The organism is Cohnella sp. GCM10027633 (assembly GCF_042675445.1).
Lineage (GTDB): Bacteria > Bacillota > Bacilli > Paenibacillales > Paenibacillaceae > Cohnella.
In genome coordinates this window covers 57,672-114,479 of record NZ_JBHTGV010000007.1, presented here as the reverse complement: position 1 = coordinate 114,479, position 56,808 = coordinate 57,672, and the positions used below count along the sequence as shown (strand labels likewise).

At 60.2% G+C, this 56,808-nt stretch carries 52 protein-coding genes, 1 tRNA gene and 3 riboswitches (1 of these 56 cut by a window edge); of the genes, 19 read left to right on the top strand and 34 right to left on the bottom strand.

Annotation, left to right across the window (positions count from 1 at the left end; translation table 11 throughout):
- Positions 1-92: 92 nt before the first annotated feature.
- Together ACFQZG_RS17220 and ACFQZG_RS17215 are read right to left on the bottom strand one after the other, a co-directional pair.
- Positions 93-656, bottom strand: coding sequence for a beta-class carbonic anhydrase (locus tag ACFQZG_RS17220; RefSeq protein WP_378154933.1), 564 nt, complete (start codon positions 654-656; stop codon positions 93-95).
- Positions 657-785: 129 nt separating this feature from the next.
- Positions 786-2,669, bottom strand: coding sequence for a methyl-accepting chemotaxis protein (locus tag ACFQZG_RS17215; RefSeq protein ID WP_378154681.1), 1,884 nt, complete (start codon positions 2,667-2,669; stop codon positions 786-788).
- 253 nt (positions 2,670-2,922) lie between these two features.
- On the opposite strand from ACFQZG_RS17215, the gene ACFQZG_RS17210 reads away from it, so the two are divergent.
- A complete protein-coding gene (locus ACFQZG_RS17210) occupies positions 2,923-3,387 on the top strand; it encodes a MarR family winged helix-turn-helix transcriptional regulator (protein ID WP_378154679.1) in 465 nt (154 codons plus the stop codon).
- Entirely contained in the window at positions 3,384-4,262 is an 879-nt protein-coding gene (locus ACFQZG_RS17205; RefSeq protein WP_378154677.1) for a pirin family protein, read from the top strand. The genes ACFQZG_RS17210 and ACFQZG_RS17205 overlap by 4 nt, the downstream gene beginning before the upstream one ends.
- Before the next feature lie 3 nt (positions 4,263-4,265).
- Here ACFQZG_RS17205 and gluQRS read toward each other — a convergent pair whose 3' ends face one another.
- The 4 genes from gluQRS to ACFQZG_RS17185 form a co-directional block, all read right to left on the bottom strand.
- Entirely contained in the window at positions 4,266-5,243 is a 978-nt protein-coding gene (gene gluQRS / locus ACFQZG_RS17200) for a tRNA glutamyl-Q(34) synthetase GluQRS (RefSeq protein ID WP_378154675.1), read from the bottom strand.
- 79 nt (positions 5,244-5,322) lie between these two features.
- A tRNA-Asp gene (locus ACFQZG_RS17195) sits at positions 5,323-5,399 on the bottom strand.
- A gap of 68 nt (positions 5,400-5,467) precedes the next feature.
- Complete coding sequence (locus tag ACFQZG_RS17190; RefSeq protein WP_378154673.1) at positions 5,468-8,620, bottom strand: hybrid sensor histidine kinase/response regulator; 3,153 nt, start codon at positions 8,618-8,620, stop codon at positions 5,468-5,470.
- An 83-nt stretch (positions 8,621-8,703) separates the two neighbouring features.
- Positions 8,704-8,964, bottom strand: a complete 261-nt coding sequence (locus ACFQZG_RS17185) for a metal-sensitive transcriptional regulator (protein ID WP_378154931.1) — start codon at positions 8,962-8,964, stop codon at positions 8,704-8,706.
- A 151-nt stretch (positions 8,965-9,115) separates the two neighbouring features.
- Between ACFQZG_RS17185 and ACFQZG_RS17180 the strand changes: the two genes are divergently transcribed.
- Both ACFQZG_RS17180 and ACFQZG_RS17175 read left to right on the top strand, forming a co-directional pair.
- Positions 9,116-9,469 (top strand): ArsR/SmtB family transcription factor, encoded by a 354-nt coding sequence (locus tag ACFQZG_RS17180; protein WP_378154671.1) that lies wholly within the window; start codon positions 9,116-9,118, stop codon positions 9,467-9,469.
- 91 nt (positions 9,470-9,560) lie between these two features.
- Positions 9,561-10,340, top strand: a complete 780-nt coding sequence (locus ACFQZG_RS17175; protein ID WP_378154669.1) for an SDR family NAD(P)-dependent oxidoreductase — start codon at positions 9,561-9,563, stop codon at positions 10,338-10,340.
- 100 nt (positions 10,341-10,440) lie between these two features.
- Here ACFQZG_RS17175 and ACFQZG_RS17170 read toward each other — a convergent pair whose 3' ends face one another.
- The 5 genes from ACFQZG_RS17170 to ACFQZG_RS17150 form a co-directional block, all read right to left on the bottom strand.
- Complete coding sequence (locus tag ACFQZG_RS17170; RefSeq protein WP_378154667.1) at positions 10,441-12,096, bottom strand: FAD-binding dehydrogenase; 1,656 nt, start codon at positions 12,094-12,096, stop codon at positions 10,441-10,443.
- Between the two features lie 93 nt (positions 12,097-12,189).
- Complete coding sequence (locus ACFQZG_RS17165) at positions 12,190-12,843, bottom strand: metallophosphoesterase (protein WP_378154665.1); 654 nt, start codon at positions 12,841-12,843, stop codon at positions 12,190-12,192.
- Positions 12,844-12,849: 6 nt separating this feature from the next.
- The gene (locus ACFQZG_RS17160; protein ID WP_378154663.1) at positions 12,850-13,965 is read right to left on the bottom strand and encodes an ABC transporter ATP-binding protein; all 1,116 of its coding nucleotides are present in this window, start codon (positions 13,963-13,965) and stop codon (positions 12,850-12,852) included.
- Positions 13,962-15,752, bottom strand: coding sequence for an ABC transporter permease (locus ACFQZG_RS17155; protein ID WP_378154661.1), 1,791 nt, complete (start codon positions 15,750-15,752; stop codon positions 13,962-13,964). Before ACFQZG_RS17155 ends, ACFQZG_RS17160 begins: the two co-directional genes overlap by 4 nt.
- A 3-nt stretch (positions 15,753-15,755) precedes the next feature.
- On the bottom strand, positions 15,756-16,895 hold the full coding sequence (locus ACFQZG_RS17150; RefSeq protein ID WP_378154659.1) for an ABC transporter substrate-binding protein: 1,140 nt from the start codon (positions 16,893-16,895) through the stop codon (positions 15,756-15,758).
- A gap of 173 nt (positions 16,896-17,068) precedes the next feature.
- Between ACFQZG_RS17150 and ACFQZG_RS17145 the strand changes: the two genes are divergently transcribed.
- Positions 17,069-17,974: a LysR family transcriptional regulator gene (locus ACFQZG_RS17145; protein WP_378154657.1), complete on the top strand. Its 906-nt coding sequence runs from the start codon at positions 17,069-17,071 to the stop codon at positions 17,972-17,974.
- A gap of 2 nt (positions 17,975-17,976) precedes the next feature.
- Here ACFQZG_RS17145 and ACFQZG_RS17140 read toward each other — a convergent pair whose 3' ends face one another.
- The 10 genes from ACFQZG_RS17140 to ACFQZG_RS17095 form a co-directional block, all read right to left on the bottom strand.
- Entirely contained in the window at positions 17,977-18,948 is a 972-nt protein-coding gene (locus ACFQZG_RS17140) for an aldo/keto reductase (protein ID WP_378154655.1), read from the bottom strand.
- A 17-nt stretch (positions 18,949-18,965) separates the two neighbouring features.
- On the bottom strand, positions 18,966-19,772 hold the full coding sequence (locus tag ACFQZG_RS17135) for a hypothetical protein (RefSeq protein WP_378154653.1): 807 nt from the start codon (positions 19,770-19,772) through the stop codon (positions 18,966-18,968).
- Between the two features lie 16 nt (positions 19,773-19,788).
- Positions 19,789-20,580, bottom strand: a complete 792-nt coding sequence (locus ACFQZG_RS17130; protein WP_378154651.1) for a class I SAM-dependent methyltransferase — start codon at positions 20,578-20,580, stop codon at positions 19,789-19,791.
- 407 nt (positions 20,581-20,987) lie between these two features.
- Entirely contained in the window at positions 20,988-21,449 is a 462-nt protein-coding gene (locus tag ACFQZG_RS17125; RefSeq protein ID WP_378154650.1) for a heme-degrading domain-containing protein, read from the bottom strand.
- Positions 21,450-21,499: 50 nt separating this feature from the next.
- A complete protein-coding gene (locus tag ACFQZG_RS17120; RefSeq protein WP_378154648.1) occupies positions 21,500-23,323 on the bottom strand; it encodes an APC family permease in 1,824 nt (607 codons plus the stop codon).
- A 104-nt stretch (positions 23,324-23,427) separates the two neighbouring features.
- Positions 23,428-23,606: riboswitch (cyclic di-AMP (ydaO/yuaA leader) on the bottom strand.
- 311 nt (positions 23,607-23,917) lie between these two features.
- Positions 23,918-24,313 carry an allophanate hydrolase-related protein gene (locus tag ACFQZG_RS17115; protein ID WP_378154647.1) on the bottom strand — a complete coding sequence of 132 codons (396 nt, stop codon included), beginning with the start codon at positions 24,311-24,313 and terminating at the stop codon, positions 23,918-23,920.
- Between the two features lie 13 nt (positions 24,314-24,326).
- On the bottom strand, positions 24,327-25,679 hold the full coding sequence (locus ACFQZG_RS17110) for an allophanate hydrolase (RefSeq protein WP_378154645.1): 1,353 nt from the start codon (positions 25,677-25,679) through the stop codon (positions 24,327-24,329).
- Positions 25,680-25,698: 19 nt separating this feature from the next.
- Positions 25,699-29,346, bottom strand: coding sequence for an urea carboxylase (gene uca / locus ACFQZG_RS17105; protein ID WP_378154643.1), 3,648 nt, complete (start codon positions 29,344-29,346; stop codon positions 25,699-25,701).
- A gap of 53 nt (positions 29,347-29,399) precedes the next feature.
- Positions 29,400-30,056, bottom strand: a complete 657-nt coding sequence (locus ACFQZG_RS17100) for an urea amidolyase associated protein UAAP2 (protein WP_378154641.1) — start codon at positions 30,054-30,056, stop codon at positions 29,400-29,402.
- Between the two features lie 56 nt (positions 30,057-30,112).
- Positions 30,113-30,844: an urea amidolyase associated protein UAAP1 gene (locus tag ACFQZG_RS17095; RefSeq protein ID WP_378154639.1), complete on the bottom strand. Its 732-nt coding sequence runs from the start codon at positions 30,842-30,844 to the stop codon at positions 30,113-30,115.
- Positions 30,845-30,912: 68 nt separating this feature from the next.
- A riboswitch (guanidine-I (ykkC/yxkD leader) is annotated at positions 30,913-31,030 on the bottom strand.
- Between the two features lie 126 nt (positions 31,031-31,156).
- A riboswitch (guanidine-I (ykkC/yxkD leader) is annotated at positions 31,157-31,257 on the top strand.
- A 52-nt stretch (positions 31,258-31,309) separates the two neighbouring features.
- Between ACFQZG_RS17095 and ACFQZG_RS17090 the strand changes: the two genes are divergently transcribed.
- Positions 31,310-32,650 (top strand): APC family permease, encoded by a 1,341-nt coding sequence (locus ACFQZG_RS17090; RefSeq protein ID WP_378154637.1) that lies wholly within the window; start codon positions 31,310-31,312, stop codon positions 32,648-32,650.
- Between the two features lie 53 nt (positions 32,651-32,703).
- Here ACFQZG_RS17090 and ACFQZG_RS17085 read toward each other — a convergent pair whose 3' ends face one another.
- The 4 genes from ACFQZG_RS17085 to ACFQZG_RS17070 form a co-directional block, all read right to left on the bottom strand.
- Positions 32,704-33,726, bottom strand: a complete 1,023-nt coding sequence (locus tag ACFQZG_RS17085) for an SDR family oxidoreductase (protein WP_378154636.1) — start codon at positions 33,724-33,726, stop codon at positions 32,704-32,706.
- Between the two features lie 77 nt (positions 33,727-33,803).
- Complete coding sequence (locus ACFQZG_RS17080) at positions 33,804-34,364, bottom strand: DJ-1/PfpI family protein (protein ID WP_378154634.1); 561 nt, start codon at positions 34,362-34,364, stop codon at positions 33,804-33,806.
- Between the two features lie 29 nt (positions 34,365-34,393).
- Positions 34,394-34,663, bottom strand: a complete 270-nt coding sequence (locus ACFQZG_RS17075; RefSeq protein ID WP_378154633.1) for a hypothetical protein — start codon at positions 34,661-34,663, stop codon at positions 34,394-34,396.
- A 57-nt stretch (positions 34,664-34,720) separates the two neighbouring features.
- On the bottom strand, positions 34,721-35,089 hold the full coding sequence (locus ACFQZG_RS17070) for a DUF4180 domain-containing protein (protein ID WP_378154631.1): 369 nt from the start codon (positions 35,087-35,089) through the stop codon (positions 34,721-34,723).
- Positions 35,090-35,258: 169 nt separating this feature from the next.
- On the opposite strand from ACFQZG_RS17070, the gene ACFQZG_RS17065 reads away from it, so the two are divergent.
- Positions 35,259-36,317, top strand: a complete 1,059-nt coding sequence (locus ACFQZG_RS17065; RefSeq protein ID WP_378154629.1) for an LLM class flavin-dependent oxidoreductase — start codon at positions 35,259-35,261, stop codon at positions 36,315-36,317.
- A 110-nt stretch (positions 36,318-36,427) separates the two neighbouring features.
- Here ACFQZG_RS17065 and ACFQZG_RS17060 read toward each other — a convergent pair whose 3' ends face one another.
- Positions 36,428-36,928 carry a DinB family protein gene (locus ACFQZG_RS17060; RefSeq protein WP_378154627.1) on the bottom strand — a complete coding sequence of 167 codons (501 nt, stop codon included), beginning with the start codon at positions 36,926-36,928 and terminating at the stop codon, positions 36,428-36,430.
- Positions 36,929-37,049: 121 nt separating this feature from the next.
- Positions 37,050-37,985 (bottom strand): helix-turn-helix transcriptional regulator, encoded by a 936-nt coding sequence (locus tag ACFQZG_RS17055; protein ID WP_378154625.1) that lies wholly within the window; start codon positions 37,983-37,985, stop codon positions 37,050-37,052.
- Between the two features lie 107 nt (positions 37,986-38,092).
- Between ACFQZG_RS17055 and ACFQZG_RS17050 the strand changes: the two genes are divergently transcribed.
- The gene (locus ACFQZG_RS17050; protein ID WP_378154623.1) at positions 38,093-38,539 is read left to right on the top strand and encodes an RrF2 family transcriptional regulator; all 447 of its coding nucleotides are present in this window, start codon (positions 38,093-38,095) and stop codon (positions 38,537-38,539) included.
- Positions 38,540-38,700: 161 nt separating this feature from the next.
- A complete protein-coding gene (locus ACFQZG_RS17045) occupies positions 38,701-39,075 on the top strand; it encodes a DoxX family protein (protein WP_378154621.1) in 375 nt (124 codons plus the stop codon).
- Between the two features lie 57 nt (positions 39,076-39,132).
- On the opposite strand, the gene ACFQZG_RS17040 is transcribed toward ACFQZG_RS17045, so the two are convergent.
- The 3 genes from ACFQZG_RS17040 to ACFQZG_RS17030 all read right to left on the bottom strand — a co-directional run bounded on the left by ACFQZG_RS17040 (position 39,133) and on the right by ACFQZG_RS17030 (position 42,253).
- Entirely contained in the window at positions 39,133-40,317 is a 1,185-nt protein-coding gene (locus ACFQZG_RS17040) for an amidohydrolase family protein (RefSeq protein ID WP_378154619.1), read from the bottom strand.
- Between the two features lie 44 nt (positions 40,318-40,361).
- Positions 40,362-41,021, bottom strand: coding sequence for an HD domain-containing protein (locus ACFQZG_RS17035; protein ID WP_378154617.1), 660 nt, complete (start codon positions 41,019-41,021; stop codon positions 40,362-40,364).
- A 140-nt stretch (positions 41,022-41,161) separates the two neighbouring features.
- The gene (locus tag ACFQZG_RS17030) at positions 41,162-42,253 is read right to left on the bottom strand and encodes a branched-chain amino acid aminotransferase (protein WP_378154615.1); all 1,092 of its coding nucleotides are present in this window, start codon (positions 42,251-42,253) and stop codon (positions 41,162-41,164) included.
- A 118-nt stretch (positions 42,254-42,371) separates the two neighbouring features.
- On the opposite strand from ACFQZG_RS17030, the gene ACFQZG_RS17025 reads away from it, so the two are divergent.
- The 4 genes from ACFQZG_RS17025 (at position 42,372) to ACFQZG_RS17010 (ending at position 45,732) form a co-directional block, all read left to right on the top strand.
- Positions 42,372-43,295 (top strand): LysR family transcriptional regulator, encoded by a 924-nt coding sequence (locus ACFQZG_RS17025; protein ID WP_378154613.1) that lies wholly within the window; start codon positions 42,372-42,374, stop codon positions 43,293-43,295.
- Between the two features lie 87 nt (positions 43,296-43,382).
- Complete coding sequence (locus ACFQZG_RS17020; protein ID WP_378154611.1) at positions 43,383-43,991, top strand: transglutaminase-like domain-containing protein; 609 nt, start codon at positions 43,383-43,385, stop codon at positions 43,989-43,991.
- Positions 43,992-44,068: 77 nt separating this feature from the next.
- On the top strand, positions 44,069-44,740 hold the full coding sequence (locus tag ACFQZG_RS17015; RefSeq protein WP_378154609.1) for a response regulator transcription factor: 672 nt from the start codon (positions 44,069-44,071) through the stop codon (positions 44,738-44,740).
- On the top strand, positions 44,737-45,732 hold the full coding sequence (locus ACFQZG_RS17010; RefSeq protein ID WP_378154607.1) for a sensor histidine kinase: 996 nt from the start codon (positions 44,737-44,739) through the stop codon (positions 45,730-45,732). Before ACFQZG_RS17015 ends, ACFQZG_RS17010 begins: the two co-directional genes overlap by 4 nt.
- Positions 45,733-45,766: 34 nt before the next feature.
- On the opposite strand, the gene ACFQZG_RS17005 is transcribed toward ACFQZG_RS17010, so the two are convergent.
- Together ACFQZG_RS17005 and ACFQZG_RS17000 are read right to left on the bottom strand one after the other, a co-directional pair.
- On the bottom strand, positions 45,767-47,737 hold the full coding sequence (locus tag ACFQZG_RS17005) for an FtsX-like permease family protein (protein WP_378154605.1): 1,971 nt from the start codon (positions 47,735-47,737) through the stop codon (positions 45,767-45,769).
- A complete protein-coding gene (locus ACFQZG_RS17000) occupies positions 47,734-48,480 on the bottom strand; it encodes an ABC transporter ATP-binding protein (protein WP_378154603.1) in 747 nt (248 codons plus the stop codon). Before ACFQZG_RS17000 ends, ACFQZG_RS17005 begins: the two co-directional genes overlap by 4 nt.
- A gap of 217 nt (positions 48,481-48,697) precedes the next feature.
- Here ACFQZG_RS17000 and ACFQZG_RS16995 point away from each other — a divergent pair, with 217 nt between their 5' ends.
- A complete protein-coding gene (locus ACFQZG_RS16995; RefSeq protein ID WP_378154601.1) occupies positions 48,698-49,912 on the top strand; it encodes an MFS transporter in 1,215 nt (404 codons plus the stop codon).
- Between the two features lie 68 nt (positions 49,913-49,980).
- On the opposite strand, the gene ACFQZG_RS16990 is transcribed toward ACFQZG_RS16995, so the two are convergent.
- Together ACFQZG_RS16990 and ACFQZG_RS16985 are read right to left on the bottom strand one after the other, a co-directional pair.
- On the bottom strand, positions 49,981-50,733 hold the full coding sequence (locus ACFQZG_RS16990) for a response regulator transcription factor (RefSeq protein ID WP_378154599.1): 753 nt from the start codon (positions 50,731-50,733) through the stop codon (positions 49,981-49,983).
- Entirely contained in the window at positions 50,705-52,537 is a 1,833-nt protein-coding gene (locus tag ACFQZG_RS16985; RefSeq protein WP_378154597.1) for a sensor histidine kinase, read from the bottom strand. Before ACFQZG_RS16985 ends, ACFQZG_RS16990 begins: the two co-directional genes overlap by 29 nt.
- Before the next feature lie 388 nt (positions 52,538-52,925).
- Here ACFQZG_RS16985 and ACFQZG_RS16980 point away from each other — a divergent pair, with 388 nt between their 5' ends.
- From ACFQZG_RS16980 to ACFQZG_RS16960, 5 genes are all read left to right on the top strand, one after another.
- Positions 52,926-54,245 carry an ABC transporter substrate-binding protein gene (locus tag ACFQZG_RS16980; RefSeq protein WP_378154595.1) on the top strand — a complete coding sequence of 440 codons (1,320 nt, stop codon included), beginning with the start codon at positions 52,926-52,928 and terminating at the stop codon, positions 54,243-54,245.
- Positions 54,246-54,319: 74 nt separating this feature from the next.
- The gene (locus ACFQZG_RS16975) at positions 54,320-55,177 is read left to right on the top strand and encodes a carbohydrate ABC transporter permease (RefSeq protein WP_378154593.1); all 858 of its coding nucleotides are present in this window, start codon (positions 54,320-54,322) and stop codon (positions 55,175-55,177) included.
- On the top strand, positions 55,177-56,013 hold the full coding sequence (locus ACFQZG_RS16970) for a carbohydrate ABC transporter permease (RefSeq protein ID WP_378154591.1): 837 nt from the start codon (positions 55,177-55,179) through the stop codon (positions 56,011-56,013). The genes ACFQZG_RS16975 and ACFQZG_RS16970 overlap by 1 nt, the downstream gene beginning before the upstream one ends.
- 23 nt (positions 56,014-56,036) lie before the next feature.
- Positions 56,037-56,762, top strand: a complete 726-nt coding sequence (locus ACFQZG_RS16965) for an SDR family NAD(P)-dependent oxidoreductase (protein WP_378154589.1) — start codon at positions 56,037-56,039, stop codon at positions 56,760-56,762.
- A 40-nt stretch (positions 56,763-56,802) separates the two neighbouring features.
- Positions 56,803-56,808, top strand: the 5' portion of a protein-coding gene (locus ACFQZG_RS16960) for an SDR family NAD(P)-dependent oxidoreductase (RefSeq protein ID WP_378154587.1). It continues 720 nt past the right edge of the window; the window shows 6 of its 726 coding nt (coding positions 1-6); its start codon is at positions 56,803-56,805; its stop codon lies off the right edge, out of view.

Here is a 56,808-nt window from a genome sequence, read left to right as displayed (position 1 = left end):
AACGGATATGTCAGATATAAAAATAGACAGCCCCCGAGTCATCCGCGCGGATAACTTCGGGGACTGCCTTATGGAGCCGGTCGAGAAGGCCCTTATTCTCTGTAATCCTGGACGATGACTTCGATCTCGCCCGTCTCCGGATCGATGACGAAGCCGTGCACCGGAATCTCCTCCGGGAACAGCGGATGCCGGCGTATCATGCGCACGCTGTGCATGACGCCTTCCTCCGACTTCGCGAAGCCCTTGAAAAACTTGTCCATGCGGATGCCGGCGTTCTCGAGCGTCTCGATGGCGAGCGGATCGATGCCGTTGTCGATCATCTTGTTCACGATCATCTCCGGATCGGCCCCGGTCATTCCGCAGTTGTGGTGGCCGATGACGAGCACCTCGCGGGCGCCGAGCACGTGAACCGCGACGAGGATGCTTCGCATCGCGCTTCCGAACGGCTGGGTAAGGATCGCGCCGGCGTTCTTGATGAACTTGGCGTCTCCGTTCCGGAAGCCGAGCGCCTTGGGCAACAGCTCGACGAGGCGCGTATCCATGCACGTAAGCACCGCTGCCTTCTTCGTCGGGAACTTGTCGGTCAGGTACTTCTCGTACTTCTTGTCGGCGACGAACTTCTTGTTGAATTCGAGCATGCTTGGAACGATGGACATTGAATTGGACATAGGATGGCCTCCTTGCTACGGCTTGCCGGTCTACTAAGAATAGCACCATCCCGGCCCGTATGGCAAAGCTTCCGGCGAGAATTCCGCTCGTCGCGAGAGAGGCTTAACCCCGCTTCCTTAATACTTGAACATCGATACCGAGTCGTTCAGCCTGACGGCGAGCGTAGCCAGCTCTTGCGATGCCGCCGCCGTCTCTTCGGCCGCGGCCGCCGCTTCTTCGCTGATCGAGGCCACGGATTCGATCTCGAGCATCATCTCGTTCGCCTTGCGCGTCTGGCTCTCGCTCGACAGCGTAATCTCGCCGACGACTTGATACGTGTCGTTCACCTTCCGGACGATGCCGTCGAACGACTGGCGCGTCTGGGCGAATTGCGCCACGCCGTCCCCGACCGCTTGCACGCTGCGCGCAGCGTTGTCTTGCATGCCCTTGATGATCGAGCCGATCTGCTTCGTCGCGTCGCCGCTTCGCTCGGCCAGCTTGCGCACTTCGTCGGCCACGACAGCGAAGCCTCTTCCTTGTTCGCCGGCGCGGGCCGCTTCGATCGCCGCGTTAAGCGCCAGCAGGTTCGTCTGCTCGGCGATCTCGTTAATGACTTCGATAATCTCGCCGATCTGCTTCGAATCTTTCTCGAGCAGCTCCATCTGCGCGTTCGCTTGCTCCATTTTATCGATCGACAGGTTGATGAAGCCGTTGCCTTCCTTCGCGATCTCGACCGCTTCCTGAGACGACGTTCTCGCTTGGTGGGCGCTCGAAGCGACGAGCTTGACGGAAGCGTCCAGATCCTCGAACAGCTGCGCCATCGTGCGGGCTCTATCGGCTTGGTCGACGCTTCCTTTCGCGACTTCGTCCGTGCTGGCCGTAATCTGCTGAGCCGACGACGCGACGCTCTCCGATGCCGAGCCGACTTGCTGAACCGTCAGCGACAGGGAATCCAACATCTCGTTCATATTCCCGGCGAGCACGCCCAGCTCGTCCTTGGAATTCACTTGCAGCCGCGGCCTCAGGTCGCCTTTGGCCAGCTTCGCCACGACTTCGGTTATGTATTGAATCGGTCTGGACAAGCTTCTCGCGGAGAAGTACACCAGGATGAGCGCGACGGCCATGACGATAGCCGCGGTTCCGACCGTCGTCCACATCATGCCGTAGATCGGATCGAGCAGCTCGCTCTCGGGAACCGCCATCTGTACGACGAAGCCGCTCTTCGTCAAGCTGGCGTAGCCGATCTTCTTCACGCCTTGGAACGTGAATTCGTAGCTCGTATCCGTACCGTTCTTCGCGGACTCGTACGCCGCGGTGACTTCAGGGACGTTCAGCTCGAACAGCGTCTTCTGCATCGCGATCGTCTTGTCCGGATGGGACACGACCAGCCCGTTGCGGTCGACCAATAGCGCGTAACCCGTCTCTCCGATCTTGGCTTCGGTGACGTACTTCATCGCCGTATCGATCGGATACGCCGTGGCGTAGAGGCCGAACGTCTTGCCCTCCTTCTTGAGGGGATAGGCCATCGGCACGACGAGCGTCTTGCCGTCGACCTTCGATACGCCCGGCACCGAGATGCCAGGATTGCCTTCGAACACGGTCTTGAGGTAGTCCCGGGTAGAGATGTCCACGGTCTTCCCTTCATGGCTGTAGGCGACCTTGCCCGTCGGATCCAGCGATACGGCCGCGCCGTTCAGCTCGAGATTCTGGTTGCCGAAGCTCGTAATCAGCTCGCGATGTTTCGCGATGTCGTCCCCGAACGATTGCCCGACGCTTGCGATTGCCTCTAGCTTCGTAAGCTTCGATTGAATATCGCCGTCCAATTGCTCGGCGATCATCTCGGTGCGAAGCGCCAGCTCCTTGTCGATCTGATCGCGGAACAAGGCGGAGTTCGGAATGAATAGCGCGAATGCCATCGATACGACGATGAGCAAGGAAATGACGAACGTGGACGCGATCAGCTTGGTCGAGATTTTGCGGAAGCTAAGCGCTCTGCCCAGCCAATGTTTGGTACGGTTCATGCGAGACGACTCCTTCGAAAGTGTGATTAATCTCACTATAAGAGGAGGTTGTTAGGACTATTGGACGGTAATTATTTGATTTGTGTTTGATAATAAGCGCGGCCCTGCGCGAATTGTTAGCAGAATTGAGGGGTACGGCAGAGGTACGGCGGGGTTCCGGGGAGCGGAACGAATCGGTTGACGGGCTTGTTCGTTCATGTTATCTTTAATTCAAGATAATTGATGTAAAGGTATATGGAGGAGGCGATCCGTCATGAACGAGACGAACGATACCGGCGGTGCGGGAGACGACCAATCGCTGTCGCTCAAGCTGCTCGTCGTCTTGTCGAAGGCGTATAAGAGCGTCATGGACAAGGCCGCGAAGGACGTTCGGAACTACGGTCTCTCCTTGTCCGAATTCGGCATTCTCGAGGTGCTCTACGCCAAGGGCCAAATTCCGATTCAGCAGATCGGCGGCAAAGTGCTCGTGACGAGCGGCACGATGACCTACAACATCGACAAGCTGGAACGGAAAGGACTCGTCAGGCGTCTCCCGTGCGCGGAAGACCGCCGCGTCGTCAACGCGGATCTGACCGATGCGGGACGCGGACTGCTGGACGGTATCTTCCCGCGGCATGCGAGAAGTATCGAGGGAATCATGCAAGGACTGTCGCAGGAGCAGAAGGAGCAAGCGATCGCGCTGCTCAAATTATTAGGCAAAGGAGCGAAAGAACAATGACCTACCGTACGATCGAAGGCACTTATAGAGGCGCGCCGTTCCACATGGTGGGCGACGGCTTCCGCGTATCGAATTATTTTCCGTCCGGGAACGACTTGGGAGAGCGGTTCAGTCCGTTCCTGCTGTTGGATTACAACGCGCCCTACGACTTCGGACCAAGCCACGCCGTAAGAGGCGTCGGCGCCCACCCGCACCGCGGCTTCGAGACGGTGTCGATCGCCTACGAGGGGTATGTCGAGCACCATGACAACTATGGCAATCACGGCATCGTCGGTCCGGGAGACGTCCAATGGATGACCGCTGGATCGGGTTTGCTGCATAAGGAATACCACGAGAAGGAATTCGCGAAGCGCGGCGGCACGTTCCACTTCATCCAGTTGTGGGTGAACCTGCCGCGGGCGTACAAGATGCATTCGCCGCGTTACCAGGAGCTGCCGAAGGCGAGCATGGGACGCGTCGCGCTGCCGGACGGCGGCGGCAAGGCGCGGATTATCGCGGGGGATTACGACGGTACGCGCGGACCCGCGGAGACGTTCTCTCCGATCAACCTGTTCGATCTGACGCTCAAGGCGCGCGGCGTCGCCCGCTTCTCCCTGCCCGCGTCGCATAACGCGGGACTCATCGTGCTCAGGGGCAGCGCCGAGATCAACGAATCGCGGGTTGCGGAGGAAGGCGAGTTCGTCCTGTTCGGCAACGTCGCCGGCGACATTCGCGTAGAAGGCCTCTCGGACGACGCGCTCGTGCTCGTCCTGAGCGGAGAGCCGCTGGGCGAGCCGGTGTTCCAATACGGACCGTTCGTCATGAACACGCGCGAAGAAGTCATCCAAGCGTATGCGGATTTCCAAGCGGGGAAGATGGGCAAACCGAACTTCTAAGCCCTAGTCGGAGATCAGCATCCGCCATAGCGGATCGCTTAAAGCGAAGCGGTCGGCCGCGGCTCCGTCGCCAGGCTTGACCGCTCCGAAGGCCGAGACCAGCTCGCGAGCGGATAGAGGCTCCGGGCGATCGATCCAGCCTGCCGCGCCGGCGAGTACGCCGATAAGGCGCTCGGGCGATGTTCCCGCTTCTCGAAGGCTGGCCAACGTGATCGAGCGATCGCGCTTGGACAGCCTTCGTCCGTTCGCGTCCATGAGCAGCGGCACGTGAGCGAAGCTCGGCGCGGTCAAGCCGAGCGCTTCGTAGAGCGCGAGCTGGCGCGGCGTCGAATCCAACAGGTCGGCGCCGCGCAGCACGTCGGTAATGCCCATCGCGGCATCGTCTACCGCCACGGCGAGCTGATAGCTGAACAGGCCGTCGGCGCGCTTCACGACGAAATCGCCGATCTCGTCGCCCGCGAAGGCGACTTCGCCGAACATGCCGTCGCGGAACGTCACCGGTCCTCCATCCATTCTGAAGCGCATGGCCGGCGGCTTCGCGGCGGCTCGGACGGCTCGCTCCTCCTCCGTCAGAAGCCGGCACAAGCCCGGATACGCCCCGCCTTCGGAGGAGAGACCGTGCGGCGCGCTGGCGACTCTCGCGAGATCGCTGCGGCTGCAGTAGCACGGATAGAGCCGTCCGGCTTCGTCCAGTCGCCTCAGCGCCTCTTCGTACGACGGCATCCTCTCGCCTTGCACGTAAGGAGCGTACGTTCCGCCGACATCCGGCCCCTCGTCCCAATCGATGCCCAGCCAGCGCAGGTCCTCGAGCTGTAGCGCCGCCAGGTCCGCGCGGGAACGGGCGGTGTCGATATCTTCGACGCGCAGCACGAATTCCCCGCCCGCTTGGCGCATCTGCAGCCAAGCGGCGAGGGCGGTGAAGGCGTTGCCGATATGCAGCAAGCCGGACGGTGTCGGCGCGAAGCGTCCTCGGCGCGTCATCCTCTCACGCTCCCTATAAGATACAAAAAAAGAGCATGCTCTATCGCTGCTCAATTCGCTTGTTAAATATAAGGGTTGATGGCGGAGCCGACGGGATTCGAACCCGCGGTCTCCTGCGTGACAGGCAGGCATGTTAGGCCACTACACCACGGCTCCACACAATCAAGTGTCTTAGACACAAGAAGCATCTTAACACGAACGGTCGTCATAAAGCAACAACAAACTTATTCTATTATAGACGGTTCGCCCTCAATCGGTATCGAGAAAGAAACCTTCGTGCCTCTTCCCGGCTTGCTGTCGATGCGCAAGCCCGCGCCGAAGTGCCGCTTCAGACGGGCGTCGGTGTTCGCTAGTCCGATGCCTTGGCGCTCGCCCCCGGCAACCTGCCGCCCGCCCAGCGTTCGTTCCTTCGCGGCTTCGCCCATGCCGACGCCGTCGTCTTCGACCGAGATGTCGGCGCGCGCGCCGATTACCGCGACCCGCACGATCAGCATGCCGCCCTCCGCCTTGCCGAGCAACCCGTGCAAGACCGCGTTCTCGACGAGCGGTTGAATCGACAGAGGAGGAACGTCCAACGGCAACTCTTCGTCGACGCGCAGCTCGAAGCGAATCCGGTCGCCGTGCCTCTCCCGTTCGATATGCAGATAGGCGCGGACGAGCTCCAATTCTTTGCGCAGCGGAACAAGCCGATCCGAATTGCGGAAGTCGAAGCTGGAGCGCAAGTAATCGCCCAACGCGCCGAGAAGCTCCTTCATCCGATCGTTATCGATGTCTCCGAGCGCCGAGATCGAGTTCAGCGCGTTGAATAGAAAATGAGGCTTGATCTGCGCCTGCAGCCAAGCGGATTCCATCCGAATCTGTTCGCGGACGGCTCTCGTCGCCTCCGTGAGCGCGCGCACCCGCGACTTCAATTCCGTCGCGTCGACCGGCTTCGTCACGTAATCGCTGGCCCCGGCCCGGAATCCCGCCTCGATATCCTCCTGGCGGCTTCTCGCCGTCAGCAGCAGAATCGGCAGCTCCGAGCGGGAGAACCGCTCGCGAATCGCCCCCGCCACCTCGTAGCCGGACATGCCGGGCATCATGACGTCGGCGATGACCAAGTCCCAACGCCGCATGCCGATCATCTTCAACGCCTCATGTCCGCTCGTCGCGACGAGAACCTCGTAACCTTCCGGCGACAGCAAGCCGGTCAGCACCTTGAGGTTAACCGGATCGTCGTCGATCGCCAGAATCGCCGATCGATCTTCCGCGGCGGCGGATTGGCGATCGCCGGTCGGCACGTCGCCGACCGACGCGATCGCGTGCGGCTCCGGCGGCTGCGCCTTCTCCGAAGCCGCGGCGACCTCGGCATGCCCTTCGTCGACCCATAAGGGCAGCGTGAACGTGAAGACCGACCCTCTGCCTAAGGAGGACGCGACGGAAATCTCCCCTCCGTGGAGCTCGACCAGACGCTGGCTGATCGTCAGTCCGAGCCCAAGCCCGCCGCCCGCGCCGTGATCGGCCTGCTCGTACGCTTGGAAGACGGTTCGCCGCGTCGCTTCGTCCATGCCGGTACCGGTATCCGTCACGCGCACGACCGCCCGTCCGTTCTCCGCGAACGCATCGACCGCGATGCGACCCTCGTTCGTGAACTTCACCGCGTTATGCAGCAAATTGAACAGGATCTGAATCAAGCGCTCTTCGTCCGCCCATACGCGGGGCAACGTCTCGGGAACGTTGTTCACGAGCGTCACCGGCTTGCCGGCCGCCAGGAATCTCGTCATGTCCAGCACGCCCGCCGCCACCGCCTGCAGCTCCAGCGGCGCAGGCCTCAGCCGGACTCGGCCTTCCTTGAACCGGGTCAAGTCCAACAAGTCGTTCAACAAGTAAGTCATTCGCTTGCCGACGGACAGCAACAGATTCAATTGCTCCCGGTTCTTCCGCGAATCCTCGCCTTGCAGCAACGTCTGCGCGATCGTGAGCATGCCGTGCAGCGGATTGCGCAATTCGTGGGACGTGTTCACGAGAAACTCGTCCTTGCGGCGATCTTCCGCCTGCAGGCGCTTCGCCAGAGTCGCCGTCTGTTCCGACGCGCGGAAGTACAGCTTGAACCAGAACATCGCGAACGCGACGAACGCGACGATCATATCGATCGGATAATAGCCGACGTCGATCTCGATCGCGCCCGCGTTCTTGACGATGCCCCAGCCGATGTTCGTCACGAGCGCGGTGACCCCGAGCACGAGATAGACGGCGTCGCGCACCCCTCTACGAATCGCCAATACCATGACGATCGGCACCGCGACGAATCCGCTCAGCACGAGCAGCGTATGGACCGGATCCGACAGGCTCAGAATCCTTACCGGCAACGCGATCACCAAGGCGGCGTAAATGCCGCACGCGACGAAGTACACCCGCGCGTACGACAACATTCGGAAAGGCGGCAGCAGCAGCTTCGCATAGTAGACGAGGAACGCCGCGCCTCCTAAGTACGCGAGATAATACGCCTTGTAGTTCCATTCGTACGGAACGTGGAACCACGCTTGCAGCAGGCGATCGTCATCCGTCGCGACGGCCATGGCGCCGCATGCGAGAAGGCAGAATAACGCGATCGCCGCTCGCTGCCGCGTGCCGACGAAGTAGAGCAGCAGCGCGTACAAGGCATGGACGGCCAACAGAAGGATGACCGCCCACTGCGCGCCGACCGATCGCCAGTATTCGCGGTTCATGCCGGCCTCCGTGCCGAACTTCACCGGCTGCATGATGCCGCCCATGAGGCGGTCGTCGAAATTCGCGGCGTGAATGACGATGTCGATCGCGCCTTGTTCGACCGTCGCGGAAGCCGAATAAGGCACGTTGCCCGGCGCGTAAGCCTCGGCGCTCTCCGCGGGGCGACCCGACCGGGCGACCGGCTTGCCGTTGACGAACAACTCGGAAGCCGCGGAAATCGCCGGCACCCGGATTCGATATTCGCGCGTATCGTCCGGCTCCATCCGAACGCGAAGCCGGTACGACGCGAAACCGAACGTCGAATCGTCGCCTCCTGACAGTTGTCCCCGCCATTCTCCCGGCAGCGAGATGAAGCTTGCCGGCGGATTCCCGCCCGCGTCTCCCGCTTCTGCGAGCCGATCGGGATAGAGCCCCCACTCCCCGCGAAGCGACAACACCGGGTGCTTCGACGGATCCCATTCTCGTAAATCCAATACGCCGGAGACGGCTTCGACGCTCGAAGGAGCGGCCACCAGCTCGACCCAGGCCAAGCGTATGCCGCTCAAGGCCAGCACGAACAAGCCGACGATCGTCGCGATCGTCCGCTTCTTCATTCTGGCAGCATCGCGCTCCGCGCCCATGCGTCCGTCCCCTCTCTCCGATGCAACGAACGGCGCCGCTGCGGACATTCAAGTTACCCTTAGGTTACCTTAAACGGTTGCGACCGTAAACGAATTTCGACTCGTTCGCGGCGTTCGGCGCTCGAACCGAATTATCGGCTCTTGATCAACAGCTCCACCGCTTCTTGAACGAGCTGGCCCGTATCTCCCCCGGCTTCCCGTTGCTCGACGATGCACTGCTCCAGATTCGTCGCCACGATGTAGGCCATCGCCTTGTCGAGCGCGCTGCGGATCGCCGACATCTGACCGACGACGTCCTTGCAGTGCTTCTCCTCTTCCATCATCTTAAGCACCCCGCGCACTTGGCCCTCGATGCGCTTCAGCCTCTTCTTCACGTCCGCGTCGTATTTCATCACGTTACCGCCCCCTATACCTCAGTAGGTATATTATTACCGAAATCGGTTCGGCTAACAATACGCTTGACACCGTCCGATGAAACCCTTATATTTACAATCATAAGCAACCATGAAATTAGTTATATGGATGGAATGGAGACGGCAAGCGATGACGGAATCCCTTACTCCCGACGCGGACCAACTGGAACGGACGGTCCACCGACAGCTTCGCGACTGCAGTCCGGTGTTCCTGGCGCTCGCGGACCCGGTTCGGCAAGATATCGTCATGATGCTCACGAAGCACGAGACGCTCAACGTCGCGCAGATCGTCGAACGCTCGCCGATGTCCAGATCCGCCATATCGCATCATCTGAAGATCTTGCGTCAGGCGGCTCTCATCTCCGCTGAGAAGAAGGGCACCGAGATTTTCTACTCGCTCGATATCGAGCCTTCCCTTGCGATCTTGAAGCAACTGGTGTCGACTTCGGAGCGGATCGTCGCGCTGAAAACCCCCGAGGCCTGAACGGCCTCCTTTTTATCGGCTTAATAACCATATAACTAGATATTTAGTTATAAGGTTTTTAAAGTACATTTTCTATTGGAGGTTTTACAACATGCAAACCGTACTGATTACCGGCGCTTCCGGCGGAATCGGCAAAGCCTTCGCGGAGCTGTGCGCGGAAAAGGGACATCGTATCGTCCTCGCCGCGCGGAACGAACGGAAATTGGACGCGCTCGCCCATGAGCTAGCGCATCGGTACGCCGTCGACGCCATAACGGTGCCCGTCGATTTAACCCGGGACGACGGGCCGGAGCTGCTGCATCGCAAGCTGCGGGAGGATGATATCGCGATCGACATCCTCGTCAACAATGCGGGCGTCGGATCGTTCGGCCCGTTGCACGAGCAAGATATCCGCTCTGAACTGGACATGATTCAGCTGAACGCCCGTTCGCTGTCGCACCTGATGATGCTGTTCCTGCGCGACATGGTCGCCCGCGGAAGCGGCCGCATTCTGAACGTCGGCTCTACGACGTCCTTCTACGCCTGTCCGATGAGCGCGAACTATTCGGCGACCAAAGCTTTCGTGCTGAGCTTGACCGAAGCGGTCGCGGCGGAGCTGCGGGGGACCGGCGTCAGCGTCACCGCGCTATGTCCGGGGCCGACGGGAACCGAGTTCTTCAGCCGGGCGAAGATGGACGGACAGAAAGTCGCGAAGCCGTCCGCGCTCATGCCGCCGATGCAAGCCGCGCGAATCGGATACGCGGCGATGATGAAGGGCAAGACGTCCGTCGTGCCCGGCTTCGGGAATTGGCTGCTTACGCAAGCGCCGCGTCTGTTCACGAGACGGTTCGTGACCCGCGTGACGAAGAGCGTCATTATGCAGAAGCTGTAGAAGCTGTAACCGGACCCAGCACGGCGAGGCACGGCAAGAGCCCCGAACAGCCAAGAGACCAGGCAGCGCAATCGCTGCCTGGTCTCTCCCTATCCCGCGCCTAGACGTCCTTCGCCGCGGCTCGGCCCGCCACTCTACCGCTGAACAGGCAGCCGCCGAGGAACGTGCCTTCGAGCGCGCGGTAGCCGTGCACGCCCCCGCCGCCGAAGCCGGCGACTTCTCCGGCCGCGTACAAACCCGGCACCTCTTCGCCCGCGTCGTTCAGCACGCGGCCCGACAAGTTCGTCTGCAAGCCGCCGAGCGTCTTGCGGCTGACCAAGTTCAGCCGGACCGCGATGAGCGGACCGCTCTTCGGATCGAGAAGCTTGTGCGGCTTCGCGACGCGAATCAGCTTATCGCCGCGATACTTGCGGGCGCCGCGGATCGCCGTAATCTGCAGATCCTTCGAGAATTCGTTATCCAGCTGGCGATCGCGCGCCTTGATCGTCTCCTCGATCGCCTCGAGCTCGATCAGACCGTCTCCGGTCAGCTTGTTCATGCCGGCGACGAGCTCCGTCAAGTTGCCCGCGATGACGAAGTCCTCGCCCTTGTCCATGAACGCCTGCACCGGACCCGGCGCGCCGGGCAGCACCCGCTTCAGCAGCAGGCGAATGTTCTTGCCGGTCAAGTCGGGGTTCTGCTCGGAGCCGGACAGCGCGAATTCCTTCTCGATGATCTTCTGCGTCAGAATGAACCACGAGTACGAATGTCCCGACTTCTGGATCGCTTCCAGCGTGCCGAGCGTATCGAAGCCCGGCAGCGCCGGCACCGGGAACCGCCGCCCCCGCGCGTCCAGCCAGAGCGACGAAGGCCCCGGCAGAATGCGGATGCCGTGGTTGCGCCAGATCGGGCTCCAGTTCTTCAGCCCTTCCGTATAGTGCCACATGCGGTCCCGGTTCACGATGCGGCCGCCCGCTTCCTCCGTAATCGCCAGCATTCGTCCGTCGACGTGCTCGGGCACGCCGGACAGCATGCGCTCGGGAGGCGTCCCCAGCCGACTCGGCCAGTTCTTCCGGATAAGCTCCGGATTGCCGCCGATGCCGCCGCTCGTCACGATAACCGCCTTCGACGTATACGAGAACTCTCCCGCGACTTCCCGCGAGCTGGCCTCTCCTCGCGCGGCCGAGCTCGGCACGAGCACGGCGCCGCTGGCGCCCGTCACCCTACCGCCGTCGCCGACCAGCAGCTTATCTACGCGGTGGCGCGGCTTATAATCGACGCGTCCCCCGGACATATGCTCCCTTACCCGGCGCTCGAACGGCGCGACGATTCCCGGGCCGGTTCCCCACACGATGTGGAATCGGGGAACGGAGTTGCCGTGGCCATCCGCAAGATGCCCGCCGCGCTCCGCCCAGCCGACGACCGGGAAGAAGCGGACGCCCATCTTGTGCAGCCACTCCCGCTTCTCCTCCGCCGCGAACTTTACGTAGGCTTCCGCCCACCGGCGGCCCCAGCGATCCTCGTCTTCGTCGCGGTCGAAGCCCGCCGAGCCTATCCAATCCTGCAATGCCAGCTCATACGAATCCCGCACTCCCATCCGGCGCTGTTCCGGCGAATCGACGAGGAACAAGCCCCCGAACGACCACCAAGCTTGCCCGCCGAGCGAAGCTTCGGGCTCCTGATCGAGCAGCAACACCCTCTTCCCGCCATCCGCGGCTTCCGCCGTCGCGACGAGTCCGGCCAATCCCGCTCCTACCACGATTACATCGTAATCCACTTGCCAGCCCTCCCCGTAGTCGGCCCGCCCATCGGCGTATCTACTACGAGAATATAGTAAAAGTAAGCGATTGCACAAACATCTTTTTACAGCTTACCCTTTCAGTTGAGATTGCGCGCCCCAATCCGTCTGTCGGTAATCCCCGTACAGCATGTCGGGGTTCGTCGAGCACGAATACGCGACCCGGTTCGTCATCTCCACGAGCGTCAACCGGTGTCCGTGCTTCGCGCCCGTATCGATGCCGAGCATCTGCGGCCCGTGCCACAGCTGCCCCGGCTCGGCCCCCATGTTCTGAGTCGGCGTATGGCCGAAAATCACGTTGAAAGCATGCGCCGTCCGGCTGCCCCAGAAATCTTGCCGGATGCTGACCAAATCTTCCTCGCGCTGGCCTTTGAGCGGGACGCCCGGCCGAATGCCCGCGTGGACGAACAGGAAGGAGCCCCGTTTATGATAGAGCGGCATCGATTCCAGGAACTTGCGCGTGGCGGCGCCTTCGATCGGGATCGCGTTCTTGCAGACGTGCCTCAGCAAGTACGCCCGTTCCATGTTGCCCGCGAGCGCGACCGCTCCGTTCGTATGCAGCGTGCGAATCGTCCTCAGCGTCTTCCGAACGTCGGAATCCGCGTTAATATAATCGCCCAGCATGATCAGACGATCGGTTCCCGGCGTATAGCACGCCATCTTCAATAATTGTCTGGCCCCCGCGACGTGGCCATGGATATCGGATATTACGAATAATCGGGACATCGCAATCTACCTCTCATTATCGTGCGCATAGATGAATGTATCTTCGGGTTTAACGGACAAGCTGCCTTGCGAATCCCGGTCGAGCGCCCGCTCGTGCAGGAAAGTCACCTGCCGGCCCTCGTTCGTCTTGGCCAGCACGCGCCAGCGCTCCCCTTCGAAGACGCTGTGGACGACCTTGGCCGGAATCGCGTTCCTGCCGGCGAGCGCGTCCTCCTCTTCCCAGACGACCGCCTCCGGGCGGAAAAGCACGTTCACCCGCTTCTCCGCCGCTGCCCCGGCATCAGGCGAGTCTCCCGACGAATCTCCCGGCGCGACTCCCGAGATCTCGCAGTCTTCCAGTCGCACCTTCGCGTACGAGCCGCTTTCGACGAGCCGACCCTCGAGCAAGTTGCCCGCCCCGAGCAGCTGCGCGGACGAATGGGTCGCCGGCCGGCCGTAACACGTCTGCGGCCGATCGATCTGGTCGATCGCGCCCGCCCGCATGATGACGAGGCGGTCTGCCATCGAGAACGCTTCGTCCGGATCGTGCGTGACGTGGAACACCGTCGTCCCCAGACGGCGGAACAAGTAGGCCATCTCCGAGCGCATCTCGATGCGCAGCCGCATGTCCAGGTTGGAGAGCGGCTCGTCGAGCAGCAGCAGATCCGGCTCCGTCGCGAGCGCGCGGGCGATCGCCACGCGCTGCTGCTGGCCGCCCGACAACTGCGGCGGAAGGCGATCCGTCAAGCCGTTCAGATGCAGCAGCTCGACGAGCTCGGCGATCTTGGCGCGTATCGTCTCGTTGGACGCCTTCTTGCGGCGCAAGCCGTAGGCGATATTGTCGTATACGTTCATATGCGGCCATAGCGCATAGTCTTGGAACACCATATTGATGCCGCGCTTCTCGGCGGCGACGAGACGCTTCGCCGTGGCGACCGTCTCTCCCCGCAGCGCGATCTCCCCGAGATCCGGCTGCTGAAGCCCCGCGATCAGTTGCAGGAGCGTCGACTTGCCGCAACCGGACGGGCCGAGCACGCTAATGATTTCGCCCGCGCGCACTTCGAAGCTGATGTCGCGGAGCGCGGACTGCGAGCCGTAATTTTTGCCGACGTTCTTCACTTCCAGAATCGGTTGCTCGCTCATGCGGAAGGTCTCCTTGCTGGCGTAGTTTGGTACGATTGCGACGGTTGAAGCGGATGAGACGAATGTTCGGGTTGCGTTAGCTGCTGCTTCCGCCGCCAGAGCCGCGCGATCCGCTTCGGCCGGACGACGAGCCATTCCAGGATGACGATCAACAGGATGACGAGTCCGCCGCCGGTCAGCGTCGCCGCCGCGGCGTAGCCGAACCTCAAATCCTCGAACGCCTTGTTGATAACGACCGGCAGCGTCATGTAGTTGGGCGGATACAGAATCGAAGCGATCGCGAGGTCGAACACCGTCGCGCCGAAGGCAGCCAATCCCGCGGACACGATCGCGCCCCGCGTCAGCGGGACGAGCACGGTCGCCATGCGCCGCGTGAACGACGCGCCTTGCATCTGCGCGGCGGCCAACAGCTGCGCGGGCACCTTCGCCATCGCGCCGACGATGACCCGCGTGATGATCGGGATCGCGCCGGCGACGCTAGCCAAGACGAGAATCCACGGCGTGCCGTACAGCAACAAGCCGATGTGCTCCAGCCACTTCTGGTTCCAGATGAAAATATAACCGATGCCAAGCACGATGCCCGGCACCGCGAGCGAGACGAGCGAGATGACGTCGATCGTCCGGCGCAGCTTGAACTGCGAGAACGTCAACACGTAGGCGATCAGGAAGCCGACGAGCAGCCCGAGCAAGGCGGCCGCCGCGGCGATCTCGAGCGAGTGCGTCAAGCCTTCCAGCATGACGCCGCCGCTATGGAACAGCTCGCGATAATGCGAGAGCGTCAGCCGGCCTCGTTCGGCGCCCTCTCCGGCGACGGACATGAGCGCGTTCGAGCCGAACGGGATGCCGACGACGACGAGCAGGAAGAGCGCGTTGCCGCCGGCGAGCATCGCCGAAGCCGTCCGCCGCCTTGGCTTGCGCGGCTCCGATCTCGTCGCGCGCGACGTAAGGAAGTCGTACCGGCTGCGCCGCAGCATATACAGCTGCACGCTCATCGCGAGCGCGATCAGCAGCACGAGATAGAACGACAGCGCGCCGGCCATATCGAACCGGATCGGCGACGTATACAGCGCCGAGTAGACCGAGTAAGGCAGCGTCGGATAGCGGAACACCGTCGCGATGGACGCCGGCAGGCCGAAGTCGCCGACCGTGTCCATGAAGACGAGCATCGCGCCAGAGCACAGCGCGGGCAGCATGAGCGGCGCTTGAATGGTGCGCCATACGGTCCACGGCGAGGCGCCGGATAAGCGCGCCGCGTCGTTCAGTTGATCGACCTTCCATTCGAGCGCGGCCGACACGGTCAAGTAGGCGAGCGGGAACTTGCTAAGCGTCATGACGACGATTAGACCGGCCGGCTGGAACACAAGCGAGTGCAGACCGCTCCAGCCGAGCCATTCGGCCGCGAGCCCGTCCGCGGAAGCGAACATGACCCAGCCTTGCGCGAGGATGAACGACGGCGTAATGAGGAGCAGCCACACCGCGAGATCGAGCAGCCGCGCGGTCGGGAACGCCCAGCGCCGGCGCACCATCGCCAGCGCCGTGCCGAGCGCGGTGCCGAGCAGCGTCGTCCCGATGCCGAGCGTGACGGAATTTTGGAGCGAAGCATACCAGAGCGGTCTGCGGAAGACGTCGAGCAAGAGCGACAGATCGCCGATCTTCAAGCTCCCGAAGAAGACGCCCGGCAGCAGCACCTGAATGACGACGGCGGCGAGCGGCAGCAGAATAAGCAAGAACAAGACGGCTAGCATAAGCCAGCCCGTCCTGTTCTCCTGCTTAAGCATTCGAAGCATCGCTTAATTGACCGCTTTGTCGGCGAACCATTGCTTGATCTCGCCTTCGTGCTCTCCCGCCCAGCCCGCTTCGGCCACGACGAGCTTCGCGTTCGCTTGGCGGTCCGCCTTCGGGTTGACGCCTTTGGCGGACGGCTCGAAGTAGCTTTCGTCGCCGCCGTCGATGAGCGCTTGCTGCGTTGCCGGGTCAAGCAGGAACTCCACGAACGCCTTCGCCGCGTCCGCATGCGGCGAATCCTTCTGGATGGCCGCTACGCGCACCGATGCGGGAGCGCCTTCCTCCGGCCAGACGATCTCGATCGGCTCGCCTTGGTTTTTGAGCGTGTACGCGTTGCTCTCTTGCAGCGCGGCCGCTTTGATCTCGCCGCCCGTGAGCGCTTTGGCTACGTTCGGGTTTTTCGGGTACACGTGCAGGCCGTTCGCGAGCACCTTGTCGAAGTACGACTTGCCGCCGTCCATGCCTTGCGACTGGAAGAACCAAGCAACGAACGGGAACGCCGGCGCGGCTACCGCCGGATCCGCCATGCCGATCGCGTCCTTGAACTTCGCGTCGGTCAGGTCGTTCCACGTCTTCGGCGCGGAACTCGCGTCGAACGACTTGGTGTTGTATACGATGACGGAAGCGGCGTGCGCGCCCGTCGGGTAGTACGTCTTGTTCGCCGGAAGCAAGCCTTGGGCGAAGTCGGTCAGGTTGTCGACGTTGCTAGGCGTCCAATCGGCCAACAGCTGGCCGTTCTTGCCCATCGCGTCGATCGTCGGCATCGAGTCCATCCAGACGACGTCCCAATGCGGGTTGCCCTTCTCCGCTTCGATCCGCGAAGCGATCTCCGCGCCGTTGCCCGAGACGATCTCGAGCTTGTAGCCCGTCTTCGCTTCGAACAGCGGTTGAACGATCGCGTCGAAGTCGTTCAAGTACACGACGAGCGGCTCGGCGTCTTGCGGAGCTTCGGAGCTGGCCGGTGTCGTTTCGGACGGCGTCGCTTCGGTCGACGGCGATGCGTCCGCGGCTTGTACCGCGTCGGATGACGGAGCGTTATTCGCGTTCGAAGCATTGTCCTTGCCGCCGCACCCGGATAGGATCGACATGGCCATTACCGTGCCGATCGCGAGCAACAATCCGTTCTTCGCGTTCTTATTCAACATTGTTCCTAGCCCCCCACTGATCTTCTTCTTTCTAAGATTAATAGAGGATTGTAAGAGTAACGTTAACTGTGCGATAAACTTACATCAAATAACATGTATGGATATTGATAATCCCATCAGCGTTATCTATAGTGGAGGCAGCATCCGATTCTCACCCGGAAAGGAACGCCTCCATGAACCTGCAACAGCTGCGCGTATTCGCTTATGCGGCCCGCTTCGCGACCTTGACGGAAGCGGCCTCCGAGCTCCGATTGAAGCAACCGACGGTCACTTTTCACCTGAAAAAACTGGAGGAAGACCTCGGCGTCGAGCTGTTCCGCAAGCTGCCCCGCCGCATGCATCTCACCGATGCGGGACGGACGCTTCTTCCCTATGCCAAGCGGATCTGCGCCCTGGTGGACGAGTCCGACCGCTTGATGGCCGAGCATCGCGACCAAGGACGGGGACAACTGAGAGTGGGCGCGAGCTACACGCCGGCTACCTACTTCATGCCGCCGTATCTAGCCGATTATCAATCCCGGAACCCTAACGTCATGCCGATGCTAACGGTGAAGCAAGCGGGCGATATTCTGGAACTGCTTCGCGGCTACGAGATCGACGTCGCGGTCGTATCGCTCTTGGGCGATATCGCGATCGAAGAACTTCGAGTCGTCCCGCTCGTCGAAGACGGCCTGAAGCTGTTGCTTCCGACGACGCACCCGCTGGTCCGGTCGCCAGAGCTGTCGCTGGACGATCTTAGGGGCGAAGCCTTCCTCGTTCACGAGCAAGGCTCGACCTCGCGCGAGCTGTCCGAGCTATGGGCGAAGGATAACGGGTTGCAGTGGAACGTGCGGATGGAGTTGGGGGCGATCGAGACGATCAAGGAGTCGGTGAAGCACGGCATCGGCGTCGGCATCGTGCCTTGGCGCAGCGTCATGAAGGAGGCTCGGGAAGGAGAGCTGGTCGCGCGGGATTTGCCCGGCCGCGTGCGGAATCGGCACATCTGCCTAGTCTATCGCCAAGAGGACGTGATGGCTCATCACGTCCTGGCGTTCATTCAATATATGAAGGAGCAATGCGAGGTTACGGTTCAGGGGTAGCGTTAGGGCAATCGGTACAGCGCGAACGGCTTGCCGCTGCGGAACGGCTCGCTCGCCGCGTCGAGCGCCCGCTTCGCTTGCTCGTCGAGCGGCGACAAGCTGCGCAGATTGTCTTCGACCTGCTCGGGACGCGTGGCGCCGACGATGACCGTCGAGACCGCGGGACGGTCCATCAGCCAAGCCAACGACAGCGCGCTTGGCGTCGTTCCGAATGCCGAGGCGATGCCGCCGACCTCCTGGCCGAGGGCGATCGTCCGATCGTCGAGGAACCGGCGGAAGCCGGGGTCCGTATTCGACCGGGCTTCGGCCGGCGCCTCTCCGCCCGCGCCGTACTTCCCGCTGAGTATGCCGCCCGCCAGCGGAAAATACGGGATGATCCCGACGCCTTGGTCGAGGCACAGAGGCACGAGCTCTTGCTCGGGCGTCCGGTCCGCGAGCGAATAGCTCGTCTGCGTCGCGCAATAGCGGACGAAGCCGTGGCGGTCGCTGATGCCAAGCGCCTTCATGAGCTCCCATGCGGCATAGTTGGAGGCTCCGACGTAGCGAACTTTGCCGGACGACACCATGTCGTCCAATGCGCGAAGCGTCTCCTCGAGCGGCGTGTTCGGGTCGAACGTGTGAATCTGATAAAGGTCGACGTAATCGGTACGAAGACGCTTGAGGCTGGCTTCCAGCTCGCGCAGGAGATGCCCCCGCGACGAGCCGTTCGCGTTCGGCCCCTTGCCGGCGACGAGCCCGGCTTTGGTCGCCAGCACCGCTTCGTGCCGCCTGCCTTCGAGCGCGATTCCGATAATCCGCTCGGATTCGGTGCCCGCGTAGATGTTCGCCGTGTCGATGAAGTTGATGCCGCTATCCATCGCGTAATGCACGATGCGAACCGATGTCGGCTCGTCCGCGCGCTTGCCGAAGGCGTTCGTGCCCAGTCCGAGCGCCGACACCTCGAGTCCCGTTCTTCCCAGTCTTCTGTATTCCATGCGATTGTCGCTCCTCTTTAACTTCGCTTCACTTGCCACTCCAAAAGCAATACTCCAGGAGGGATATGCATAGAGTCAAACGAGTAATACTTACAATCTTCATTTAGAACATATAACTGAACTATTCCATAATCCACTTGCATCTGCCAATGCCCGCTTTGCATTATTTCCCCATTGTGCGCCAATTGAACAGCATTATCCCACTTATACTTTGGCCCTCTGTAACTTTCGATTGAAGACAATAATTGTTTATATAACTCTTGACTCTCTTCAGTAGAATCGTTCGAGATTTCGGAATCCCAAACTTCCGTAAATGTAAACCCTTTTACATGTTGAGAATGTACCAAATTAACAAAATCATCGTTGACATAAATATCACATATGTTATCTTCGACAACTTTAAAAATAGGATATTTGGATACATTTTCTGAGATAAAGCAAATCTTATCAAATGATTCTAATAATCCACTTTGAGACGTAGTAACTATTGATGATCTATCGAAATCAACAACATCATTTGCAACAAAAACATTAGCGATAAAAATTTCAAAATCTTCATGACTCGCGCATAGAAACTCCACACAATGACCTATCAGAGGAGTAAGAACTTCTACTACTCTCGAAGAGAACACTGGAATACCTGAAGCCAAATAAAAGTAATCGGTATTGTTACCTTTTTTATAAGACTCTAACGTTATCGAGTTCCACCAACTCTTCATCCGGTTACCCATAAAATTGTTTACAATTAATTCAAAATCATTTGTATTCTGACTAGATTTTAGCGTTATCCTCTTTTCTTTCGGTGTTATCTTCCATACTTTCATCTCTATCCCTCTCAAATTAGAATTGAGCCGTCGCTTGAACCATATAGTAAAACCCAGTCGTTCTTATCCCTTGCCCGCTGGCGTGCTTCTCGAATTGCGAGACGATCCCCTCGTAACACGTTTCCTTCACATATGACGCATAAGCGTCGCTCTGCCCGAACGTTACGAGTGCCATGATATCCTCCGGCGTCGGAATCCAGACGATCTCCTTCAGCCTCGTAATCGAGACTCCCGACAACCCGCTAGTCCCCAAGCGCTCTTCGATGCGATCCAACACCGGCGTCCCCGCCGCGGCCGGACTGAAAAGTCCCGGGAACGCCTCGCCTAGCTCGCCTGCTTCTCCATTGCCGTCTCCCGGATGAAGCATGATCAGCCTGCCGCCGGGACGGACGACGCGATTGCCTTCCGCGTACCAGCTCCCCGGCCCCTTCTTCGTATAAGCCAGATCGAACGTATCGTCGGCGAACGGCAGTCCGTTATGCGTATCCCCTACGACGAATTGGACGTTCGAGGGCCGCTCCAAGTTCGCTGTCGCAATGAACCCCTTCGTCATGTCGAACCCGACGACTTCGTCCGCCTGCTCCGCCCACCGCTTCGTATAATCGCCGTGTCCGCAACCGACGTCGAGGATACGTCCTCCGTCGATCGCCGCCGTCAACATCGCCGTGAGCACGCTCTCGGCAGAGATGCCATCCACGATAGATCGCCACGGATACTCGTACCGACCCGTCTTGGCCGCCAATTGGTCGCACCAGGGCCTGCTCTGTCCGCTCAGATGATCCGGATGCTTCGTTACGTCTGGAAACATGCTTGGCAATCGCTCCTTCGATTCGTTCGGATGAGTGCTGAGAAGGAGATTTTACCAATTAGTCCGAATGCTGACCAGCGTGCGCAAGCGATTTCCACATCTCGTAGTTGCATAATGTACAGCTACAATCGCCTGTCGATGCACGCTCCAGACCATTAGTTGCATTTCATGCAGCTAGTTTCACGAATTTCGCTAACGTTCGTCCGATTTGCCCAATCTAAGTGTACAAAATGCAACTAACTACGCCATTCGGCGTCAAGCGCCGAAATTAGATGTACATTTTACACCTTGCCTGAAAATAATGCCGCCGCGCCGGGGTTCCAGCCGTAAACAGCCGCAACCACCAGCCATATGAACAAGAGCCGCCCGCCCCCGCGACGACCGCGGACAACGGACAGCTCCCTATTTTATCGCGCCAACAACCGTCTAATCCCCTCGACCGCGTACCAGTGGTCCTCCTCGCCGGTCAACCCGGTGACGGTCACGGTGCCGACTTTTCCTCGACCCTTCACGAGAATCGGGAAGCACCCGCCCTCGGCTTGGTACTCCTCCGACGACAACCCCGAAGCTTCCTTGAACGTCGTCCCCTCGGCCTTGTACTTCTCTCCGATATAGAGCGAGCTGTGGCCGAAACGGTTCACGACGTTCTTCTTCGCGTTGATCCAATAGATGTTGCCCTCGTTCGTCCCCGCCATGTAGTGCGTGTACAGCGGATGCGCATCGTTCTCGATGTGGACCGCGATGCCCTTGCCGAGCTCCTTCGCCAGCCCGACGATCAAGCTGCCTAGCGCCAACGCTTCGTCATTCGCGAACGATTCGAATTGCAGTTCCTTTTCTTGCTTCAATAACGTATCCAACAGTTCGCTCATGCTCCGATATCCCTTCCTTCGTTACGTCCTATGCGTTGTATGATAACACGTTACTTCTTCAGATGGTAAGGAACCGTGGTCACGATAACGTCCTTGCGATACAGCAAATACGCGCGAAGCATGAAGCTGGTCTGGTTGTGCAGAATGTTGTGCCAGCCTTTCTTCGGAATGAACTGCGGAATGACGACCGTCACCTGATAGTTCGATTCGCCCGCCTTGCGCTGCACCGTGTCGATGAACTTGCTCAGCGGCTGGATGATGCTCCGGTAATGGGAATGCAGCGTCACGAGACGGATCTCGGGCCGCCACTTGCTCCACTTCTCCTCGAACAGCGCCTCGTCCTCCCGCTCGAACGGAATGTAGACGGCGATAATCTGGTCGGGCTTGAGCGACTGCGCGTAGTTCACCGAATGCTCGACGACGTGCGTGATGCCCGATACCGGCAGGATGATCACGTTGCCCTCGATCGGAACGTTCGGTTCGCAAGTCGTCAGGCGCAGTTGGTCGCCAACGGCCTCATAGTGCTTCTTGATCCGGTAGAAAATAAAGATGATAAGCGGCATGAACACGAGCGCCGGCCACACCTGCCCGAATTTCGTGACGAAGAACATCATCGTGACGGTGAAGCAGATGATCGCGCCGACAGTATTGACCGCGAGCTTCGCCGCCCAGCCCGGCGGCTTCTCGCGGAGCCACTTGCGCATCATGCCGAGCTGCGCGAGGGTGAACGGAATGAATACGCCAACTGCGTACAGGGGAATGAGCCGCTCCGTGTGAGCCTCGAAGGCGACGATCAGCACGATCGACAGCACGCCGAGGCTGATGATGCCGTTCGAGTAGCCGAGCCGGTCGCCGCGGACGGTGAACATGCGCGGAATGAACTTATCCTTCGCCAGGTTGACCGCGAGCAGCGGGAACGCGGAGTAGCCGGTGTTCGCCGCGAGGATGAGGATGAGCGCCGTCGTGCCTTGAATGAAGAAGTACATGAAGTGGCGGCCGAACGTCGACTCCGCGATTTGCGACACGACGGTCACTTCGGCTCTCGGCGATACGCCGTAGTAGTAGGCCAGCACGACGATGCCGGAGAACAGAATCGCCAGCAGCGCGCCCATCGCGATCAGCGTCTTCGCCGCGTTGTTCGGCTCCGGCGACTTGAAGTTCGGAATCGCGTTCGAGATCGCCTCGACCCCCGTCAGCGCCGAGCTGCCCGAGGCGAACGCCTTCAAGAGCAGGAACAAGGTGACGCCCGCGACCGGCGTGCCGACGGACGTATACAGATCCGCCGACACGTCGCCGGTCGTGATCTTATAGATGCCCGCGCCGATCAGTATGAACAGCGCCAGTACGAACAAATAGACAGGATAAGCGAGAATCGAAGCGGACTCCGTCACCCCGCGCAAATTCAAGATCGTAATGAACACGACGAATACAACCGCGATGACGACCGAATAGCCGTGCAGACTCGGGAAGGCCGACGTGATCGCGTCCGTGCCCGCCGAGACGCTGACCGCCACGGTCAGCACGTAATCGACGAGCAGAGAGCCGCCCGAGACGAGCCCCGCGAACATGCCGAGGTTCTCCTTCGAGACGACGTACGCGCCGCCGCCGTGAGGATACGCGAAGATCACTTGCCGGTAGGAGAGAATCAGCGCCAGCAGCAGGATCAGCACGCCGATCGCGATCGGCACGGAGTACCACATCGCCGCCGCTCCGATGGCGAACAGGACGATCAGAATTTGCTCCGGCCCGTAGGCGACCGACGACAACGCGTCCGACGACAGAATCGCCAGCGCCTTCGTCTTGATCAGCTTCTGCTCTCCGAGTTCGTTCGATTTCAGAGGACGCCCGATTAACAATCTTTTGATGGAATACATGCCTTGCACCGCCAAGTCTGCAGAATGAAGTTAGGATACCCGTAAAAGACCGCAACAAAAAAGACCGCGGAGGGGTACCCCGCGGCCTTTGAATGGCCGAAGATTGCTCTCCTCTAAGACGCTTACGAGGTTAGCTGTCGGATTCGGGCGTATAGAGTCGCCCTACGAGCTCGGCCGGTCGGCCTCCCTCGATTCACCCCGCGCGGCAAGCCTTCCGGCCCGTCGCAACTTGCACTTGGTTCCCCCGCTCTCCGGTTGCCCGGAAACTCAGCGTATCGCGTTCTATTCGGTTGATGGAACGTTATGATCATAGTCCTGTCGCTTGCGGTTGTAAAACGCGATTTTCGGACCAAATCGGGTATATGGGCGGCGAATCCGGCATGAATGCGCATTCATTGCGGCTACTCATTGCCGGGCATCTCGAACTTGCGCCATGCGCGATCATGCTTCGTATGAGCGACTTGCAAGCATCTACTTGATAAAAATACCTGCGAACGCGGTGACGATCGTCTATTATGCATCTAAAAAGCGCCAACTTGGGCTAAAAAGGCACCCGGAGTTTCCGGGTGCCTGTATGATTATGGGCGTTGCGGCTTAATTCTCGGTTAACTTTTTCCAGCCGCCCAAGCCCGTAATGTCCTCGATGCCGGGCAGGTCGGCGGCATAGCCTTCGCAGATGAACCCGGGCACCTCCGTGCCGTCTGCGAGCTCCACCTTGCCGATGCCGAGCGGACCGGGAATCAAGGCGACGAACGAGCCGAACGCCGCCATCGGCAGCTCCCACACCTCAAGCGCGATCGCCCCGCCGCCCTGCGGCAGCTTGATCAAGCCCGGCTTCGCCGGCGTCGTCGGCAGCTTCAGCATGAGATACTTCGGAGCGGTCGTCGTCTCGCGGACGAACGAGCCCCCCCTCTCCAGCAATTGCTTCTCGAGCGGATAGCCTCGCATATGCAAGCCGCATACGGCCACTAACGTCGTCTCCTGGGACATAAGCACCTCTCCTTTAATTGTTCTGGATGGCGAGCGCGGCGCCGCGGACGAGGTCCTCGCGCTCCGCCGCCGCGAACAGCGTAATGCCGAACGGCAGATCGTCGGCCGCATCGACGGCAGGCAGAGCGATCGCGCACATGTCGAGCAGATTGCAATGGTTCGTATATCGGCCCATGTCGCGGTTCGTCGCGACGGGATCTTGCCGCACCTGCTCCCGTGTCCACGTGCCGCCCGCCGTCGGCAGGACGAGCACCGCGTCCTTCAGCCGCTTGCGCGCCTCGAGCTTATATTCCTGCAGCTTGTGCATCGCTTGGAACAACGATGCCGCAGTATGCCGCTCGTCCGCGCCGGAACGGAGAATACGCTCGGTCACCGGCAGCACGGCGCCCGGATGCGCCTCGACGAACGCGCCGAGTCCCGCCCAACGCTCCGCGACCCAGGGGCCTTCGTACAATACCGATGCCGCTTCGCCGTATTGCGAGATATCGACTTCCTCGACGGGAATGCCCAAGCCGGCGAGCGACGCGAGAGTTGCGTCCCATGCCCGCTCGTATGCCTCGGCGTAAGGGCCGTAGAACGCGACCGTTCCGGCGATCGGCACGCAGACGCGGGTCGGGAGCGCGGCAGCCGGAGCCGGCAGCCGCCGCGACCATGGATCGCCATCGTGCGGCCCGCGGGCGATGCGGTCAACCTCGTACGCTTCTTCCGCGCTCCAAGCGAATACGGTCACGCAGTCCAGGCTCTCGCATGCCGGCACGACGCCGTGGACCGGCCAAGCGCCTAGGCTCGGCTTCAGGCCGACGAGCCGGTTCAGGTGCGCCGGCACGCGCCCGGAACCGGCGGTGTCGGTGCCGAGCGAGAACGCCGCTTGGCCGCGGGCGACCGCGACCGCCGAGCCGCCGCTCGAGCCGCCGCTGATCAGCTCCGGCTTGAGCGAGTTGTGCGTCTCGCCGTAAGGACTGCGCGCGCCGACGAGCCCGGTAGCGAACTGGTCGAGGTTCGCCTTGCCGATCGGGATCGCCCCCGCGGCGACGAGCCGCTCGACGACCGCCGCATCCTCGGAAGGCTCGTACGCGTACGCCGGGCACGCTGCCGTCGTCGGCGCCGCCGACCAATCGATATTGTCCTTGATCGCGAACGGAATGCCCCAGAGCGGCGCATGCTCCGGATCGAGTCCGTTCAACCGAAGCAGGTACGGTTCTATCCGCTGCCATTCCGGCGGCGTAATCCAGATATTCATTCCTTCGTCCCGCTTCGCCCGCCGGATGATCTCCATGACGACCTGCGCCGGCGTTACTTTGCCGCTTCGATAGAGCTCCCGGAGTTCGCTTATCGTCAGCGACTCCGGAACGATTGTCTTCTCCATCGGTATGCGCCTCCATCCTCTATTTCATTATGCTTGCGATAAGCTGTCCCGAATGGACCGGATCGCCCGGCGTCACGAACAGCGACCCGACGATGCCGTCCGCGGGTGCCTGCTGCGCGAATTCCATCTTCATGCTCTCTTGGATGATGAGCGTATCGCCTTTCTTGACCGCTTGGCCCGGCGAAACGAGCACCTTCCACACGCTGCCCGGCATCGGCGTCCGCACGGGCACCGCCCCCGCGGGTAACTCGTTCTCTTCGGTAGGCTTCGGCGCCTCTTGCTCGGACACGTACTCGGCGAGCCCGAGACGCTTCCAGCTCTCGCGCTCGGCTTGGAACGCCGCCTGCTGCTTGGTCTTGAAGGCGTCCGCGCTTTCCTTGATGTCGTCGAGGAACTTCAAATATTCGCCGAAGTCGAACTCCGTCTCCGTAATGTCCGCTTCGAACCGGCCGCGCAGGAAGTCTTCCCGCAAGACGAGCAGCTCCTCGGCGCTAACCGGGTAAAATTGAATTTGATCGAAGAAGCGAAGCAGCCAAGGCTGGCCCGGCTTGAAGCTCGCCGTCGGGCGCAGCTTGTTCCACATCTGCACCGTGCGGCCGACGAATTGATAGCCGCCCGGGCCTTCCATGCCGTAGACGCACATGTACGCTCCGCCGATGCCGACGGCGTTCTCCGGCGTCCACGTGCGCGCCGGGTTATACTTCGTCGTCACGAGCCGGTGGCGCGGATCGGTCGGCGTCGCGACCGGCGCGCCGAGGTAGACGTCGCCGAGACCGAGCACGAGGTAGTTCGCGTCGAACACGATGCGCTGCACGTCGTCGATGCTGTCCAGTCCGTTCACGCGGCGGATGAACTCGATGTTGCTCGGGCACCACGGCGCGTCGGGGCGGACGTTCTGCTGGTAGCGGTCGATGGCGACGCGTGTCGCCGGATCGTCCCACGACAGCGGCAGCCGGACGATGCGCGACGGCACGCGGATCGAGTCGAGCGGCGGAAGCGAACGATCGATCTCCACGATGCGGGCGCACGCTTCCATCGCCGTCGTCTTCGAAGGATCGATGTGCACCTGCAAGGAGCGGATGCCCGGCGTCAGATCGACGACCGGAATCGCCCCGCTGTCCTTGATCGCCTGCATGAGCGCGTTCGCTTGGAAGCGAAGCGCCAGATCGAGCTCCAGCTCCCCGTATTCGACGAGCAGGTATTGATCGCCGCAGCAACGAATCGTCAGCGGGAACCGGCGGCCCGGCGACGCGTCGCGATGAAGGATCGGGTAATCGGTACGGAAGTCCGAGACCGCCGAAGGCGGCAGCACGACCGGCTCGAACGCCTCCCGCTCGCCTTCTCCGATCGCCCACAGGTTGTGCTCCTGCGCGGCGCGCAGCGCCTCCGCTTCCTGCAGCGTCAGCAGCCGGAAACGAACGGTATCGCCCGGGTGCAGCTGGCCGAGCTTCCACAGCTCTGCCGTCGCCGTCGTGACCGGACAGACGAAGCCGCCGAGGCTCGGGCCGTCCGGGCCGAGCAGAATCGGCATGTCGCCGGTAAGATCGAGCGTGCCGACGGCGTACGCATTGTCGTGGATGTTCGACGGGTGCAGCCCTGCTTCGCCGCCGTCTTCCCTCGTCCAGAGCGGCGCGGGACCGATGAGGCGAACGCCCGTCCGCGAGCTGTTGTAGTGCACTTCCCAAGCCGTCTCCGTCAGTTGCGTCAGATAGGCCGGACGCAGGAACTCCTCCGTGCAGTGCGGCCCCGGAATGACGCCGATCGTCCACGCCTTCGTCATCGCAGGCTGGTGCAGTTGCGCCAGGCCGAGTTCCTCCGAGGCGTCGACCGCCGACGAACCGGCGGCTTCAATCGAGCCTTCGTTCACGTTCAGAACGTCGCCCGTCCGGATCGCGCGGCCGCCGTGCCCGCCGAAGTTGCCGAGCGTGAACGTGGACGCGCTGCCCAAGATTCGCGGCATATCGAGGCCGCCTTGAATGAGCAAGTACGCGCGCATTCCTTCGCGAGCCTCGCCGAACGCGAGCGTCTGGCCGCGACGGGCGCGAACGACGCGATACGGGCGCACCGGCTCGTCGTCGAGCGTCGGCTGCATGTCGGCCCCGGTCACGCAGAACGCCATGTCGCTGCGGAACCGGAATGTGCCGCCGCGCAGCGTCATCTCGAGGCCGGCCGCGTCGTCCGCGTTGCCGAGCAGCTTGTTCCCGATGCGGAACGACAGCGGGTCCATCGGTCCGCACGGAGGCACGCCGACATCCCAGTAGCCGACGCGACCCGGATAATCCTGAACCGTCGTCTGAACGCCGCCGTCGAGCACCTCGAGCGCGCGTTCCGCCGGCTCGAAGCCGGACAGCAGCTGCGTATAGACGTTGCCCGAGACGCAATCTTCGCTCGCGAGCAGCTCTTGCAAATATTGAAGGTTCGTCGTGATGCCGTAGAACCTCGTCTCCGCGAGCGCCTTCGCCAGCTTGCGGATCGCGTCCTCGCGATCGGTGCCCTTGACGATAATCTTGGCGAGCATCGGATCGTACAGCGTCGTGACCGTCATGCCGTCCCGCACCCACGTCTCGTTGCGCGCATCCGAGGAGAATAGTGCCTGGTCCATCTGTCCCGCGCTTGGGCGGAACCCTTGCAAGCAATCCTCCGCGTAGATCCGCGCCTGCATGCTATGACCGCTAGGCTGCGGCACGAGCGCGGCAAGGCCGGTCATCTCGTCCGCCGCTTCGCGAACCATCCACTCGACGAGATCGAGCCCGCCGAGCACTTCCTCGGTGACGCCGTGCTCGACCTGCAGCCGAGTATTGACCTCCAGGAAGTAGTACTCGCAAGAATCGGGATCGTAGAGGTATTCCACCGTCCCCGCGCTGCGGTAGCCGACTTCCGCCGCCAGGCGGCGAGCCGATTCCAGCATGCTCGCGCGCACGTCCGCGGATAGGTTCGGCGCCGGCGTCTCTTCGATGACCTTCTGATTGCGGCGTTGGATCGAGCAATCCCGCTCGCCGAGCGCCACCACTTCCCCGAACCGGTTGCCGAAGATTTGCACTTCGACGTGACGCGCCTTCGCGATGTACTTCTCGAGGAAGACGCCTCCGTTCTTGAAGTTCGCTTCCGCGAGATGCCGGACCGAATCGAACGCGGCTTCGAGCGCCGCTTCGTCCGCGCACACCCGCATGCCGATGCCGCCGCCTCCGGCCGTGCTCTTCAGAATGACCGGGTAGCCGATTCTCTTCGCCTCGAGCGTTGCATCCGCAAGCTCGGAGATGAGCCCCGTCCCCGGCAGCATCGGTACGCCGGCGCGCTCCGCCGCTTCTCGGGCGGAGTGCTTCAGCCCGAACGTCTCCATCTGCTCCGGCGTCGGTCCGATGAAGGCGATGCCGCGCTCGCGGCAAGCGCGGGCGAAGCCGGCGTTCTCGCTCAGGAAGCCGTAGCCCGGGTGGATCGCCTGCGCGCCCGTCTCCTCCGCGATGCGGAGAATGAGCTCCGCGTTCAGATAGCTGTCCTTGGCCGGACCGTCGCCGATCAGAATCGCCTCGTCGGCGTTATCGACGTGAAGGCTGTCTTGGTCGGCCTTCGTGTAGACGGCCACGGACGCGATGCCGAGCTTGCGCAGCGTGCGTTCGATGCGGACGGCGATCGCTCCGCGGTTGGCGATGAGAACCTTGTTGAACATGATGACCACTCCCCAGTCGAAATCTAACGTCTAACGTCTCTCTATCGTCGTTCTCAATCGTTCCAGATCAACACCCGAACCGGCGTCGGATTGTACGCGTTGCAAGGATTGTTCAGCTGCGGGCAGTTGCTGATCAGCGCCGTCGTCCGGCATTCCGCCCTCAGCTCGACGTACGCGCCGGGCGACGATACGCCGTCCGCGAACGTCAGTCCGCCTTCCGGCGTGACCGGCACGTTCATGAAGAAGTTGATGTTGGGCGCAAGATCGCGCTTGGCGTACTTCTCTCCGTCCGCCCGCTTCGCCAGCTGCAGCATGAACGTGTCCCGGCAGTTGTGCATGTGCAGCTTCTCGTGGGCGTAGCGGACCGTATTGCTCTGCGCGGAGCAGGAGCCGCCGAGCGTATCGTGGCGGCCGCACGTGTCGGCGACGATCGTGAGCAGCGCCTTGCCCGATTCGGAGCGGATGACCGATCCGGTCGATAGGTAGATATTGCTCTGCGCGACGATCGTGCGAACCGCGCTGTAATGATCCTCCGGATGGTCCGCGTCGTAGAACAGAGTGTCCGCGGCTTGATTGCCTTCCAGATCCACGATCCGAAGCACCTGTCCCGGCTGCAGCTCCTTCATCCAGCCGTCGCCGGCCAGCACGATCTCGTCGTGAATCGCCGTCTCGACGGCGCGCTGGCTCTCTACGCGATTGAATACTGCCATAGTCGATTCCTCCCGTTATGCGTATCTAATAGATATGGACGAGTCCTTGCCTTCTCTTAGCGGCTCCGCAGCTGGTAATACTCCCACGTATTCTCGTAAGCCCGCGCGTTCTCCGGGCGGAAGTTGAAGCAATAATCGTCCCGGCCGACTTCTCCATCCGCGGACGCAATGTCGAGCTTCACCGGTACCGATGGGTACTCCGTTCTCGGATCGAGCGGATTAGGCGTGTTCGATAAGATGACGACGAGATCCATCTCGGCTCGTAACGTGACGGTCGCTTCTGCCGGACAATGCCCGACGTCGTAGCGCATGTCTCCCGCGTCGTCGCAGCCGACCTTCGCGAACAAGTTGACGTTCGGCATGAGATCGCGAACGCCGAGCCCGCAACGGACGAGCTCCACGGCGAAGTTCTCTTCTCCGCTGCGCAGCCACTCGTTACGAACGTCCTGGTACGTCGACTTCCCGTACTTCGCGTCCGTCTCCTCGCGGGTCGAATAGGCAGAGATCGTATCGTGCCAGCCGAGGCTGTCTTCGACGATCGCCGCCAGCACCCGTCCGTTATCGCTCATCAGCGTATGGCCTCGCGTCAGATGCGCGGTATGCAGAGCTTTAAGCGTATCGGGCATGTTGTAGCGTTCGGTCAGATCGTCCGCGTTGTAGAGCAAGAGCGATACGTTCGCTCCCGCTTCCAGCGCCGTGAACCGCAGCAGCTTGCCTCGGCCGACGACGCCGGACCATTTGCCCCCCGGCCGGATCGTGGTACTCCATTCGTTCGCGTTGTTCATCATGCATCTCGCTCCTTTGGATGAGTGGATAAGCAAAAAGGAGATACCACAAGACGCAGCGTCTCGTTGATATCTCCCAGGTTTTTATCCTTCCGTGGCATTCCCGGCGCCGGCTCGCGGACGTACGGGAACGGTTTACTCTCGGACCAGCCGCGGCGCAATGCCGCCGGAACCCTAGTAAACGAATATGAAGTTGTGTAACTAAACATAACACGCATATGGGGGTCAGTCAACGGATTCAATGAAATTTACGTCGATAGTTTCCAAAGTCGCTCGCTATGTGTTACATTGTCTAACATACTTGAACAACCGCATACACATGCTTTCTAGGGTTCCGCGGGCGATTCGCCCGGCCAGGTCCGAGAGAAGGCGCACGGCGCAAGCCGTGTCCACGGAGGGACAAAAGCCCGGGAGTTATCGATGATCCGATATCTCCCGGGCTTTATTACGTAGTTGGGGGAAACGCGCATGAAGCAATCCGATATGCCGACGCCGAAACGAACGCTTCGGCTTCATCACTTGGTCTACATGGGGCTGGCCTGGATGATGCCGATGGTGTACTTCACCGTCTACGGCATCGCCCGCGAGCATTCCGGCGGCATGCTGACGCAAGCTTACCTGCTGGCGTTCGCCGCCATCTTCTTCACGGCGTTCAGCTATTCGGCCATGGCGAAGGCTTTTCCCGGATCCGGGTCGGCTTACTCGTACGTCGGCAAGAGCCTTCATCCCCGGGCCGGCTTCCTCGTCGGCTGGACGCTGTTGCTCGAGTACGTGTTCTCCCCGCTCATCGCGGTGCTGACGTTCGGCATCTTCATGCACGCGCAATTTCCGTCCGTGCCCGCATGGCCGTGGATCGTCGGCTTCAACATCCTGCTGGCCGCGATCAATATGATCGGCGTCAGCTTCTCTGCCAACATCAGCAAATGGTTCGTATGGTTGCAGGTCGCGTTCGTCGCCGTCTTCTGCGCGTTCCTGGCGAAGGGCCTGACCGGCGGCAACGACCCGCTCGCGCCACTCGTCCAGACCGACATTCCGCCATCGGCTCTGCTGATCGGCGCGTCGGTCATCTGTTTCTGCTTCCTCGGCTTCGATTCCGTCACGACGTTGTCCGAGGAAACGATCGAACCCCGGAAGACGATCCCGAAGGCGATTCTCATCATCATCTCCGTCGCCGGACTGCTGTACTTCGTCCCCTCGTACTTGACGCAGCTCGCCTATCCCGGCTTGACGCTAGGCAACGACGATGCCGCCGGCCGCAACGTCGTCGAGCTCGCCGGCGGCGCCGGGCTGTCGTCGCTGTTCATGACGGTGCTCGTCTTCGCGGTATTCACGCAAGGTCTCGCCTCGTCCGCCACCGCGTCGCGATTGCTGTACGCGATGGGGCGCGACGCCGTCCTGCCTAGGCGCGTGTTCGGGAGACTTCATCCGAGGTTCGGAACACCGGTGCTAAGCATCGCCGTCGTATCCGCCTTCTCGATGCTCTCGCTCGCCGTCGAGCTCGACACCGCCGTGAAGTTCGTCAACTTCGGCGCGCTGACGGCGTTCTTCTTCGTGAACGTATCCGTCGTCGCGAAGCTCTACTTCAAGGACAGACAGCGCGCTTCGTTCAAGCAGACGGTCGGCCACCTCGTCGTCCCCGCGATCGGCGCATGCTTCATCGGCTGGCTGCTCACGTTGCTCGACGCGACCACGCTATGGCTCGGCCTATCCTGGACCGCCTTCGGCGTCGCGTATTACGTCGCGCGATTCAAGCTGTACCCGATGGTGTCCTCTCGACCGACGAGGCAGTCCTCTTCCCCCGCAACCTGATCGCGCAATGACGAAGGCACCCGGCCGCCATGGCTCGGGTGCCTTTCCGATTCTTAAGAACCTCTGATTGACTTCGCCGCCGCATCGAGGGCGCCAATTACCTTGTCGCTCCACGCGTCGAACTCCGGATCCTCTTGCTGCAGCTCCGGATTCGCGAGAATGTAGGCGATCGTCCGCTTCAGCCCTTGATCGAGTCGCGTCGTCGCAACGAACTCGGGCACGAGCCGCTTCAGCTTCGAATTGTCGAACACGACCGTGTTCGCCTTGTCGCCGAGTAAGCCGCCCCGGTAGTCTTCGCCGTAGCTGGTCGCGGCCAAGAACGACGACGAGACGTGCACGGCGTTCAGCTTCACGCCGAGCGCGTCCGCGATGATCTCGTAGATCTGGTTCCAGGTGACCGACTCGTCGGACGTGATATGAACGGTCTCGCCGAGCGCGTGGATGTTGCCCATAAGACCGATGAAGCCCTTCGCGAAGTCGTCGCTATGCGTCATCGTCCAGAGAGACGTGCCGTCGCCGTGAATGATGACCGGTTTGCCTTCGAGCATGCGCCGGGCGACCTGCCACGTCCCTTTGCGGCCGTGCACGCCGAGGGGAATGCCCCGTTCGCTGTACGTATGGCTCGGCCGGACGATCGTCACCGGGAAGCCGGCGTCGCGATACTGCTTGATCAGATACTCCTCGCAGGCGATTTTATTCCTGGAATATTCCCAATACGGATTCGATAAAGGCGTTCCCTCCGTAATGCGATAATCGGACAACGGCGTCTGATACGCGGAAGCCGAGCTGATGAACATGAATTGCTTCGTCTTGCCGCTGAACAGCCGATAATCCCGCTCGAGCTGGGCCGGCACGAACGCGATGAAGTCCGCCACGACGTCGAACGAGAGATCCTCGATCAGCTCCGCCACGCGCGCCTCGTCGTTAATGTCCGCCTGAAGGAGCTTGGCTCCGGGCGGCAACGAATCGTTCCGGTTGCCCCTGTTCAGCAAATACAGCTCGCAGCCCTGTTCCAGCAATTGCTTCGTAATCGCCGAGCTGATCGTACCTGTCCCTCCGATAAAAAGCGCTTTCATCCGCGTGCACCTCCGATAGGTTTGAGAGCGATTGACTCTCTCATTATCGCCTATCGGGACGCGCAACACAATTTCGGTCAATAGTAGGGATAATGCATATTCGTCTGCACTTGACGGGCTACCGCCTTGTCCGTCAGCATCTCCACGAGGAAGAGGCCGAGGTCGAGCGATGCCGATACGCCGCCGCCCGTAATGACATTGCCGTCGCGCACGTACCGTTCTTGGACGACTTCGGCGCAATAGGGTTCAAGCAAGTCGTAAGCGCCCGGATTCGTCGTCGCCCGCTTGCCCTCGAGGAAACCCGCCGCCCCGAGCAGAAGCGCGCCCGTGCATACCGATACCTTGTAAGTCGCGTCCTGTGCGGTCCGAATCCAGGAGACGAACGCCTCGTCGTGGCGGAGCTGCCTCGTCGGCATTCCGCCAGGGACGAACACGAGGTCGTACTCCGACAAGTCCGGCAGCACGCGGTCGATCTTGAACCGGAGTCCGCGATCGTCCTTAACCTCTTCCCGATCCGCGCAGAACTCCCAGCTTAGCTCCGGCATGACGCCCAGCACCTTCATCCATGGCAACGCCTCGTGCACGCCCGCGAAGTCGAGCGTCGTCATCCCGTCGAACAATACGTACGCGATCCTCATCCCGACACCTGGCCTCTTCGAATATAAGTTTACAAGTCCGTCGCGAGATGCGGCTTGCTGTAGTGGCTCGTGCCGCCCATGCCGACGACGACGCGGCCTCCCTTGTTGAACGTCAGCAGCTTGCTGGCGCCGGTATTCAGCAGCACCGTTACCTTGGCGCCGTCTCTCTTCGCCGTATAGATGACGAACCCGCTGCCGGCGAGGAACGTGCTCCAATTCCCGTCGAATTCCGATCTTGCGACGCGGTTGGAATACACTTGATTCTCCCGCCTGGTCGCTTTCGCTTGCGCTCTGGCCATTGCGCACCACCTCCTTCGCTACCAGCTTATTCGGGAGCGGCGAGATGGCTTGGACAACTAGCCGAGCTTATGGAGCGCTTCGAGCGCGGCTTGCCGGTCAGGGAGGAAGAAGAACTGCTTCCCTTGGTTGCACTCGTAGATGAAATCCCGCAAGCTCTTGCTGTCATAGACGCCGAAGTCGCCCACGATCGCCAGCTTCACTTGATAATTCGTATACTTCTGCAGCACGTCTCCCGCCAGCTTCGTCTTCAGCTCGAAGAAGTCTTCCGCGACGTTGCACTTGTCCAGCACGATCTTGTCGCAGTCCTCCGTATATCGAACCGTCGCCATGAGATCCAACGCGTCCTGGACCTCTTTAATAACGACGTCTTCGCTCTCGATGACCGCGACCTTGGACGTACCTTGCCGATCGACCGTTATGTTCATGCCGCATTCCCTCCCATGCAGTTTATTACCGATAGATTGATTTTAGCCGATTCGCCGGCTTTGTGACATAATAAGATTGGTCGTTCATTTTACTAACTAATATTTATCTACTTTAAAAAGTTTAGTTAATAGCGTATAATGATCTTACGATAAAAGGGGGCGCATTCGAATGACCGATCAAGCACCGAATTTTGAAATTGGAATCAGCACGTTCCTCGAGGCGACGCCGAACGCGGCGGTCGGCCAGTCGGTCAGCCACGCCCAGCGGCTGCGCGATGCCGTCGAAGAGATCAAGCTCGCCGACCAAGTCGGCCTGGACGTCTACGGCATCGGCGAGCATCACCGCGCGGACTACGCGGGCACGTCGCCGGTCACCGTTCTAGCGGCAGCGGCTTCCGTCACGAACCGCATCCGGCTCTCGACCGCGGTCACCGTGTTGTCTTCGGACGACCCGGTTCGCGTATACGAATCTTTCGCCACGCTGGATGGCCTGTCCAACGGACGCGCGGAGATCATGGCGGGCCGGGGCTCGTTCATCGAGTCGTTCCCGCTGTTCGGCTATAGCCTCGACCACTACGATGAGCTGTTCGAGGAGAAGCTCGAGCTGCTGCTCAAGATCCGCGCGTCCGAGAAAGTGACGTGGCAAGGCGGCCATCGTCCGGCGATCAACAATCTCGGCGTCTACCCGCGCGCCGTGCAGGATCCGCTGCCGGTATGGATCGCCAGCGGAGGCAACCCGGAATCCGCCGTCCGGGCGGGCACGCTCGGCTTGCCGATCGTATTCGCGATCATCGGCGGCATGCCGGAGCGGTTCGCTCCGCTCGTCAACCTGTATAAGCAAGCGGCGGAACGCGCCGGCCACGACGTGAACAAGCTGCAGATCGCGACGCATTCCCACGGCTTCATCGGGGATACGACCGATCAAGCGGCGGACCTGTTCTTCCCGCATAAGCAGGCGATGATGAACGTCATCGGCCGCGAACGCGGATGGCCGCACTACGACCGCGCCGCTTACGACGCCGCGCGCAACCTGCGGGGCGCGCTCTACGTCGGCGACCCCGAGTACGTCGCGGAGAAGATCGTCCTGCTGCAGCGCAACCTCGGCATCACGCGGTTCTTCATGCACGTCGACATCAGCACGATGCCGCACCGCGAACTGCTGCGGGCGATCGAGCTGCTCGGCACGAAGGTCGCGCCGATCGTGCGCAAGGAGCTCGCGAAGGGTTAAGCGGCGGGCACGCTCACCGCGGGAACCGGCGCATACGACACCACGCAACAACGCGACAAGGCACCCGTCTTCCGACGAGGTGCCTTGTCGCGTCTCTATTCGCGGCCGCTTTACCGAAGCACCGGCGGTTCCATGCCCGCGTAGGCCCACTCTTCCTTCGCCGGACCGTATACTCCGGACACCGACAGGCCGGCTTGGCGCATCAGAATCGTCAGTTGCCCGCGGTGATGGACTTCGTGCTTGACGAGCTGGCCGAGCGTCTTGCCGTTCGACCATTGCTGGCCGAAGATCGTCTGCACCGTGCCCAGGTCGGCGTCGGTCCACTGCGTCTTCACCGCCTCGAGCAACGCTTGCGACGAGCGGCGGTACGCGTCGGCGATCTCCTTGGCGGACGGCGGCTTGTTGTCGTCCTTGCTGTGTTCGTACTTCACGCCGGCGTGGGCGACGATGTCCACGGAGCCCGCGATATGCCAGGCGATATGGCCGAGCGTGCGGTAACCGTCCGTGATCGGCTGCTTCAGCGACTCGTCGGTCAGACGGTCGAGCAGTTTCTGCGTGCCGGCGGATTCATGCGCGTAATCTTCGATGAAGCTTGCGATGGATGCGTACATAAGGTTTCTTCCTCTCTTCGGTTCATATTCGTCGGATTGCCGCGTTCCGCTCCGGAACGTTCGGCGTATGCTAACTATAACGCCCGCAGACTGACAACAGTCTGTCAGTATTCCGCCTCCGTTATTCGTACATCGCGTAAATTAATCGCGCCTGCTCCTTCACGATGTCCGCGATCCGCGCGGGTTCCAGGATCCGAACGCTCGTCCCGTAGCTGAACAGCATGCCGTACAGCCAGCTGTTCTCCGTCTGCGCGGCGCGAACGAGCAGACTGCCGTCGTCGAGCCTCGCGATCTCGCTCTCGTCGAAGTACTCCTCGACCCGTACGCTTGCCTTCGGCTCGAACCGCAGGACGAGCTGTACCGTCGCCTCGTTCGCCCCTCCCCACCGCGCGTCCAGCTCCTCCAAAGTAACGTCCTTCCGGGCGAACGACTCGCCTGTCAACCGAATGTCCCTCATTCGCGACAAGCGAAAAACCCGATAATCCTGCTTCGACCGGCAGAACGCGTACAGGTACCACGCATACCCCTTCCACGCGAGCCCGATTGGCTCGACCGTCCGTTCTTCCGCCGCCAACTCCGGCTTCGTATAGGCGAACCGCACGACTTCTCCGCTCTTCGAAGCTTGGCGAAGCGTCGTGATCGCGAGCTTATTCGACGGCCGCCGGGCCCAGATGCCGCCGGCGTTCAGGAGAACCGTCTCGCCCGCCTCCGCGTGCCGTTCCCTCTCCGACTTGGACAGCAACGCGCCCACCTTGTCGAGCAGCCTGTCCATCCCGCCGTCGTCGAACGACGCCTGCATCCCCTTCAGCGCCGTCGCGATCTCCCCGAGCTCCTCCGCGGACACGATCTGCTTGTCGATCCGGTATTGCTCCATGATCTCGTAACCGCCGTCCGCGCCCGAGTAAGAGGCGATCGGGATGCCCGCGCCGTTGATCGTCTCCAAGTCCCGGTAGATCGTGCGCAACGATACCTCGAACTTCTCCGCCAGCTCCTGCCCGGTCACCCTTCTCCGGCCGAGCAACAGCATCGTGATAGCCAACAAGCGATGTACTTTCAACCGTCTTCACGCTCCCGGACTCCGTCTAGTTTCCTATGCCTCTCCGACAAGCTATAATAAGTTCATCCTAACAGATTCGGACTATGCGATACGAGGTGACACGGATAATGAGCAACGCCAACCGCGGGGTGAACATCGGGCCTCCGCGCTTCAAGATCGCCGTGCACGCCGTCGTCTGGCTGGCCAAGAGCGGCGGCGTGCTATCGAGCGCGATGATCGCGAGCCAAGTCGATTCGCACGCCACGTTCATGCGCCGCGTGCTGCAGTCGTTGACCGTCTCCGGCATCGTCGCGTCGCGCGGCGGCCGCGAAGGCGGCTATATGCTGCGCAAACCGGCGGAGCAGATTACGCTCGGCGAGATCTACGCAGCGGTGGGCACGGGACCGTGCGAAGCGGCCGACGAAGACGGCGACGCCTGCAGCGAGGCCGGCGAGGCGGGCGCGCAGCTCGATTCCGCGCTGGAGCGTATCCTGGAAGAAGCGGAGCAGCGCACGATCGCGTATCTTCGCGAATATACGATCGCGGATATCATGACTCGCGTCGAATTCGAGTAGTTCGGCATGCGGCGGCGAAAAAATTAAGCTAGTCAAAACGAATTCGCGAGATTATAATGTGCTTATGTCGGTTGCAGTTGGTGCTGCGACTTTCTTTTACCCTTTACTGTGCCCGTTATAGGCACAGTAAATATTCTACTACGTCCGAAGGGGATATGGAAATGGAAATCGTATCGATCGTGCTTCAAAGCTTATTGGCCCTCATGTTCTTGATGGCGGGATTCGGCAAAGCATCGGGCAACAAAATGCACGTAGAAAATTTCGACAAGTGGCGGCTGCCGCAATGGTTCCGCGTCTTGACCGGCCTCGTGCAGCTTGCGGCGGTCGTCTTGCTGATCGTCGGCTACTGGGACCCGAGCTGGGTCGCGGCCGGCGCGCTGATTCTCAGCCTGGTGGCCATTGGCGGCATACTGACGCACGTTCGCGCGAAGGATTCGTTCCAGCAGACGTTCATGATCCTGCTGCTCGGTATCGTCGCCTTCGTCCTGCTCGGACTGGAATGGTCCCATTTGGCAGACTTCCCCGGCTTCGAATAACGACTAGCGCGCGACGAACCCGGCTGACCCGCTAAGGGCCAGCCGGGTTTGTCGCATTTATTCCTCATCGTCCTCGCGCACCGAGATGGTCAGGTCGATGCCCGCTTCCGCAAGCATTCTCCCTGCCTCCAGTTTCGTCAACTTGGCCAAGTCGGGCCGTTCGCCTTCCGCGAAGCTCAGCTTGCCGATCGCAGCGAGCTGCGTCTTCGTCGCGGGCTGCGCTTGCAGGATCGCGTCGTAATTGCCATGCGCGATGCGCCGGGTGATATCGGGATCGTCCAGCAGATCGAGCGTCCGGTACATCGACTCGATCGCCGCCTGTTCGCTCGGAAGGCCGTAGCCGGAATCGGTGCTCAGCAGGAACCGATCGGGATATTTTTTCAATACGGGAATGAAATCCTCCAGCGTATACGCGCTGTCGAAGTTAATATCCGTAAAGCCCGCGAAGAAGTCGCCGTACAGATTCGGATGTCCCTCCATCAGCGCATCCACGTCGTCCGGCGAAGTATAAGCGTTAATGTGGCCGAGAATGAAGGTCGTGTCCGGGTAAGCGTCGAGCGCCTCCTTCAGCTTCTCGACCGGCTCTCCGAAGAGCGGATCGATATGCAGCAGAATCGGAGCCTTATACGCAGCACACAGCTCGTAGATCCGAGGCAAATATCCGTCCATCGGATCGAAGGCCTTCCACGCCACCTGCGATACGACGGGCGAATTCGTGGAGGCTCCGACGGTCTCGCCGATGCCGAAGTAGCCCGACTCCAAGTTGTCGCGGACGACGTCGAGGCTCGATTCGTCATGCAGGTCGAAGCCGGAGAAGTACGGTACGATCAGGTCCGGACGCATGAGATACGCCGCCCACGCGGCGGCGTCCGACTGTACGGCGCTCGGCTCCGATACGTCGCCGAACAGGACGACGCGATCGATCGCTTCTCTATCCCAGACGGACATCATCCGGAGGTAGGCGAAGCCGCTGGCATCGTGGTTATGCACGTCCGTCAGCTTGTACGTATGGAATTGCTCGACGAGCTGCGCCAGCGACTTCCGCTCCGGCGCGGCGGAGCTAGGCTCGGCGCTGGCGACCGGCTCGCTAGCGGACGGCTCGATCGCCGGCGAAGCCGCTGGCGTCGACGTTTCCATAACTACGTTAGCGGGGGTCGCCGCATTCCCGTCGCATCCCGTTAACAGAATCAACCCCGCGAGCGCCCCGCCCGCGATCCCGTTCCGATACCGAACCTTGCTCATCCGCTCGCCTCCATTAGCTTAACCGCCGCGATTAACAGTCCTCGTTATCTCCGACCGTCCCACTCCGCGTAGAACTGCTCCAGGTACGTCTCCATGAAGCGATGCCGCTCCGCGGCGAGCGCCATGCCGGCATCCGTATTCATCAGGTCCTTCAACTTCAATAGCTTCTCGTAGAAATGGTTGATCGCCGTATCGCGACCGCTCCGGTACTCTTCCTCGGTCATGCTGCCCCGCGGCGCCACGTCCGGGTCGTGAATCGGCCTGCTCTTCGCCCCGGAATAGGCGAACACGCGGGAGATGCCGACGGCGCCGATCGCGTCCAGCCGGTCCGCGTCTTGCACGACCCGCCCTTCCGTCGTCCGCATAGGCGGACGCGACCCGCCCTTGAACGACATCGTATCGATGATCTCGACGATATGCGCCGCATCCTCCTCGCTAACGCCGCTACCGGCTAGCCACCGCTCCAATTCTTGTTGCGCCGCCGCGGGATCGTCGTTCAGCTTCTCGTCCGCCATGTCGTGCAGCAGCGCCGCCAGCTCGCAGACGAACGCGTTCGCGCCCTCCGCCGTCGCGATCGTTCGCGCGGTCCGCACGACCCGGTCGATGTGCCACCAATCGTGCCCGCTGTTCTCTCGCTCCAGCTTCTCCCTCACCCAATAGCGCGCCGCTTCGAGGATGTTATTGTCGCTTGCGGTTCCAGTCATCGTATTCGCTCCCCATCTGCGTCCGCTCGTTTCTTCTGATTTATTATAGCAGACGCAATACGTCGTTTGGACCGCGAAGAACGCGAAGAAACGCAAACAAGGAGTACCCCGGACGAGGCACTCCTTGCATGGTTACGACCTTACTCCCGCGCGATCCCCGCCGCCGAAATCTCCGTCACCCAGCCGAACGGATCGGACAATCGCCCGGTCTGGATACCGGTCAGCGCGTCGTAGACACGAGCGGACAGCTCGCCGGTCGCGCCGTCGCCGATCGTCAGCCGCTCGCCTTGCCAGTACAGCTCCCCGACCGGCGTAATGACAGCCGCCGTGCCGGAGCCGAACATCTCCTTCAACGTGCCGTCGCGCTGGGCTTGCGCGAGCTCTTCGATCGTAACCGGCCGCTCTTCCACCTCGACGTTCCAATGGCGAAGCATGCCGAGCACCGAATCGCGGGTAACGCCCGCCAGGAAGCTGCCGTTCAGCTCCGGCGTCACGACCTTGTCGCCGATCCGGAAGAACACGTTCATGCTGCCGACTTCCTCGACGAACTTCCGCTCCACGCCGTCCAGCCACAGCACTTGGTCGCAGCCGAGGCGCGTCGCTTCCTCCTGCGCTTTCAAGCTCGCGGCGTAGTTGCCCGCGGTCTTCGCCGTGCCGACCCCGCCGGAAACCGCGCGAACGTATTTCGATTCGACGAAGATGGATGTCGGCTTCATGCCGCCCGCGTAATACAGGCCGACCGGCGACAGGATGATCATGAATTTGTACTCGCGGGAAGGCGCCACGCCGAGCGCGGTCTCGGTCGCGACGATGAACGGACGGATATAGAGCGACGTTCCGGGCGCATCCGGAATCCAATCCTGGTCGACGCGAACGAGCTGCTTCACGGCGTCGACGAAGAGCTCCTCGTCGATCGCCGGCATGCTCAGCCTCTCGTTCGAACGGTTCATCCGCTTCGCGTTCATGTCCGGACGGAACAGCAGTATGCTGCCGTCCGCTTTGCGGTACGCCTTCAACCCTTCGAATACGGACTGGCCGTAGTGGAACACCTTGGCCGACGGATCGAGCATAATCGGCTGGTAGGGCACGATCTGGGGGGAATGCCAGCCGCGGCCCGCTTCGTAATCCAAAATAAACATGTGGTCGGTATAATACTTGCCGAAACCGAGCGAATCCGCCGGCGGCTTGACTTTCGGCGCTTGCGTGCGCTCGATCGCGATCGTTGGAGCCATGATGACGCCTTCCTCTCTGAATTCTGTTAATTGAATCGTACCAAACCTTTAAGTATATTGGAAATATCTATTTTGTTCGAAAAATATACCAATAAGGTATGGGGAGAGGCGCGGCGACATGGACCTGAGACAACTGCGGTATTTTCTGGCGGTAGCCGAGGAAGGCCAAGTGACTAGCGCGGCGAAGCGGCTGAACATGGAACAGCCCCCGCTCAGCAGGCAAATGAAGCTGCTGGAGCAGGAGCTGGGCGTAACGTTATTCGATCGCAGCGGCAAACGCCTCACTCTTACGCATGCCGGCGAATTGCTGCGCGTAAGGGCGGAGCAACTGCTCGGCCAGCTTCACGAGACGGTGAGGGAAGTGCAGGAGCTGGACGAGGGCATTCACGGCGTCCTGTCGATCGGCTCCGTCGTCTCCTGCATCTCCCTGTTGCCGAAGCCGATCCAGCGGTTCCGGCAGCGTTATCCGAACCTCACGTTCAAGATCAGCGAGGGAGACCACTTCCTCCTCGCGGAGCAGATGGAGAAGCGCGCCATCGAGCTGATCATCGCGCGGCTTCCTTTCGAAGCGGCCGTCGACCCGGGGCGGTACAAGGTCGTGGAGCTGAAGCCTGACCCGTTCGTCGCCATTCTGCCCGCCTCCTGGGCGACGGCTTCGATGGAAGCCGAGAGAACGATCGGCATGAGCGAGCTCGCGCGGCACCCTTTCATTACGCTGAAGACCGACCAAACGACGGGCATGCACGCCAAGGTATTGAACGAATTCCATCAAGCCGGACTGGAGCCCCTCATCCTCTGCGAATGCTCCAGCGTCGCGATCATCGTCGCCCTGGTGGCCGCGGGCATCGGCGCGACGATACTGCCGAAGTCGGTAACGGCTTCTTTTCCGCTAACGGATATCGCCGCTTGCCGGATCGCGGACACCGACTTCCACTCCGGCATCGGCATCGTCTGGCCGAAGGACCGCTATCTATCCAAGAGCGCCCGGGAGTTCATCGACGTGTTCGTGCTGGCGGACGCGCCGGACGCCTCCCTGAACTAGTCAACGAGTGCGTTATTTACAGGAGCACCTGGTTAGATTACATTATTATACACGTAAGTGAATAATAATTCATAATGAGGTGATCCCATGCGCTTCCTCATCGAATCCGATCGCAGGAGCGACTATCTCGCGGAGACGGAGGAGATCGACTATTCGGAGCGTTCGATTCATCGCCTGGCCGACGAGCTGCGTGCCGGCGCGAGCGACGATACCGGTTTCGTTAAGGCCGCCTACGAGTACGTGCGCGACCGAATCTCCCACTCTTGGGATATCCAGGACGCCCGGGTTACCTGCGCGGCATCCGAGGTGCTCCGCCACGGACATGGCATCTGCTACGCCAAGTCGAATCTTTTGTGTGCGATTTTGCGGAGCGAGGGCATACCGACGGGATTCTGCTATCAACGGCTCACGTTGGGAGACACCCCCGACACCGGTCATTGCCTGCACGCGCTCAACGCGGTCTATCTGGATACGCCAGGCCGTTGGGTACGACTGGACGCGAGAGGGAATAAGCCCGGCATCGACGCGCGGTTCTCGCTCGGCGAAGAACGGTTGGCGTTCCCGATTCGCGGCCATTACGACGAGATCGATTATCCAACGATCCATGCCGGCCCGAACCCGAAGACGATCGCCGTGCTCAAGCAATCCTCGGACGTGCTCGCGATGTATCGGAATCGCTTGCCCGATCGCATCTAATCCTATGCGCGACCGCCCGTCTCCCGACGAAATGGTATAATGACGATAGACAAAGACCCATAGTTGGAGGGGTTGCGGTGTTTCGCATATTGATCGTGGAAGACGACGAGAAGATCCGATCGATCGTCGCCGAGGCGCTTCGCAAATGGCAGTACGAGGTCGAAGAGCTGGCGGCGTTCGATCGCGTGCTGGACGACTTCGAGCGCTGCCGGCCGCATCTGGTTCTGCTCGACGTGAACTTGCCGATGTACGACGGGTTCTACTGGTGCCAGCGCATTCGGGCCGTCTCCAAGGTGCCGATCATCTTCCTGTCGTCGCGGAACCAGAACATGGACGTCATCATGGCGATCAACATGGGCGGAGACGACTTCGTGCAGAAACCGTTCGACCTCGGCGTCCTCGTGGCGAAGGTAAGCGCGCTGCTCCGACGCAACTATACGTATCAAGACGAGAGCCTGCAGCTCTCCCACAGAGAGCTCGTGTTCCATCTGTCCAATTCGTCCGTCGAATACCGGCAGCAGACGGCCGAGCTGTCGCGGAACGAGTTCGTTATCCTGCAGACGATGATGCGCCATATCGGGAGGATCGTTACGAGGGACGAGCTCATGCAGGTGCTATGGAACGACGAGCAGTTCGTCGACGACAACACGCTGACGGTCAACGTCAATCGGCTGCGGCGGAAGATCGCGACGCTGGGGCTCGACGAATTCATCGCCACCCGCAAAGGAATGGGGTACATCGTCGAATGAGCTTCCTGCGCTTCCTGAAGTACGAGCGACCTTATCTAATCGTGAATGCCGCCGTATTCCTGCTGACGATCGCGGTATTCTGGGCGGACCCGTCGTCCGCTTGGCATGGACAGACGTTCCTCTACGCCCTTCTGCTCGCGCTTCTCGCGCTTGCCCTCTTCCTGCTCTACCGTTATCGGATAAACCTGCGTGCCGTTCGCAATAGGGATGCCGATGAACCCGAGCCGTTATCCCTGGAAGCGGAAGCTTATCGGGACGCGCTCGAGGAAGCCCGCATCGCTCATATCCGCGAGTTGAACGACGTCCAAGCGAAGCAGAAGGAATATTACGACTTCATCGTCTCCTGGTTCCACGAGATCAAGACGCCGATCAGCGTGCTCCGCCTCATGCAGCAAACCGAATTCGACCCTCGCGGCGCGGAGGAAGAAGTATCGCGCATCGAGCATTACGTGGACCAAGCGCTATATTACGCCAAGCTCGACAGCTTCAACCAGGACTACGAGATCGTCAATTGCGATCTGGAGCAACTGACCAAGGAAGCGGTCAAAGCCCACGCCAAGTCGTTCATCTCCCGCAAGGTGAGAATTCGGCTGGACGTCCCGGAGACGATCGTGCAGACGGACCCGAAGTGGCTGCTGTTCATCCTGAACCAGTTGTTGTCGAACAGCTTGAAGTACACCGCGGAGAACGGCGAAATCTCGATCGCCTCCTTGACGACCTCGGGCGAGAAGCGGCTCGTCGTGCGCGACGACGGCATCGGCATCGTTGCCGCGGACTTACCGCGCGTGTTCAACCGCGGATTCACGGGCGTCAACGGCCGAACCCATGCCAAGTCCACCGGAATGGGGCTGTACCTCGCTCAAGAGCTCGCAAGGAAGCTCGGCCACAACCTCTCGTGCGAATCCGTCGCAGGGGCGTATACGGCGATGTCGATTCATTTTCCGAGGAACAACGACCCTTATCTGAGTACGGTGCGGAATAACGGGAAATAGGAAAGGTCGCGCAGCATGCTGCACGACCTTTTCCTTATACTCGCCGGCTGACGATCTTGTAATACAGATTCGCGGACGAGAAGTAGAACAACAAATAAACCAGGAAGTAGACGCCGATAATCCCCCACGCGATGCCCGGAAGCTCTGGGAAATCGGCCACCGAGTCGAGAATGTACGACTTGATGATCGACCAGCTATACAGCACGGACAAGACGAGCGGCGGCAGGAAGACGAATAGCAGCTGCTTGCGGATGACGCTCTTGATCTGCCGGTCTTCGATGCCGAGCTTGCGCAAGATCGTATATTGCAGCCGCTCGTCCGTCGCTTCCCGCAGCTGCTTGAAGTAGATGACGCTGGCGAGCGCGAACGTCGCGATCAACGCGAGGAAGCCGCTGGAGAACAGCATGAGCGACGAGCCCTCGATCTGCTTCGAGTAGACGTCCGCGAACGAGGAATAGTAGGCGCCCGGCGTCCGCGAGACGATCCCGTGCACCTCGGCGGACAGCGCTTCGGCGTTCTTCGCGTCCTCCACCCCGTAAATCTCGAAAGTCCGCTTCGCCCCTTGCTCGCGCAAGCCGCCGTACGCTTCGTCCGAGACGACGATGACAGCGGGCTTCACGTTCATCGACGCGATCGGATCGCTCGACCAGCCGAGATACGCGTAATCGAGCTTCTCGACGAGGGAGAGCTTCGTCTCGGCTCCTTCTCCCGTCTTCACCGCGAATTCCGGCGTCTCTCCCGGCGCGAACGCCTTCGGGAAGTCCGAGCCCTGCGACAGCGACACCGCTTCGTTGCCCGCCAATTCCACGCGCCGATTATCCCCGCGCATGCTAACCGCTTCGTTGAACGCAGCCTCCGAGACGAGCAGCACGTCCGGCGTATAGTATTCGGGATTGTCGAACGCGAAACCCCTGTCGGTGACCGGTTCGGCGACGACCGCCTCGTGCGTCAGATGATAGCGCACCGGATGCGAGGAACCGCGAATCAGCGCGTCGATGCTGCCGTCCGTCTCGGCACCTTGCGATTCGAACGCGATGTCGTTCGGTAAATTCCGCCCGACCGCTTCGAACTGCACCTTATAGTTAATGGCCATGAAGCACATGAGCATCATGATCGCCGCGCCGAACAGCGTGATGAACGCCAGATTCAGCGTATTGCCCCGAATCTGGAAGCGCAGCGACGACGTCCACAGCACCGTATTGCCTTCGTGGTACTTGCGTCGGCGCGCGATCGTCCGCAGCAGCCATCCGGCGAATTGACGGAAGAACAAGTAAGTGCCTCCGATAATGCCGACCGCGACCGTAAGCAGGCTTGCCGTCGCGTAGTCTTGCCAGAATACCGAGCCTTTGCCGCTGTAGATTAACCCGAACGTGACCGCCAGCAGCAGCGCCGCGATCAGCGCCCAAGCCGCGGACACCCGAACGGGCTTCTCGGCCTTCGCCTTGGCGCGGAACAGCTCCGTCAGTTGCATCCGGTTCACCATGACGTAGCTCTGGACGCTGATGATGAAGGAGAGCAGCAGGAACAGCGCGGCGGTAGCCGCGATCGCTTCGACCGGGAACGCGAGCGAGATCGCCTGATCGTATTGCATCAAGTTCATGAGCAGCATGCCGAACAGCTTGGACAGCAACCCGCCGATCAGCACGCCGACCGCGAGCGAGACGGCTCCGATCGCCAGCGTCTCGTAGAACACCATGCGTACGACTTGCCTCTCGCTCAAGCCGTACAGGAGATACATGCCGAACTCTTGCTTGCGCTGGCGCATGAAGAACGAATTCGCGTACAGAATGAAGAAAATAATGAACAGGAAGATGGCGACGGACGCGATCGCCGCCCCGGTCCGGAAGATGTCGCGGTTCTGAAGCGCGTTCACGATATCCTCGTTGAACATGAGCGACGAGAACGTGTATTGGACGATGACGCCCGCGATCATCGAGAACAAGTAGATCGAATACAGCCGGAAGTTCCGTCTCGCGTTGCGCAGCGTCAAATCGAGCAGGCTCATCGCAGCTTGCCCCCCATCAGGCTCTGCGTGTCCAGAATGCGGTCGTAGAACGCCTTGCGGCTCTGTTCGCCCGCGTACAGCTCGTTCACGATGCTGCCGTCGCGCAGGAAGATGACCCGCTTGCAATAGCTCGCCGCATAGCTGTCGTGGGTAACCATCAGAATCGTCGTGCCGAGCGATTCGTTCAGCTGCACGAGCTGCTCCAGCAATTGCGTCGCGGAGCGCGAATCGAGCGCCCCGGTCGGCTCGTCGGCGAACACGATCGCCGGGTTCGCGATGATCGCCCTGGCCGAGGCCACCCGCTGCTTCTGCCCTCCGGACAGCTGGTTGGGGTACTTGTCCAATATGCCTTCGATGTTCAGCGATTGGACGATCGGCGCCAGCCGCCGTTCCATCTCGTCCGCCTTGACGCCGCGCAGCGAGAGCGGCAGCAGGACGTTCTCCTTGGCCGTCAGCGTATCGAGCAGGTTATAGTCTTGGAAGATAAACCCGATGCGCTCCTGCCGGAACTGTCTCGCCGCCTGCTTCTTCATATCGAGCAGCGACTTCCCCTCAAGCCATACCTCGCCCCCGGTCAGCCGGTCGATCGTGGACAGCACGTTCATGAGCGTCGACTTGCCCGAGCCCGAAGGCCCCATGATCGCCGTCAACTCTCCCGCTTCGACCGTTAAGTCGATGTTGCGCAGCACGGGCGTCGCCCCGTAGTCTTTTGATAGATTTCTCGTTCGGATAACCGCGTTCATCACCATGCTCCTTCCCTCTATACCCCTAATATAGACAGATTGAGAGCCGACATCCATCGATGCGGCGAGCGCCAAGGTGACATTATTGTCACATAGGATCATCGGATTTCAATCCAAGAATATCGGAATAGATTTCGTAACTTTGTGTAATGCGACGGATTAACGCCCGCGGCTATAATGTAATCGTTAACATTGCGACACGAGGAGCGTAGCAGCCATGTCCGAAGCAACGAGCAAAAAAACGATCTATTCCGTCCTCTTCGCCATCAGCGGAGCCCACTTAATGAACGATGCGCTGCAAGCCGTCATACCGGCGTCTTACCCGATTCTGCGCGAGGCTCTGGGGTTAAGCTACACGCAGCTCGGGATCATTACGTTCGTCCTGTTCTTCTCTTCGTCGGTCATGCAACCGTTCGTCGGCATGTACACGGACGCCAAGCCTTCTCCGTACATGTTGCCGTTAGGAATGGGCATCGCGGGGGCAGGCATGCTCGGATTAGCCTTCTCTCCCGGCTATGCCATGGTTCTCCTGTCGGTTCTCATGGTCGGCGTAGCATCCGCGATGTATCACCCGGAAGGGGCCCGGATCGCCTATCTGGCAGCCGGGTCCCGAAGGGGGCTCGCCCAATCGATCTTCCAGGTCGGCGGTAATGCAGGGGGAGCGTTGGCTCCGTTAATGACCGCGTTGATCTTCTTCCCCTACGGCCAATTCGGCGCCGTCTGGTTCACGGCCATCGCGGCCATGGGCCTCGGCATTCAATTGTGGATTGCCAGATGGTACCGCGGATATCTCTCTCTATTGCCGCCGCGCACCAAAGTCGTCAAAGTCAGGGAGATCGATCCTAGACGGCGCAAGCAGATTCGGATCGCCGTCGCCCTCGTCGTATTGATCGTGTTCGCGAGATCTTGGTACGGCGCGGGGATTTCCAATTACTTCGTCTTCTATCTGATGGAGAAATTCAGCTTGTCCGTTCCCGAATCCCAAGTCTATATCTTCCTGTACATGGGCGCGGGCATCGTCGGAACGTTCTTCGGCGGACCGCTGGCCGATCGCTACGGGCGCAGGAACGTCATTCTGTTCTCTCTGTTAGGCGCGGCTCCGTTCGCGATGTTAATGCCGTTCGCGACCGAATGGTGGAGTTATGCGCTTCTCGTTATCCTTGGGCTGATCAACCACAGCAGCTTCTCCGTTACCGTCGTCTACGTACAGGAGCTCGTGCCCGGCAAGGTCGGCACGGTGTCCGGCCTGGTTACCGGCCTCGCGTTCGGCATGGGCGCGCTCGGCGCGGTAGGCCTGGGCGGATTGATCGATCTGACGAGCCTGAGCTTCGTCATCGGCGCCACCTCCTTCCTGCCCCTGCTCGGAGCGATCGGATTCCTGCTCCCATCGGACCGCAAGGTAAGTACGATGACTCAGACGCATTCGCTGTAGTTCCCTATGGAAAAGCCCATCTCCCGTTTGTTTATGCCGGGAGATGGGCTTTTTGGGGCTGACTACGCTTAATGCAAAGTCCGCTTATACTCGTTGATATTGATTCCGGTCATCTCCTTGAACACCCGGCATAGATACGACGAGCTGGTGAACCCGACGCTCTCCGCGATCTCGTACACTTTAAGATGGGAGCTCTCCAGCAATTGCTTGGCCATCTCGATCCGGAACTGCTTGATATAGTCCACGATCGTGATGCCCGTCTCTTGCTTGAATAAGCTGCACAAGTAATTGGGGCTCAGGAACAGATGGTTGGATAACTGCTGCAAGGTGATGGGCTCCTTGTAATTCGATTTGATATAATCCATCAATTGCTGCACTTCCCTATGCGTCGTTCCTCTTACCGGAAGCTCCGCGCGGCCTTTCGTCTCCGGTCTATCCTCGCGCTCGGCGGAATCCTCCTTCAGCCGCTTCAGCAACCCCGTCAGCTCCGCCGGCTCCAATTCGTGCTTGAGCAAATAATCCTTGGCTCCCGACTTCAACGCCTGCTTGACGAAGGGAAAGTCGTCGTAGGAACTCAAGACGACGATCTGGATCAGCGGATGATGCGCCTGCAGTTCCGCGATGAGATCGATCCCGTTCATCTCGGGCATATTGATATCCGTGATCACGATGTCCGGACGGCACTCCCGCAACAAGGATAACGCGTGCTTGCCGTTAATGGCTTCCGCGCAGATGCGGAAGCCCTCCTTCTCCCACTCCATGCTGGAGCGTATCGCATAACGGTACATGAAGTCATCCTCTACGATCATCACTTGTTGCATGTTGGATCCCTCCCTTGGCGATATCCAGCGGCAACAGCACCGTCGCCACGGTTCCTCGTCCCTCCTCCGAACGGTATCGGAGTCCGAACTCATCGCCGTAATATAATTGAATCCGCTCGTTCACGTTCCTGACTCCGATGCTGTATAACCCCGGATATAGACTTCCTTCTCCGTTCTTCATGATCCGTTCCAGCTTGTCCTTGCTCATGCCCACCCCGTTGTCCTCGACTTCGAGCACGAGGTTCGCATCGTTCCGATAGGCTCTCAAGGTAAGGACGCCGTTGCCCTTGGACATCTCGATGCCGTGCTGCAAGGCATTCTCGACGAGGGGCTGCAGGATGAAGTGAAGCATCATGCAATCGAGCAACGAACGATCCACCTCGCGGACGACGCGGAATCGGTTCTCGTATCGAAAAGCTTGGATATCCAGATAGTGATCGATATATTCGAATTCTTCCCGGATCATGACGAACTCGCTCTTCCGCTTGACGGACGTATTGAGCAATCCGATCAAATTCCGAACCATATTCTCGATCGTCGGTTGCTTGTCCCGAATCGCGAGCCATTGTATGGATCCGAGCGTGTTAAACAGAAAATGGGGGTGGATCTGCGCCTTGAGAACTTGGAATTCCGCTTGCTGCTTGGCCAACCGTTCGACGTAAAGGTTCTGTATCAGCTCGTTGATGCGCCCGAGCATCACGTTAAACCGTTGGCCGAGCAGTCCGATCTCGTCGTTGCCCGCGGATTTGACCTGTACGGAGAAGTCTCCTTCCTCCACCCTGCGCATCGTCCTCTCGAGCTTCTGGATGCTTCGGGTCACGGTTCCCGAGATCCACAGCGCGATAACGGCCGTCACGACCAACGAAACCAGGCACGTCAGCAGCAGATACGCTCTGAATCTCTGGGAAGGTAGGAGCAACTCCGCTCTCGGAACGATGTGCAGCGCTTCCCAGCTCGCATCCGTGGAGGATTGGCGCGTTATATAGTAGCCCTCTCCCCCGACCGAGATCAAGGCTTGCGCTTCCGCTCCCTGTTCGGCGCCGCCCTGCCAGGCTCGAATAATCGGCCTGACGTTATCCTCGGCATACAGCACCTCTCCGTAGCGGTTCAGAATGGCCGTCGATCCGCCGTAGATCTGGTTGTGATTGCCGCTCACGGCGTCCAAATACCCGCCGTCCATATAGAAGATGATTCTGCCGTAGGATCGGAGCGTCGCCGGGTCGATCAGCTTCCTCGTGTACGCGATCTCGCCCTCTTGCTTCGCCCCAAGCCATAGCGACTGCGGATTGCCCGCGGCAACAAGCCGGTTCGCCACCCAATCGTATAACGCCCTGGCCTCCTTGCCGTCCATGCTCCCGCTCAGGCTAAGGTACGAATTCCTCTCGTACCAATAGAGGTGACCCTCTTCCGATTGAACGAGCACCGCCCGGACGTCCCGGCTCAGTCCGAAGAAGAGGCTTAAGATCGCTTCGACGTCCCTGCGATTATGGTACAATCGCTCCTTCGTCGCGAATTCCACTTTCTCCGATACCAAGGCGAACAGCTTCTCGTTATTCTGAATGGCGTACGTGCTTTGTTCGAAACTATCGGCGCGGCTCGGAACGGAGAACGACAGCTGATCCGTCAGCATGGCGGAGAACGCCTTCGTATTGCCGATAATCTCCTTCGTGGAAATCCGGTACGATAAGTATCCGATCATGCTGACGGTCAGCAGGATGACGGCTAAATACGAGAACAGAAGCCGCGTCCGCATACGGGGGTATCTGAAATAGGCGCTCGCTCTGCTCCAGGACAGGCTGGTCATGGTGTCCCCACTCTCCGGTCTCCGGCGGAACCCCGCAAAGGCACCGCCCCTATAATCGTCTTGTCCCCTATTATACTTGATAGCGGTTACATAGGAAGCAAGAACACTTTTACATTGTAAGCGCTTACTAAAATGTAGAGTATCTATATTATATAAGCGATCCGGGAAAGCTGGCATTAAACAAAACTACGAAAAATGATACGATATTCACCAGTTCCCTCGGCTCGCCACGCTCGTCCCGACGCCGTTCCGGACTCTCATAATATCGTCTAATTTCTCGTAACATCGTGTAATGAAAACGCATTCAGCGACTCTATATAATGACCTTAGGATAGCGGGAGGGTCCACCGCCTATCCGACATACCGAGTTCGAGAGGGGTATTCAAACATGAAAAAGTGGATTGGCTTAACCGTAATCATCGCCCTGCTGGCAGTCATGATCGGATGCGGCAACGGCAACGGCGACAACGCCTCGCCATCGCCTGCCGCAAGCGGCGCTTCGCCGGAAGGGAACCAGCCTAAGGTGAAGCTGACGATCGCGCATCTGATGGTCGAAGAAGGAGCACGCGTATGGGTCGCGGACATGATCTCCAACTTCACGGCCAAATACCCGAACGTCGAGGTCGAAGAAATCGCGGCTAACACGGACAAGTACAATACGATGCTCAAAACCAAAATCGCCAGCGACGACGCTCCGGATATCATGCTGCTGGTGAACCTGAACGACGCCAACCGGGATTACCTCGACGGCGGCTTCGTGCTCGATCTGACGGGTCAGCCGTTCTTAAGCAACGTGAATTCGATCGAACGCCAATATATCGACGGCAAAGTATACGCGCTGCCGTTCGACATGAACGCCAACGGAGTCATCTATAACAAGGACGTATTCGAGAAAGCCGGCATTACCGAAGTTCCGAGAACCTATAGCGCCTTCAAAGAAGCGCTGGACAAGCTCAAGCAAGCCGGCTTCGCGGGCATGGCGGCGGGCTTCAAAGAAAACTACTACGTGACCGGGGACATCGGAGCCGACTGGCGCGCGGGCGCGTTGTCGGTGAACCCGAATTGGATATCCCAACTGCAGGATCGTACGTTGAAGTTCGTAGACGACGAACAAATGCGCGGCATTCTGGAAAGACTGAACGACCGCTTCGCCTACGCGCAATCCGATCCGTTCGGTACCGACGCCAACTCGGCCCTGTCGTTGGTCGCCACGGGCAAAGCGGGCATTCTGCAACACGGCTCCTTCATGGTCGACGCCATCAAGAAAATCAATCCGGAGGTTCGCCTAGGCTTCTTCCCGTTCCCATGGTCCGAAGACAAGGCGAACAACAACCTGCCGCTCGGAAGCGGCATCGGCGGACTGGCCGTCTACAAAGACTCTCCGAACAAGGAATGGGCGCTTAAGTTCCTGGAGCAAGTCGCCACCAAAGAAATGGGCGAGTCTCTGCAGAACAACAAGGGCGGGCTGTCCTTGATCAAGGACGTTTCTCCTCCGGAGAACCCGACCTTCCAAGAGATCATCGGCTACCGGGACGGCGGAGAAGTATTCGATTATACGGGGATCCGCACCAACTTCTCTACCGAGTACAACAATGCTCTCGCGCAGAAAACGGTCGAGTTCCTCATGGATTCCAAACGCGACGTCGAATCCGCGTTGAAGAAGCTTGATTCCGAATTCGATCGAATCGCAAGGACGAGCGGCAAGTAAGACAGCCACGAGGCGTAGGGTACCGTCCGCGAACCGGGCGGGCCCCTATCCCCGGGAGGAGTGGAGACTAACCTATGAATCGATTTCGAATCCGACGGACTGCCGTGAACTTGTCTTTCCTGCTTCCTGTTACTCTCTTTTTCTCTTTCGCCATGTTGACTCCCTTCTTCATGGGGATCCACGTATCGTTCACCGATTGGAACGGCTTGTCCCGGACGATGGATTATATCGGCTTCGAAAATTATCGGAATATCTTCATCAGCCCGGACGTGCTGATTCCGTTGAAAAATACGTTGCTGTACGGGTTAATGTACGTCGTTGCCAACAATATGCTTGCCTTGGGCCTGGCGCTTGCCTTGAACCGGACGTTCCGGGGCCGAAACGCCTCCCGTCTTATTTTCTTCATTCCGAACGCCTTAAGCCCGGTGCTTACCGCCTTCGTGTGGTCCTTCATCTTCAAAGACTTGTTCAAAGAGCTGTTCGATATGCAGAGCTTATTCAGCAGTACCGGCACGGCGTTGTTCGGCATCGTCATTCTGGCTGTATGGCACAATGTCGGCATCAGCATGCTGATCTATCTCGCCGCGCTAAGCGGCGTTCCCAAAGATCTGTACGAAGCCGCGACGGTCGACGGAGCCGGCGCCTGGCATCGCTTCGCGCACGTCACGGTGCCGATGATCGTTCCCGCGTTCACCGTATGCATTACGCTGTCGTTAACGAGCGGCTTGCGCGAATTCGCGTTCCCTCTCGTCGCGACGGGCGGCGGTCCGGTCCGGGCTACGGAGACGCTGGCGATCTACATCTATAACTATCTGTTCGCTTACAACAAAGCCGGATACGGCCAAGCCTTGGCCTTCCTGTTCATGGCCTTCTTGCTCGTCGTCGGTCTAACCGTGTCCCGCTTGCTGCGCCGAAAGGAGATCGAAGCCTGATGAGACCGATTGCGGCTCGCTTCCAACAATGGTCGGTCAACCTGCTCGTCCTGGCGCTCGCGCTAGTGTTCCTGACTCCGTTCTACCTGTCGGTCGTGACGTCCTTCAAGTCGCCGCTGGAAATCGCCGAATCGGTGCTCGCCTTGCCGGATAAGCTCCAATTCGCGAATTACGCGAAAGCGATGGACATGATGAACATCGGCAGATCCTTCTTCAACAGCATGATCGTAACCGTCGCGTCGACGACGCTCATTATTCTATCCAGCGCGATGGGGGCGTACGTCATCGCCCGCAACTACGCCAAGCGGGGATACCGGATGGCCGAGGTTCTTCTGTTGGCCGCGCTTATGATTCCTTTCCAGATCATCATGATTCCGGTTTATAAGCTGCTGAAGACGACGTTGCTGCTCAATTCCCTTACGGGCGCTATTCTCGTTCTGGTCGGAACCAGCATTCCTTACTGTACGTTCCTCCTAATCGGATTCATCAAATCCGTTCCGAGAGAATTGGAGGAATCGGCGATTATCGACGGCTGCGGGCCCTACCGGACGTTCTGGCAAATCGTGTTCCCGCTGCTGAAGCCGATCACTTCGTGTTTGGCCGTCCTCTACGTCCTATGGATGTGGAACGACTTCAACGTCGCGCTGATCGTGCTCCAGAAGGAAGCGGTGAAGACGCTGACCGTCCAACAGTTCTACTTCTTCGGAGAAAATTCAACCGAGTACGGGCTGGCGTTCGCCGCGGCTTGCTTGTCGATGCTGCCGATCGTCGCCGTATTCCTGGTCGCTCAGAAATATATCATAGAAGGCTTGACCGCCGGCGCCTTGAAGGGCTGATCAAGCGATAGGGAGTGGTATCATTGACGAAATACGTATGCATCACCGGCGCCGATCGCGGACTCGGCCTCGAGCTTACAGGGCAATTGCTGAGCGCGGGCTACACGGTGTTCGCCGGCAAATATATGTCCGACTGGGACGAGCTGGGCGAGCTGCAAGCCGAATATCCCCGGACGCTCTTGCAGATCTCCCTGGACGTCGGCAACGACGAGAGCGTTAGAGCGGCGGCGGCAGAAATCCGCTCGCGTACGGACAAGCTGGAGATGATCGTTAACAACGCGGCGATCCTAGGCAACGACAGACACCAATCCATCCTCGACGACGACTTGGACATCGACGATATGCTGCGTACGTTCAATGTAACGGGGTTAGGCTCGCTTCGCGTAACGAACGCGCTGATCGAACCGCTCCTGCTCGGGGACGCCAAGCTGATCGTCAACATCTCCTCCGAAGCCGGCAGCATCGATCAGAGCTGGCGCACGAACTTCTACGGCTATTGCATGGCGAAGACGGCGTTGAACATGCATTCGACGATTACGTACAACCGGATCAAGGAGCTCGGCGGACACGTGCTTAACCTGCATCCCGGTTGGATGCAGGGCCGGCTCGGCGGCAAGCTGAACACGAGCGCCGATCTGACGCCGGCATATTCCGCGGAGAAGCTCATGGAGATTATCGGCCGCTATCGCGCCTATCAGACGAACCAACCCGCATTCCTCGATTACTTGGGCAGGAAACTGCCTTGGTAACGTTACGAACCGACAATCGGAGCTTGGAGGATGAATCCTAATGAGT

Bases quoted from the DNA above. Each gene is read 5' to 3' on its own strand.
- ACFQZG_RS16975 (WP_378154593.1), top strand. From the start codon at position 54,320: ATGAATCGATTTCGAATCCGACGGACTGCCGTGAACTTGTCTTTCCTG.
- ACFQZG_RS17075 (WP_378154633.1), bottom strand. From the start codon at position 34,663: ATGGCCAGAGCGCAAGCGAAAGCGACCAGGCGGGAGAATCAAGTGTAT.
- ACFQZG_RS17175 (WP_378154669.1), top strand. From the start codon at position 9,561: ATGCAAACCGTACTGATTACCGGCGCTTCCGGCGGAATCGGCAAAGCC.
- ACFQZG_RS17150 (WP_378154659.1), bottom strand. From the start codon at position 16,895: ATGTTGAATAAGAACGCGAAGAACGGATTGTTGCTCGCGATCGGCACG.
- ACFQZG_RS17165 (WP_378154665.1), bottom strand. From the start codon at position 12,843: ATGTCCCGATTATTCGTAATATCCGATATCCATGGCCACGTCGCGGGG.
- ACFQZG_RS17220 (WP_378154933.1), bottom strand. From the start codon at position 656: ATGTCCATCGTTCCAAGCATGCTCGAATTCAACAAGAAGTTCGTCGCC.
- ACFQZG_RS17135 (WP_378154653.1), bottom strand. From the start codon at position 19,772: ATGAAAGTATGGAAGATAACACCGAAAGAAAAGAGGATAACGCTAAAA.
- ACFQZG_RS17210 (WP_378154679.1), top strand. From the start codon at position 2,923: ATGAACGAGACGAACGATACCGGCGGTGCGGGAGACGACCAATCGCTG.
- ACFQZG_RS16980 (WP_378154595.1), top strand. From the start codon at position 52,926: ATGAAAAAGTGGATTGGCTTAACCGTAATCATCGCCCTGCTGGCAGTC.
- ACFQZG_RS17215 (WP_378154681.1), bottom strand. From the start codon at position 2,669: ATGAACCGTACCAAACATTGGCTGGGCAGAGCGCTTAGCTTCCGCAAA.
- gluQRS (WP_378154675.1), bottom strand. From the start codon at position 5,243: ATGACGCGCCGAGGACGCTTCGCGCCGACACCGTCCGGCTTGCTGCAT.
- ACFQZG_RS17000 (WP_378154603.1), bottom strand. From the start codon at position 48,480: ATGAACGCGGTTATCCGAACGAGAAATCTATCAAAAGACTACGGGGCG.
- ACFQZG_RS17155 (WP_378154661.1), bottom strand. From the start codon at position 15,752: ATGCTTCGAATGCTTAAGCAGGAGAACAGGACGGGCTGGCTTATGCTA.
- ACFQZG_RS17140 (WP_378154655.1), bottom strand. From the start codon at position 18,948: ATGGAATACAGAAGACTGGGAAGAACGGGACTCGAGGTGTCGGCGCTC.
- ACFQZG_RS17160 (WP_378154663.1), bottom strand. From the start codon at position 13,965: ATGAGCGAGCAACCGATTCTGGAAGTGAAGAACGTCGGCAAAAATTAC.
- uca (WP_378154643.1), bottom strand. From the start codon at position 29,346: ATGTTCAACAAGGTTCTCATCGCCAACCGCGGAGCGATCGCCGTCCGC.
- ACFQZG_RS17125 (WP_378154650.1), bottom strand. From the start codon at position 21,449: ATGAGCGAACTGTTGGATACGTTATTGAAGCAAGAAAAGGAACTGCAA.
- ACFQZG_RS17045 (WP_378154621.1), top strand. From the start codon at position 38,701: ATGGAAATCGTATCGATCGTGCTTCAAAGCTTATTGGCCCTCATGTTC.
- ACFQZG_RS17040 (WP_378154619.1), bottom strand. From the start codon at position 40,317: ATGAGCAAGGTTCGGTATCGGAACGGGATCGCGGGCGGGGCGCTCGCG.
- ACFQZG_RS17090 (WP_378154637.1), top strand. From the start codon at position 31,310: ATGAAGCAATCCGATATGCCGACGCCGAAACGAACGCTTCGGCTTCAT.
- ACFQZG_RS17190 (WP_378154673.1), bottom strand. From the start codon at position 8,620: ATGTCCGCAGCGGCGCCGTTCGTTGCATCGGAGAGAGGGGACGGACGC.
- ACFQZG_RS17185 (WP_378154931.1), bottom strand. From the start codon at position 8,964: ATGAAATACGACGCGGACGTGAAGAAGAGGCTGAAGCGCATCGAGGGC.
- ACFQZG_RS17080 (WP_378154634.1), bottom strand. From the start codon at position 34,364: ATGAGGATCGCGTACGTATTGTTCGACGGGATGACGACGCTCGACTTC.
- ACFQZG_RS16985 (WP_378154597.1), bottom strand. From the start codon at position 52,537: ATGACCAGCCTGTCCTGGAGCAGAGCGAGCGCCTATTTCAGATACCCC.
- ACFQZG_RS17050 (WP_378154623.1), top strand. From the start codon at position 38,093: ATGAGCAACGCCAACCGCGGGGTGAACATCGGGCCTCCGCGCTTCAAG.
- ACFQZG_RS17115 (WP_378154647.1), bottom strand. From the start codon at position 24,313: ATGTCCCAGGAGACGACGTTAGTGGCCGTATGCGGCTTGCATATGCGA.
- ACFQZG_RS16970 (WP_378154591.1), top strand. From the start codon at position 55,177: ATGAGACCGATTGCGGCTCGCTTCCAACAATGGTCGGTCAACCTGCTC.
- ACFQZG_RS17120 (WP_378154648.1), bottom strand. From the start codon at position 23,323: ATGTATTCCATCAAAAGATTGTTAATCGGGCGTCCTCTGAAATCGAAC.
- ACFQZG_RS17070 (WP_378154631.1), bottom strand. From the start codon at position 35,089: ATGAACATAACGGTCGATCGGCAAGGTACGTCCAAGGTCGCGGTCATC.
- ACFQZG_RS17085 (WP_378154636.1), bottom strand. From the start codon at position 33,726: ATGAAAGCGCTTTTTATCGGAGGGACAGGTACGATCAGCTCGGCGATT.
- ACFQZG_RS17025 (WP_378154613.1), top strand. From the start codon at position 42,372: ATGGACCTGAGACAACTGCGGTATTTTCTGGCGGTAGCCGAGGAAGGC.
- ACFQZG_RS17205 (WP_378154677.1), top strand. From the start codon at position 3,384: ATGACCTACCGTACGATCGAAGGCACTTATAGAGGCGCGCCGTTCCAC.
- ACFQZG_RS17020 (WP_378154611.1), top strand. From the start codon at position 43,383: ATGCGCTTCCTCATCGAATCCGATCGCAGGAGCGACTATCTCGCGGAG.
- ACFQZG_RS17060 (WP_378154627.1), bottom strand. From the start codon at position 36,928: ATGTACGCATCCATCGCAAGCTTCATCGAAGATTACGCGCATGAATCC.
- ACFQZG_RS17180 (WP_378154671.1), top strand. From the start codon at position 9,116: ATGACGGAATCCCTTACTCCCGACGCGGACCAACTGGAACGGACGGTC.
- ACFQZG_RS16995 (WP_378154601.1), top strand. From the start codon at position 48,698: ATGTCCGAAGCAACGAGCAAAAAAACGATCTATTCCGTCCTCTTCGCC.
- ACFQZG_RS17005 (WP_378154605.1), bottom strand. From the start codon at position 47,737: ATGAGCCTGCTCGATTTGACGCTGCGCAACGCGAGACGGAACTTCCGG.
- ACFQZG_RS17130 (WP_378154651.1), bottom strand. From the start codon at position 20,580: ATGTTTCCAGACGTAACGAAGCATCCGGATCATCTGAGCGGACAGAGC.
- ACFQZG_RS17035 (WP_378154617.1), bottom strand. From the start codon at position 41,021: ATGACTGGAACCGCAAGCGACAATAACATCCTCGAAGCGGCGCGCTAT.
- ACFQZG_RS16990 (WP_378154599.1), bottom strand. From the start codon at position 50,733: ATGCAACAAGTGATGATCGTAGAGGATGACTTCATGTACCGTTATGCG.
- ACFQZG_RS17145 (WP_378154657.1), top strand. From the start codon at position 17,069: ATGAACCTGCAACAGCTGCGCGTATTCGCTTATGCGGCCCGCTTCGCG.
- ACFQZG_RS17010 (WP_378154607.1), top strand. From the start codon at position 44,737: ATGAGCTTCCTGCGCTTCCTGAAGTACGAGCGACCTTATCTAATCGTG.
- ACFQZG_RS17100 (WP_378154641.1), bottom strand. From the start codon at position 30,056: ATGGCAGTATTCAATCGCGTAGAGAGCCAGCGCGCCGTCGAGACGGCG.
- ACFQZG_RS17030 (WP_378154615.1), bottom strand. From the start codon at position 42,253: ATGGCTCCAACGATCGCGATCGAGCGCACGCAAGCGCCGAAAGTCAAG.
- ACFQZG_RS17095 (WP_378154639.1), bottom strand. From the start codon at position 30,844: ATGATGAACAACGCGAACGAATGGAGTACCACGATCCGGCCGGGGGGC.
- ACFQZG_RS17110 (WP_378154645.1), bottom strand. From the start codon at position 25,679: ATGGAGAAGACAATCGTTCCGGAGTCGCTGACGATAAGCGAACTCCGG.
- ACFQZG_RS17065 (WP_378154629.1), top strand. From the start codon at position 35,259: ATGACCGATCAAGCACCGAATTTTGAAATTGGAATCAGCACGTTCCTC.